Genomic DNA, 57,671 nt, shown 5'->3' with positions numbered 1-57,671 from the left:
GTAGGTACTCCTTTATGCTTTAACATTATTCTTTTATCCATAATAAGCACCCCATTGCTTCTTAAAAAGCACTATACGACTTTGAAAGGTCTGCTATATCATCATCTATATAATCTTGGAGAGTAACGCATTGGTGAGGTGTTTCAAGGTATGTAGAATGATTATTATAAGCTAACTCCCATGTAGAATAAATCCGATCATTAACTAAGAAACCTACTTTCATTACCTTTTGCGGAAGTCGAGGGTTGAGTACACAAACAGCTCCCATTGGTTTTTTAAAGTTAGATTCCCAATTACTTATAGTCATATAACCTCTCCATTCGTCAAAAATTAAAAATTAATATGTTCGTAATAATACTAACATATATTTTGATGTTGTTGACTGGAAACATTGACATAATCAGTATTTAGCTTTATAATTATTACACACAGTGGAAAACACACAACAAATGTTATATAAGGAAGGTGAAAACCATGAATACATTTCTTGAATTGGTTTCTATGAAGTTAGCGTATGACCGTGGGAAAGAAACTGGTTTGGCGGGTATTGTTGGAATTATTGTTGTTCTAGCTTGTATAGCTTTATGGGGATACATAAGACCTGTGTTTGAATTTTTTGGTGTTATGAACCTTTTAGATAGTTTAGGTCTAATTCACCCAGAAGAAGCTGGAATGACGTGGTTTAGGCTCTTAGGGGGCTTTTTAGCTTTTTATGTAATAGGAATTATTATTTTCTTATCCCTTTTGTTTTTGGTTTTCCTTTTCTCTGCAATAAGCAGCTCTAAGTTTGGTAAATGGTTAGAGAAAACTTTTGCTTTAACATTTTTCATTGTTTTAATTTCACCTCTCTTTGTCATAGCAATCCCACTATTTATTTTAGTTGGAATCATTGAGTGTGTGTCGTATATAAAAAATCCTACTGAATATAAGGAAAAACGCAAGGAAAAGAAAAGACTTAATACGAAAAAAATAGAGCTTCAATTAACTTCTGAACTAGGAATTAAAGAACAACCAAAACAAACTCCTACTTATGATCTTACGAAGGAATTAGTAGCTCAAGCTCAAGCTGACATTAGGGGTGAAACATATACACCTACGCCAAAAGAAAAGCCTAATTATAAGGAAGATAACAAGATTACGTTTGAAGAAGCTTTTCAACGTTTAAATCGGTTACCAATGCACGGAGATTATAGGTTTTTAATTGGAGTAACGTATGACCGGAAATTCTATATTCTATTGCCGAAACCTCTTAATTTAGCATATCCGAGAAAAGATGTTTTTCGTGCACAAGAAATCATAGTAAATCACCAGTTAAAACAGCTTGAAAAAGGTCAAAAGATTACTCAGGGGGAATATGAGTTAGTTATACCTAATGTTCGTTCCAATTTTGAGAATTTAGATTATTACAAGATTGAACATTATTTTGACATTGGAGATGCTCCTGTTTATGTAAAGCAGTTTAAGAATATCCGCCTTAATGAACCATATCGAATGTATGTTAACGATATTCAATTTGAATATTTCGCAAAAAAGGAAAGTTTAATTAACAGTTTAATGGACCCTAACCAAAAAGACACTTATGATAAAAACTTAAAAGAATTTAACGAGTTAATAGTCGGTAATGATGAAGTGGTAAGTTTAATCCGAAATGGTAACAAAAAGGATGGAACAACTTCATGAGTGAAGAAAAAAAGGTTTTAGAAGTATTAGAGATATTGAAGGAACATAAAGAACATATTACCTCTGTTCGGAATTGGGAGCATTATGCTAAAGAGCATTCTCTCCCTTCTTCTTCCTCTTTAATTAAAATTTTTGGTTCATGGAATAACTTGAAATTAATGCTTGGGATATCAGCTAATAAGAAGTATTCAAAGAAAGAGTTGTTGGATATAGCAAACAAACACTCCGAACACTTTACGACTTATAGTAATTGGAATGAGTACGCTTCTAAGCATGGATTACCGGTATCGACAACCTTTCTAATACATTTTGACTCATGGAATGATGTTAAAAAGCGTTTAAATCTCCCTCTTTCCACACCTAATTGGAGGAAGTATTCTAAAGAGGAAATTAAAAAGGTCATCGAGGAACATAGTGAACATTTTACTTCCAAATTGAAATGGGATGAATATTCAAAAGAAAATAAGTTACCTGATTACCGAACAATCAAGAATTATTTTAGCTGGGAAGAAGTTCAAGAGTTTGCAAATGTAAAAATTAATTATAGATATTCAGAAGAGAAATTGTTAGAAATAGCTAAAAAACATTCAAAACACTTTACTACAATGAAACGATGGGATGAATATGCAAAGGAAAATAATTTACCATCATCAATGAATTATTATAGAAAATTTGGTTCTTGGAACAAAGTAAAAGCTAAACTGTTTATGTAATTGAATAGTACTCCAAATGAAAAAGGATAGATTAAGTTTTGACTTTTATCTATCCTTTTATTTTACATAAACCTTTTTATTTGCTTTCAATTTCCTCTATAATATCCCAAACGGAAGAAGTGATATAATATATTTCATGATCTTCTCCATGTGCGTCACCATATAACTTCATTTTCACTGGTACTTTGATCTCCATACCATCACTATATTCAAGTGCTATACGAACGGTTACCTCTTGATTAATGCTTCCTCTTACATTGATTACTCCTACTCTACTGAGTTTTCCATTGCGAGAAATTTGATTCATCAAATTGGCTGCTACTTTCAATTTATCGGGATTATCTACTTTGAATAAATCTTTTGAAATTGTTTCAGTTTCAAAAGTTTGTACAAATAGTTCAGGTTCCTCAAGAATGATTGTTCCAAACATAAACTGAATTACATTTTGAGGATCTCTTTGCCTTTCCACAATATCATGTATATGTTCATCAAGATAGCCTTCTTCTATTTCTTTAGATGCTACCCACTTATACACCTTTTGTTGTTTTTTAACCATTTCGACATCCTCTAACACTTGTTGAGCTGATTGATCAAGATTTATTGGTTCCCCGTTATCTATAAACACTACATAAACAAAATATCCTATAAAGGATAATAGAAGTAACAAAATTAATGTGATTATCCTTCTATTCAATTAAACTCACATCCCATCAATTCTCAAAAGCTATAAATGACATAGGGTTTAGACTATTTTCTTTCTGAATAGTCCATTTATCTTTGTGTAATTCAAAATGAAGGTGTGTCACATTTGATTGTCCGGTACTACCCATTATTCCAATAACTTGACCTTGTTTCACCTTCGTTCCTTTTTCAACATTGCGACTATCCATATGAGCATAAACTGATTCATATCTTTTACCCTTGATCTCATGTTGAATATAAACGACATTTCCGTAACTTTTTGAAAAATAGGAACGTGTTACAATTCCATCAGCTGTTGCTACTATAGGTACATTTGGGTTATCCATATCCATCGGCCCGATATCTATTGCATGATGAAATTTAGATAGTAGATGACCATAGGTATTTGTAACGTTACCTTCGGCTGGACGTATAAAGTCTTGTTCCTTTTTAAGTATAGTAAAAGCAAAACTGGAAATAATTACGATTAAAGCCATTGCAGTAATAACGATTTTCTTATTCAAAAATTCCACCTCGTTCTTTCGGTTTAATGTAAAAGTCTTTAAAAAGGAACATATAAGGCGGGATTTAGTGAATTACCTTTTGATGCTGTCCATTGTCCTCTATGTAACTCAAAATGGAGATGGACACCGCTAGACCTACCAGTAGTCCCCATATTACCTAAAAATTGTCCCTTTTTAACAGTTTGTCCAGTTGTTACAGCTCGGTTCGTCATGTGAGCATATACCGTTTCATAGGTTTGTCCTTCTATTGAATGTTTTATAAAAACAACATTCCCATAGGAACTAGAGAAATACGAGCGGGTAACTGTTCCATCTGCAACTGAAACGATAGGTGTTGATTGTCCGTTATTACCAATATCAATCCCATGATGCATTCCACCGGAACGCATTCCGTAAGAGGAAGTAACATAACCTTTACTTGGTCGCATAAATGCTCCGTCTGTTATAACTGGTATTCCATCACTCGGTTCATATACTGCCGCATCTTTAAATCCTGAAGCAGTATTTAGAACCTTATTGACATACCATTCAGCATGATTATAAGCAAAAACGGCTTTTCTTTGATCAGTAGCATATCCATTTTTAGATAAATATTTGGCTGCTGTATGAATGGCATCTTCCATATCCCAGGGGTCTGCTTTTCCATCACCGTTAGCATCTACTCCATACCCATTTCCTGCACTTATAACGCTAAGATTTGTAATATCGGTAGAAGAGCTTACAAGTCCTCCACCAGTGTTGTATCGCCATCCCGCCCAAGTTGCGGGCATGAACTGCATATGACCGACTGCACCCGCGCTAGAAATCATTGTAGGGTGTGTACTAAAGGCTGTTTCTGTGAAATGTATTGCTGCTAATACAAACCAGTCAACTCCAAATTGTTGTTCAGCTGAAAGGTAATACTCCATATATTGTGCAGGAACACCTGCACCAGGAATAATTGTTCCATCAAAACCAACACCTATTCCACCTGTCCCTAGACCAACAGAATTAAGCCAGTTAGTATAGTTGATTGGAGGTAAAGGTAATTCAGAAGCTTCCGCACTCCCTTGATAAAATGCTTCGACTAATTGTTTATCTTGCATTCCATAGCCATATATGTTTAAAACTTGATCTAATGCTGAATATCCTTCTACATGATTAGATGTACTATCAAATACTTGTTTTCTAGTTTTGGTGATTGTCTGAACTTCTATTACTCTTTCTTTTTCGACTTCACGTTCTTTTTCAACTTCTCTGGTTCTTGTTACTGGTACATCTCGATATTCAATATATTCCACTTCTTCATACCTAACTATGCCCCATTCCGATCTTGGCCCACATCCCAATACATCGCATTCTAAAGTCGTTTTCCATCCATAAATAGGAATTTGCTCTGTAACAGTGTATGGCTGACGCTCCATTTCGGAATATTCCTCAGTTTCGGTATATTCCTCAATCTCAGTATAGGTTTCTGTTCTGTATGTGATTTCTTCAGTAGTTACCCACGGTGTAATTCTTTCTTCATAAGTAATGGTTGTTTGTCCATTCCAAGCATTAACAAAAGTTAGTTTATCTACATAATTATTTGTTTTCTCAACGGGTCCTTCATTACAAACACCATCTTCACAGACTGTAACTTGTTTTTGTGTCCATTCATTGAATTGGTTGTATTCAAAAGTAGGTGCTAATTCATTTGACATTTTCTTAATGATTTCTTTAGCATCTGCTTCGGTTTCAATGGTTTGTGAATTCCCATGAATTTGAATTGCTGATGAAATGAGTTGAATCGGTACTCTGTAAGGTACTTGTTCAGGTTTTGACATATTAACAGTTGCATATGCTCTGTCTTCCATGTACTCATATAGTTCTTGTGAATCTGGGTCTAATTCTTTTCCATTTCCAAAAAAAACAGAAGATAATAAGAAGGTTATCAATAACAAGAGTAAAATACCCATTGCTATTAAAATTGTGGGTAAGCCAATACTGGCTAAAAATGAAAGTAACATTTTAGCCAGTACAGCAACACCTTTTTTTACAGCTTGAATTGCAAGTTTAGCAGCTTTTTTAGCTACTTTTTTCGCAATCTTTTTACCTTTCTTTTTAATCGCTTGTTTTGCTTTATGTTCAGCTATCTTTCTAAGCTCGGATTTGTGATCTTCTTCAGGAGGTTGATGTTGTGGTAGAGCCATCCATTACACCCCCTGTGGTTGTCTCAAGGTTTCTCTTTCATTACGTTGATTTAATCTTGGATTTTGTTTTTCCGGTATTAGTTCGTTTGGATCAACATGAGTTTTAATATCAACGTCGGTTTTTTCATTGGTTACTTGGTCTAACGTATAGACTCGTTCTGTTTTCAAACGCTTATTGGAAACTCTGCAATCTGAATAAAGAACTTCTCCTTCATTGAGCCTTGTATCCCCTTCACCATATGGAGAAATTCGATGTTCAACGCCTCTGCTATCCTTTGCGACCACATAACTTCTATTTCTTTCAGTTATCATTCTAATTTCTTGTTGTGAGTTCGTTACTATATCGTCTACATGATATTGTCCAGAATCAACTTTGTGATCGTAAGGTTGTACGTCAGGAGGTGTTTGAACAGGTACATTACGATTGGAAACCAAACGATTAGGGTTAACATTAATAGAACGATTAAGAGGTATTTTTCCGCCTCCGCTGTCCACCGTATAAGCTGATGAATTAGTTCCATCAATCATTTTAGGTACAATCGCGCCATCTTGAACACTAAGATCTTGATAAACAACTTCTCCTTTGTTTAGAGAAGAATCTCCTGAACCAAATCTTGAAACGATTTGTGTGTTACCTGTTTTATCTCTTAGTTGTATATAGGATTGGTTATCTGTTGTAACTAATTGAACCGTTCCTCTTGTTGCCATTTGTGCAATTTCTGAAACCTCTGCTGATTCTTGGTGAACTAATTTATTATATGGATTATGATTCATTCCAAAATTTGCACCTTTTTGGTATCCGCTAACTCCAAAAAGCATACCTGACCCAAAGGCTACCGCATTTTTATGATTACTATGTCTTTCCATTACATTTTGTGGAACGTGCTCTTCTTTTAAAGAATTCCCCATTCCTTGAATTCCTGAGCTTGCCCCTCCAACTAACATTCCCATACCGCCTTTAAGGACTTCCGTTGCAGCAATAGACATAGTTGGAGCTTGTGATACAGCTTGTGTCATGTTTAATTTGTTAAGTGCTACACCTGTTGCTACTCCGGTTGCACCTTGTATAACCGCTTTTCCTACCTTTGTATCAGCTATGAAATCTGATATTTCATTAATTCCTGTAAATCCTTTTATGAAACCAGTTGTTCCACCTGCCACTGATGCTACACCTTTAAAGATTTTCCCACCCGTAGTACTAGGAATGACAACCTTCCCAGGGGCGTAATTAGATAAGTTTTCTTTTACTTGCCCATAGTTGTCAGCGTAGGCTCTCTGTTTTCCAAATGATTCCCAATGCTCACTTGCTTCTTGCTCAGAAAATCCATCCGACATCATTTGGTTAATATAACCTTCTTTATTTTTTGATGTCATATTTGTTGCCATCATACTAGCGAAGTGATCTTTATTGATATGCCCTTTATTCATCAATACTTGACCTTTGACACCCTCGGTAGCATTATTAATTGCAGAAACATAGGCTTTTTGCTGTTCACTCGGTCTTGCGTCCTTCTGCATAAGAGTTCGGTCATTGTCGTATACATCATTTGCAAGCTGATTAGCAAAATCTTGTTTATTCTGCGTTATATCAATGCCATTGCTACCCATTTTTGTCGCAGTAGCATTTGCAATTGAACGATTTTGTTGGCGTCTCTTACTAACTTCATTGTCCCAAGCCACTATTTTTTCATCTTCCGTCATATTAGGGTTATTTGCGGAGAGATTACTCATAAAGTTGTTTTTGTTTTTTGCTTTCCATGAATCGGTTACAGCATCTGCACTTTTTTCAACCAGTTCTGCTTGAGAAAAATTCTTATCTTTGGTGGCATTATCAATTGCAGAATGATATGCCTTTTGAGTAGGAGGCTTTTGTTTATACACATCAGCGTACTTATCTTGGAGTTCTTCAGGCAAATGGTTGTGTTGAAAGTATTTTCCTACGTTGGATTTATTTAATTCTTTAACGTGATCCATTTGAATAGGTGTGTCATTTGGTCTAGCGCTATTATAGCCATATACATTCCCATTATCATCTTTAAGATAACTATCTATAAACTTAGGGTGAGCACTTACTAAATCTCCTTTTTCGTTTAGAGGAACATACCACTTACCTTTTTGGTTCTTTTCATTATCGTTCACTTTGCTTGCTAATTGTCCTGCAAAATCATCCTTATTGATTGAACTATGCTTTAGGTCTACACCATTGCTCATATCGGAGGCAGTCTCATTAGCTAATTGTAAAAACTCTTGTTTCTTTTCTCCAAGTTTTTTATTCCAAGCTCCGATTGCTCCATTTTCATAATCAAGACGTTCAGCATCTGTCATGTTTGCTTTAGGAGGGTTTTTCTTACTGTAGTCCACCATGAATTGACCTCTATTCTGGTCAGACCAAGCACTTGTTAATTTAGTCGCACTTTCCTCAGCAAGTTCAGCAGCATTTGCATAGTTACCATCTTGCCCTTGTACATTTTTTAGAGTTTCTAAAGCATTTTGTTTATTTTCTTTATGCTTCTGAGCGACATCATGATTATAAAGGTCTTTTAATTGACTAGGTGAAGCAGTAGGATGTCGTTCTTTTAAATCTTTTTCTAATTGTTCTTTATTGTTACTAATCCATTGATCTGTTTCTTTTTGTGCCATACTTTCCGCTAAATCGTCTATTCCCGCAGAGTCAGTTAGTTTTTTAGCTTCATCCTTTGCACCTTCAAAACCTTTCTTAAAACGATTACCTACTCCCATTGCAGTGGCAGCACCAATTCTTCCTGAAAGACCACCAACAGCACCTCCAGCCAACATTCCAGCTGTACCACCCGCAATAGCACCAACAGGACCCAAAGGACTTCCGGCAATTGAACCCGCCATACCAAAAACGGCTTTACCCGCTTTAGAAGTAATTTGCCCCGCCTTTAGCATTTTTTCGGCTCTACTGGTAGTACCCGTATCAGTTCCAGTGTTTCCACCAACTGTTGGCTTTCCATTTTCATCTTTACTATCAGAATTTTTATCCCTACTATTTTTAAAACCTGAATAGGCTTCTCTTAAAGCACTTGTTAGGGATTTATCACCTATAGCCCCTTTTATCGAACCTGCCATACCTGCAAGTGAAGCCATTCCGAATCCCGCACCTACTTTTGCTAGTGTTGAATTCATTTGACCACCTAGACCGAATAGGTTTCTTATACTCTCGGCTACTGGTATGAAAATGACATATAGAATGACAGCGGGAATAAAGTTATTTTGATTAATCGCAATCGATGCGACAACCCAGAAAGTACAGGCATGTATAGCCTGAACAAACACCGTTCCCGTAAATTCTTTCAGCCATCCCATAGTAATGCCTTTGTATTGTGGAATTAACCACAAAGCCATCATGATAGGCCCTAAAATCATTAGGATTAATAATGTTAATTTCCTCATCATATAATAGAAATTCGCCCATAAGGCTAACCCTAAAAGCACCAATTGAATGACAATCCATCCTAAAAATCCATCAACTGCACCATTAGATTCAATCATTGTTGTGAAATCAGCAAGCGAATCTTCTGTTCCAGCAAATACGTTTACAATAGCCCCATTTACTTTAAATATAATCTCATACAGCGTTCCGATATTAGCAACAACAATCCCGACAATAAAAATATCTTTTAAGAATTCTAATAAAGTCGTTCTATTTGAAGGATTTAAACCAGATGAGCCAAGTCTGATCCCCGCCAAAACTATTCCAACTAATATAAATACTGCTGCGATTGAGGTGGTTGTTGCTACACCTGGTACATATACATTTAAGATTTCATTCTCTTTAAAGGTTTTAAATACATATTCTTCTGTTCCATCTTGTCCAAATATTAAATCTCTTAAAGTATGAATATCGGTAAATGGCTCAACTAACCATTTATATAGTTGTTCAAAGACCTCTTTAAAGATATCTAGTATCTTATTTAATCCCCACATAGACCATCACCTACCTTTCTTGCCTTGACTTACCTTTGTTGGAGCCGTTTCCGTTTAAGTAGTTCTTCTAGTACCGCTGTGTTAGACTCAATGAATGTTAATTCATCTTCGGAAGGATCTGTTTGTAACCATACCGAGCTTTTACCAACACGGTAAATTCCTTCACCCTTGTTAGGATTTCCGAATAATATATCGATCTCTCCATCTGTTAAATCAAAGTTTTCACGTATTTTCTTTAAATCTATTTTATTTTGTTGTAAGAATAAGTAAGAGAATGTGGAGGTTAAGATACCTCTTGACTTTGGATTTTCTAAAATACGAACAAAATCTTGGGAAGCATATAATAAACCACCATTTCTTTTTCTTATACGACGTGCAACCTTCTCAAAGAAGGAGACCGTTTGATCATTATCTACGAATTGCCAGAGTTCATCGCAAACTATTAATTTCTTTTTTGTTGCATTTTCACTTGATTTTGCAAAATACTCCCATAAATAATTCAAAATAACGTGGAAGGCAATAGGTCTTAAAAAACCTTCTTCCAACTGTGAAATATTAAAATTTACAAGTCTTGCATTTTGAAGGTTTTGAGTTACACCTTTACCAAGAAAAGTTTGTCCGTCAAAAATTGGCTTACTACCATCTTTTAAGAATGGTCGAGTTGCAGCAATTAATCGTTCTGCTTTTGTTTCCTCTCCAAACTTTTTTACGACATAAGCGTAAATTTCACTTAATTCAGGTTCAGGCTTTCGAGCTTTTGATTGAATAATTTGCCCATCAACCTCAGTTACTTGATTTGAATATAAAGAGGAAGGGTGAGTAGTAATTTCGTGTTCATCAAAAACCGCTTTAATTGCTTCTTCTAGGTAGTTACGTTCAAAAACGGTTAATCCTTCATCTTCACTATTTTTCCCTCGAATGATAATGTCAAAGAAACTTAATATCTCAGAAACTTTCTCGCGAATTGGTACAAAGCGGATATATTTCTTTCCATTTTTTTCAATGATTTCTTTATCATCGGCATCTTCAAGCAATTCAAGTTCTTCATCTTCTTCGTCAAGAGGAATGTCAGTGAAATTAATTGCACAAGGATTAATAACAATATCCGATTCTTCACTTATATTAAGATTAATTCCTCCTAATCTCTTAGTTAATCTAGTAAACTCTCCTTCTGGATCGATTATGCCAGAATACAAGTTTGCTCCAGTTAAATTACGAGCAATAATTAATTTCATTGCTAAAGATTTTCCCGAACCTGGTATCCCGAACAAACCCATGTTATAGTTTGGGGGTTTTACTTCTTCATTTCCAAAGTTATTAATAAATTCTTTTTGCGCTGTGATTTTATTGATACCAATAGGTACACCACCTATATACTTACCACTTCCACTGATAAATGGAGCAAATGTACTTAGCGCTCGACGATCGATATTTCTTAAAGAGTCTTGAAGTTCATTTTTACCGATTGGTAATACAGACATTAATCCTTTTTTTACTCTTGACCAAGTTGTTGCTAATTTAAAAAATTGCCCGGCCATTTCATCTTCTAAGGACTCACTATACCGTTCTAAATCCTTTTCGCTATGTCCATATAACATACCTAATACTGAAACATTGAACATATCATTCTCAGAGAATTGGATTTCATCGGCTAATTGTGTGGTATCCATGATTTTTGTCTTTAAGTCATTAATTTGGTCTATATTACCTCTTTTGGTTTGCCAACTAAGGTTTGATTGAAGCATTGTTTCTTGACGCTGTAATGTCCGAATAGCATCTGTTTTGGAAACTTTATGTACATCAATTAACAAGTCAATTTCACCGCTAGATGATAATGAGTACATCCAATTAGTTTGCATTTTACGAGGATAACCATCTGGTGGAATGTAGAAAGGACGAAAATACGTTTTTGTCCCTAGAGATTGTTTCATAACCCCAAAATCAGGATCATTAATAGTAATACCATCTGGTGCAATCACATCCCAAATATCACCTTTTGTGTCCATTTGATATTCTGGAACAGCTGTATTTTTTGGAGCATCTACATTTTTTGTTTCATTCTGTTCTTGTTCAACCTGCTTTTTCTTCTTTTTTAGAAGACTCATTGTCAATCATCTCCTTGACCAGTTCTATTCTTCTTGCACTTTGATCAGCTGTAACATAAAGAGAAAGCATTTCTTTCATACGAATATCTTTAAATTTATTTTTTATCGCTTTTCTTCGATTAAAAGCATAGTAAAGGACCTCTACAATCCCTTCACTCGTTAATAATTCAACATTCATATGTGCTTTTCTTAAAGCACTCTTTGCAGCATTGAATCTCCGGTATAGTTCTGCAAAAGCTTTTTCAACAATTTTTTCTTCTAATTCATCCTTATCTTCTGCTGTTATTTGTTTTGCATCAACTTGATAAGTAAAAACTAAATAACGTTTTGTTTCATATCTTGGAGCCATTGCTTGCCATTTAACTAAATCTTCAATTAGATCTTTACCATATTGAATAGCATTAGGTGGCATATCTTCCTGTTCAAACATTGACTTACGCATTTCTTCAATCGGTTCTGAAAGGTCAATATAGCGATTTTGTAAATAGAATTGGACATTATAGTTAATAGCTGCTAACCATTTTTCAAATGCTACATCTATAGCCTCTTGTTCATCTTGAGATAACAGAAAGTAGTTAACTGGCTCTACTTCTGAAACTAGAACAAAACGATTGTTCTTATATCGAATCATGTGATTAGATATTTCCTTTACATCGGAAAACAGACTTTTAAAAATTTCGGGGTCTTGTTGATTGACCTCTTTTGTTTTAGTTGAGGTATTTTTAACTTTATATGGTGTCCCATCACCTACATCTTCTTTAGATTTCCATGGTAAAATTGGTTCTTTTAGCATAATACGAACAAAAACATATAAAACTAGGGCGAACCCTCCCATGAATAATAAATCTTTCAATTACATTCCCTCCATCCATTTAGCGGGTTTACGTCCTTTTCTCCATACGCCGATTTGTTTTTTATAGCCATATTTAGTAATAAGATAGCGGTCAAAATACATATGATATTTTGATTTTCGTATAAAACCTAAAACTGCTACTACTGCTGCTACGGGTAGAGCGGATATAAAGCAAGTAATTATTGCAAAGAGAGCATTAAAGCCAACTGTTAAATTCCAAATGACTGGTATATAAGCATAAACAACAGCTCCACCCGCTATTAGATAAATCAATTGTCTTTTTGATAAAACGCCTAATAAAGTTTTTTGTTCAGAACTCATATCTATTGGTACGGTTACTTTTCTCATATGAAGTTTCACCCTTTTCTTAGATAAAAAATGACCCCCCTTACTTTTCATAAGAGGGGATATGTAGCCCTATGAAGCTATTAAACTATTAACCTCCAAAGCCAGCTATGAATCCAGCAATATCGTAAGCTTTCATGATTACCCAACCACCAATGAATGCCATGCCAATTCCAACGAATCCAGCGGTACGAGCTTGTGGATTTCCCCCTTGTGCTGAAGCAAGTTTTATTCCTGCAAAAATTAAGCAAAGGATAATCCAAAAACCACCAAACGCAATGACAACACCAACTAATGTGTTAAGGTCAGAAAAGACTCCGCTACTATTAATATTAGAATCTGGGTTAATTCCGGCTTTTTTCCATTGATCGCTAGTATTAGCTAAAGCACTAACTGGAACTAATGAAAAAGTAAGAGCAACTAGAGCAAAAATCATGAACATTTTATTTTTTAAATTTTTCATTCTTTCACCTCCTTTTTGGGAAAACAAAAAGAATCCCCCGAAAAAGTACAAGTTAGACAAATCAAGATATACCTACTTAAAGGCATACAATGAGTATTGTCTTATACTCTTTCGGGGGATTCCCGTTAGCTATTATTTAATTATTTACATTTATAATGATAAACAATGTTCTACCAAAAATCAACAAAAAATTCATTGTAAAAAAGCCCTCTAAGAAAGTACTTAGAGGACTGATAAAACCTATCAACTAAAACACAAAGTCTGATAATTATATCTGTTATACCCATTGGTAATAATCAATTGCACTTTCGTTTAGCAATGACACCTTTTTATATTCTTGAAGATATGCAATAAACGAACGTAATTTTAATTGAGTACGAAATTGTAATTGTTTAAATGGATTAGAAACATTGATATAACCATTATCCAACTTATGTGTGATCGTTACTTTGGTTTTAGAAATATAAACAACTAAACTCTCTTCATGAAAATCACACGCAATATCAATAGCCATTTCCTTAGCAGATAGCTCTCTTTTATAAATATCTTTTTTCATAGAACCTAACTCCCTTAAAATAGTTTTTTTATAACTGGCAGCTTATTGTTCAAAAATAAATCATCAAGTCCCTTTCCATGATTGTCATTCCATAAAACAATGTTTGCGGAATAGCCTAGTGACTTAAGCATTTTTGTACAATCAAATAAGTGCTGTTTAACGTATGGATTGTTTATAGCGTCAGCATCAAATGCTATATTTACTATCTCTACATCCATTTCTTTAAGGTAGGGCAAGGCTAATCTCCAAGAATTAACACCAGGTAAACCAATAATCGTCGTTCCGATATCCTCTAATTCTTCGGGATCATATAATTCAACGATTTTGTCTACTGCAATATCATTCTTTAAAGGGCCTTCTCCTAGCCATACCGTTCTTGCTCTTCTTTTTGTGCTAGTTTTCCATTCTTTTAAATCCTCCGAAGGTACAGAAACATGAACGGGAGCGGGATTACCTGCACCTGTTCCACCTTCTTTATTAGCGGAAGATAACCAAAAATAGCGTTGACCCGCTGAAAGTTTGATTTCTGCTATCAATTTGCCATTCTTGTCAGTTATTGCTTTCCAATCTTTATCTATTTCTCCTTCAAAAACTTTAATATATCCTCTTGCAACTGTACATTCCACCTTATTTGGTTGTTCCACTATACGAGCTTTAAAGCCTTTAATCGCATTACGAATTGTAATGTCATTTTTGACTTCATCGACTCTATATTGGAAACCAATAATTTGATTTAAATGGTTACGAAAAGGAATTAATATTCCAGTAAATCCGTTTAAAGTATAATACTTACCGTATTTACCATCTCGAATATAAAATCCTGGGATACCCACAAAATCAGAATCGCCTAATCGTTCAGAGATTTCTTTAACCACTTGCCAGGGTTTATCAGGAAATGAACGATATTGGCGAATTTTTATTTGTGTTTCGGTTAATTGACGACTATCACTCATTAAATGAGATTTATGTTTAGCGTCAATCTGCGTACAATTGATAAGAGCTTTAAATACACGATTTAAAGCTGCATCGTCCTTTTTAGGATTATCCTCTATCTCTGGAACATTACTAAAATCGTACTTTTTAGGTTTACCTTCTAAGAAATGAAGATAGCCCGGTAATGCACTATTTTTAGCCCATTCAATATCAGAACCAACACGGATACAAACAACACGATTTTGATCATCGTGAATCATGCACCCTCCTTTATGGCCACAGATTGGACAAACCTCTCGATAGAATTCAAACCACGGTCCTCCTGGAGCTGATGTTCTCCTTAATGTTCTTCCCATTTGAAACACCCTTTCAAAAAAGTTTTTTTAATCTACACCCTAGATACAAGTTTTAAATCTTTTACGGTCATGCGGTGGCATAATTGTAATAACTGAGTAAAACTTATCAGCTTCTTGTGAAAGTACCACTACCATCGGATTATCGTCGAGGTCTTTCCCTTCGATAACAAATTTAGGTGTGTATTTTTCTAATCGAAAATTCCAACCTACTTGAACCTCACATAAATGCCCGCTAAGAATACAACGAACAATATCCCCTCTGTAATATCCGCGATTTACAAATCTCTCTTTGGTGTGTTTTCCTACTCGGATTACTCCATCTTTGTTCATTAATATTTTTTGAATATCTCTCATTATCTCTTTTTTATGTTTTTCCATTTCCTCACTCCCTTTCACTTTTTTTAGAAACTAAAAAAGCGACCTTCAGGAAGTAGCCTCATAGACACACTTGTCGTGTGTACTTGTAAGCTACGATCCTAAAGACCGCTAATAGTTTGATAGAAACCCTGCTGACCTAAAAGTTGGTCGCACACAAAAGAAAAAAGAAAAAACAATTAATAATTTAAGTATATGACTTTTGTTTATACATTTCTAGTCCTAAATAATAACTTCTTTATTTTTGCTAGGAGTGGTTTCTTCTTTAGGATAATTGGTTCCTTTATATATTTTTGAATTTGTTGGCGTATATCTTCATATGAAGGCTGCACTTTTTCTATTATTCCAGATTGTTCTAATAAAGGTTTTTCTTGATTGAGATTTCTTTGGACAACCTCGCCTAAATACGGGCATGAAGCTAAAAGTGGTAATCCCAACTCCTTTGCATAATCTTTAGATTTATTGCTAGAAGGTAATTCTTGAAGACAAAGAAGTTTAGCTGGAATTTCCTCTCTATCGTCAGTCGCTCCTACAATTTTTTGTATATACTTCTTTAATTCCTTCATCCTAGTAATATCGTTGTCCATTACCACCCAAAGTTCATCAATACTGTGATTGAGAGTATACATAGAACGTTCGTCCATATACCCTCCTGGAAAATCTATAAAAAGAGTATTGTGTCCTCTTTTGACATTAATGTAATGAAAAAGTCTATGAGTATCCCATTTAAAGGTGGGATCTTGGTAATCAAGGGGATACCATGATACATTGTTGTAAACCCAATAATGTTTTTGAAGTTCTTTTTCTGTTAAAGAATACGGCTTGAATATTTGACTCGCCCAAGATTCCCATTTTGGCGGCGTTTCCTTTGTAAATTTTAATAATTTTGTTTTTAGTTGTTGCTTATTGCTTATTCCTTCTATGACAGCTGGTGAATTTCCTAATCTCCCCAAATACATAGCAAAATTCATAATAAAAGTGGTGGTACCTTTTCCTCCTTGCGGAGACCACACTCCAATAGTACGATGTAAATCATAAGTTCCTTTGGAAAGTTTATAGGAAGAGGCTAAATCCATATTTTCAGATAGTAATCTCTCTTGATCTAAATCTTTATCTAACTCTTTATTTAAAGACTCGTTAACATCCTCTTTTTTATCATTTATTTTTACTAATATTTCCCTATATTTCCCTTCTCGGCGAGGCCCTACAATTCCGTCTTGTTCCATACGCTCCATAATGGTAGAACCCTCTTGAAAGGATATTTTCAATTCTTTTTGTAGCATATTTATACTGGCTTTTCCGTTTTCAATAACCAACTGAACTGATTCATTGTATAAATCGTCTAAATTATTCACTGAACTAGAAACAGAAGTCTGATAATTATTCTGTTCTTGAGAGCTATTTTCTGTAAGGTCATTAACGTTTTCTTTATTTGACTCTCTTTTTACTTCATTTTTACTCTCTTTATCTTGATTATTTTCTTCGGGATTAGTTGTCTCTTTTTTATTTTCCTCTTTTTGGTTTGATTGATTTGTGTTTTTATTCTTCTTTCCTTTTATTAATTCGTCATTTCCAAGACTTTGGGCCAATTCTTCATTCGTAACTGTTAGTTTATTTATCCAGGTTAAAACGCCAGATATATCGTTGAATACTATTAAATTCTTTTTTTGTGCTTCTTTGTAAGAAGGACAAATATAAAGAAAAGAACACGGGATATCTTTGTTTTCATACATTTTAAGTGTTGGTAAAACCTTATTATCGACAATGATTAAACCATATTGGTTTGTTGTTATCATTTGTCTTGCGTTAATTGTTTGAGTTTCTTGATCGAATTGACATTCCGCATACTTTTCTTCTATCGCCTTAGTAATTGTATCTATTTTTATATTTTCTAGTTCTTTAATTCCTATAAAGACTTTTATACTCATCGCTTTTACTCCATCTCTTTTGATTGTAAATAAGCATTTATTTTTCTTAATAAACTTTTGGTAAAAGGTTTTTTATAGTTTTCTACAGCTAACAAATAGCTAGGGCTCACTCCTATTTCCCTTGCAAATTCATACTGCTTTTTATTTAACCTTTTCCGTATAATTAACAATCGTTCTACATTATCCATACATTCTATATTTTTAAATTTATCTACATTCAAAGTTGGTTCTATCCCCTTTCCTTTCTTGCATGTTATATTCCAAATCCCTAAAAAATGGCAAAAAACCGCCTATGTGTTGTAGCTACAACAAATAGAGCGGTTTTCGCTTTAGCAAATATGTATTTTTTCATTGATATGTTTGTTTTTTAATATAAATAGGATTATATCATAGTTATCCTTGTTTTTGAACTAAAACTATATTAAGCTATTTCACTTTGAAAATATCTATTGTTCTTTTTGTCTTCTTCTTTTATAATAGTTTTATATTTATTTACTCTTTTTTCTTTTTTGTGCGACCTCTTTTAAGGTCAGCAGGGTAGTTATTAAACTCAGGAGCCTTTAAGGTTCAGATTATCACACGACAAGTGTGTCTATTAATCTGTTCCTTGAAGGCTCTTTTTGCATTTCAAGGAGGTGAGGCCTATCGAGTAGTTATTAAGCGGATTTTCAGATTTAGGGTGTATTTTCTTAAAAAACTTTTTTGAAAGGGTGTATTTAATTATGACAAATTGTACTCAAGAAGAAATCATGAAAATGTTACAAGAACCATTTGATGCTAATGATGTTGAATGGAGGGTGCAGCGAACTGTTAAAACGAGAAATGGAGTTAAAGCAGTCGTCATGCCTTATGTAACGAATCGTGCAATCATGTCACGTTTAGACCAAGTTTTTGGTATGGGGTATTGGAAAAATGAATTCACTTTAGTTGAAAACTTTGGTGTGAAATGCCGAATTTATGTAAAAGTGAATGACGAATGGATCTATAAGGAAGATGGAGCGGAACTTAAACCGAATGATAATATTGACCCTGTCAAGACCGCTTATTCAAACAGTCAAAAGAGATGTGCTGTACAATTTGGTATTGGCCGCTATTTATATTCTCTTGATGAAGTTTGGGTAGACTTGAAAGATAAAGGACAAAATTATCAAAAGGTTGATGGTAATGCTATGTATTGGGATGATCCAATATTGCCATCTCATGCACTTCCAGAAGGTTCTCAACAATACAACCAACCACAAGGGAGAAATAATAACACTAACCAAACAAACGACGGTCAAAATTCTAACCAACAAAATGAGATGGTTTCTCTTATGCAAGAAGCAAACAAGCTTGAAAAATGCTTAGGTTTAACCAATGCTCAGAAACTTAGAATTTTCCAACGTGTAAATCCAAATACAACTGTAAGTAAAGTTAATGAGATTTACAAAGCGGAACGAGTAGCTATAAACCGTTACATTGACCTTATTAAAGCTCCAGCTCATATCAAGAAACATATTGATAATGCGAAAGTAGATCATAAGGTAATATTACAGTGGTTAAGTGATACTTATGGTGAAGAATTCAACAGCTTCGTCAGTTTAATCACGTTTGTTGATCAAAAAACAGTGGATGCAGTAGTAGTCAAACTAAATCAAATAATTAAGGCTGCATAACATTGAGAGAGTAAGCACAAAGACAGGTTCATTCCTTCTTTGTGCTTTTTTATTTTATTAAACAAATTCGGGAGGAATATAAAATGAAATTTACAGTTAAAAAATCAGTTATCTTAGAAGGTCTTGAAAAAGCATCAAAGGGTGTTGCGAAAACTTCAACTTTACCTATTTTATCGGGTATTTTGTTAAAGGTTACCGAGGAAGAAGTAGTATTTACTGGTTCTAGTAGTGATACTTCTATTAAGGTAGTTTTACCCGTTGATAATGAAGATATTGTTGTTGAACAACCAGGTGCAACAGTCCTTCAAAGAAAAGCAGTGGACATTGTTAAAAAACTTAAAGATGGTGATGTAGTCTTTGAAACAGATAAAAAAGACTTTACTACAATTACATCAAACAGTGTGGTATTTGATATAGCAGGATTTACCGCAGAAGAATTCCCTAAACTTCCGGAGATCTCAAAAGATATTCAGCCGTCTTTTACGTTAAATGGGAAAGAGTTTCAGGATATTGTTAGAAAAACATCTTTTTGTGCTTCTACAACTGATACTCGACCAATTTTACAGGCTGTATTTTTTGATATTAAAGAAGATTGTATTGATTTTTGTGCTACGGACAGCCACCGCTTAGGAAAGGTTACATACTCCGTTAAAAATAGCGAAGAAAGTAAGTATCCCGTTCCTAGCAAATCTGTCATTGATATGACTAAAGTATTTGATTTTGAACTAGATGTTGAAGTATTTGTTCAATCAAATACCCAGGCTGTTTTTCGTAATGGTAATACAATCTTTTTATCTAGACTTTTAGAAGGAAACTACCCAGACGTTTCTAGACTGATTCCTAACGATTTTAAAACTGAGATTGCTTTGAATCGTAAAGAGTTTGAACAGTCACTTGAACAACTTGCTGTTTTATCTGATGAAGGCAAAAACAAGAGTGTTGTCAAAATGGAAATCGAGGGTTTAATGGTTTCTTTAGAATCTTCTGAACCACAGAAAGGTAAAGGAAAAGTCGAGTTAGCTTATAGCCACTTTGAAGGTGAGCCATTAACTATTTCTTTTAGCAGTAAATATGCTTTAGATGCGGTTAAGTCTTTCAGTACAGAAGAGATTAATCTTCGCTTTCAAGGGGATATGCGACCTTTTCTAGTGACTCCAGTAGAATCAAACGAAAACATGGATTGTATCCAATTGATTTTACCAGTTCGAACAACGTAATTTTTAGTGGAAGTGGGAGAATAGCATTTTTATTTTCCCCTTTTATTATTTTTCAGAGGATTCTATTCAAAAATAGACTATTTAGGGAGATAAACATATGAATTTTGATTTCGATAAATTTGTAAGCAATCTTAAACAATATGAAGTCAAAGAGGAATTAAACGAACCCAATGATAAAAAAGGTTTGTCAAAGGTTATTGAACATGTATGGTTGCATTCTTCAACTGATAGCATCAACTTTGATAGCTTTACTTTAGAAGATGTTGAAGCTGCTTTAGAAGAAATGGACGAAATCCCTTTAGTCTATGACGATGGGGGCGAAATGTTCACTTGCGATCCACACAATTTGTTTTTTGTCTTTGAGCAACTTTTTGGTGTTTGCTTTGACCTAACTAATTCTAAAAATAAACAATTTGTATTAGACGATGATGATTTATTTATCTAATACAAACGGGAGGTATGAATAATGGAAATGGATGTTTACGACCATGAATCTTATAGAATGAGTATTAGTAACTTAATCATGTTAAAGATATTTCATGATGAAGGGATTAATGTTCAAAAATTCTCTAACTTTATGGTTCACACCCAACATAATACAAGTGCTTGCAGTGAAATTTTTTGGGATGGTATTAAACAGGTGTTTGCCAATGTAAAGCTCTATGAATATGGGGATGAAATTGAGGGATTTAAGGAAAAGTATCCAGACCTTCTTACGGAAGATGGACAGTATCCTTCACCTGAAAGTATCTATACCTTTCAAGATCCAATTTTTGAGCAAGTAATATGTAGCCCATATATGAAACAATTTGAGAGTTTGTTCCCCCCTTTAACCCAACTTGATATGAGTGAGCTAGACATAGTGATCTTGCCTGATAATTCAGGGATTGCCTACTTCTGTTACTTTGCTACGTTCTATCATGAAATTGTAAAAGGGATCTTAAAGCTTAAATACGAAGCGATGAAAATGAATAAACGGTATGAGAGGGAGAAAGAGAATGGATATTCAAATCAACTTTTCAACAGAAAGTCTGCATAAATTTGATGACTTAGTAAATGTTTTGCAAAAGGATAATGGCCGAGAAACCAAATATAAGATGAGTTTAAATGACTTGTTAAGAGTTCTAAGCTCATCTACATCGGGTGCTAGAGCAGAAAGTCCCTTTTTGCCTAAGAATTGTTTTAAACACGTTAAAACATCGAGGGGTTATGAAGTCTATGTTGAAATACCTAAACAAAGATGGATGATTAACTTTAATGGAAATATGTTTGAAGTTGGTTTTCCAAGACTAATTTTCAGATACGATTGTATCTTAAGGTCTACTGAAAAAGGTAATAAATATTCTGTTGAGATAGCGAGAATTGTTGCAGTAAAAGGGAATGAACGAATTACTGGTGATACACCTTTATTTCAATTCCCCTATTCTCATGTAGAATCAAACGGAAAAGTTTGTATGGGTGGTAATAAGTTTGAAGAAATTAGTTGTCTTACCGAATTGGAAACAAAACATAATATCTTCTTTCACTCTCCTTTCTCAACTGATTGGGGAGCAAAAACCAAGTTAGGTAGAGATGTGGCAATTCTATTTTCATCTGAATTTAATCAAAAAGATTTTGATGATGAAGTGTTATTGCCAATGGATTATTCCTTTAATAAGCTATTTGCTTTAGGAATTTAATAAACAACTAAACTTTGTGATTAATAATTTATGAACCTATTGGGAGGAATTTAAAATGACTAAAAAAGCTGTAGAACAAACTAATATCTTTTCACTATTCGGATTACCGGATGAAGTTGAAGAAAAGAAACGTCGTGAGGAAGAAGAACGTAAAAAGAGACAAGAAGAGATCGCTAAACGTGCGGAAGAAGCGAAAAAGAATGCTGGATCTTCCCCTTCTTCGTCTAGTGCTAAAAAGAAAGAAGAACCGTTTGAAGTTGACCTTGATACATTCATCTATCATTTAGGTGAGCGTATTCCGGTAACAACTTACTTTACACCTGAAGAAATTGAAAACGGACTTCTTCATAAAACTAAGGACCAGGAAGAATATAAAAAAATCACTGGTAATGATGTAAGAAAGCGATTGGAAAAGGATTATCCAGACCTTGTTGCTGCATACACTGATATGGTTTATGTAAAGCAAAAAAACATGGTTATGGCCGTTCCTAAAGCTAAAAAGAAAGGTTTAAATCAAGATTGTAACAATGAGTCTTCTGCTTCTGCAGAAGACTTTGTTGTTTCTAAGAAGATACCTTTTACTATCCTACGGGATTTTACCGCTTTATCAAAAAATATATATCAAAAGCATGGCACGGAATTACATGGTGATATTTATCTTGATTTAGATAAAGGAATATTCTTTTTAGATATTCCTCAACAAATTGCATTACGAGAAACAGTAGAACGAATTGAAGATCCATATATAACAGCTCATAAACTCATGGACATTCGATTTTTAAAGGTTATGGAAATCCATTCACATCATGAGTGGGCTCCTATCCCTTCAATGACTGATAATGAAAGTGAAAGGCAAGAGAATATGTTATATGCCATAGTAGGGCGTGTTCATCATTTCTTTCCAGAAGTAACCGTTCGGTACTTTAATAAAGAAGAGCAAAGGCATATTCAATTAGAGCCTGCAATGGTTTTTGAAAATCCGTTTGATTCTGTTCCTAATGAATATGACACTTCTGTAGTGGAGGTGTATGTTCGTGGGTAATGTAATTGACCTTCTAAAGAAAGAGTATTCAAATTCCGAAAGAAAGAAGCTATATCCTATTATTGTGCAGGTAGGTGTTGGTGGAACAGGTAGCAATTTAGCACAACAAGTAGCCCAAATGATGTCACTTTTCGGTCAGCAAGGTTACTATTGTTTAGCAGATTTTGATGAAATAGAACGTAAGAATTTAAAAAATCAGTTGTTTGTTGAAGCAAATGTCGGTAAGAAAAAGGCAGATATTTTAGCCAAACGATATAGCGCAGCTTATAACATAAACATATCATCTTATACTGAGAAATTTGTTGAAGATGTTTCTACTCTTTTAAATCTCTTCAATGTAGATTATCAGAAGATAGAAGGTTTTGTTAGTTCTTATACAGTTTTACCTATCCTTATAGGTTGCGTAGATAACAACTATACGCGAAAAATATTTCATCAACTTTTCGAGCAAGTTCCCAATCTTTTATATTTAGATAGCGGGAATGAAAGTGCTGTTGTACCGTCTGATTTTCCTCAACGACCTAAAGAAAAATGGACCGATGAAGAATTAACTGCATATAACGAAAGTGGATGGACTGGGCAAGTTGTTTGTGGACTTAAACTTAAAGGCGAAACCATTTTAGAGCCTGTGGCTAGTCGCTTCCCTGAGATTTTAGAGGATGATGATGAAATTAAAAAACCTTCTGAAATGTCTTGTGAAGAGCTTTCTTCTAGTGATCCACAACGTTTATTAACCAATCGAATGGCTGCAATGGCTGTTTGTACCTATATCACTGAGTTATTTGAATGCGGGACAATTTCTAATTCAATGAGTGTTTTTCATGCTAAGAAGGGATATATGAGAAGTGAACCTATTGAAAGTAATTAATGTAAAAAGCCTATTCCTTACAGGAACAGGCTTTTTACATATTAAATTGCTAGGTTTTTTGATTCTTTGTTTAATTGAAAGTACTTAATGGAATATTTGTTCTCGAATAATGCTATTAAATCAAAATTGGTCTTTAGGAAAGTACTAAGGTCTTTTTGACTTATTGCATATAATGAGTTTTCGGTTGAGTTAGAGAATAGAGATAGATCATTTGTTACTGAAATAAAAGGCAATCCTTTTTGATTAAGGTTTGAAATGATTTTGGGAAAACCAGAATAACTTTGGTACGACTTAAAAGTAATGCTGCTATCAATAAGCAGATTTCTTTTAATAAACTCTACCTCTTGTTTTGTTTCCACTATCACTTTATTTTGAATTAAACTGCTTGAAAGCAAAAGACGTACTGTATGAGATTTACCTAGTTGTTTTTCCCCTATAAACAACACTCTTTTATGCTTATTTATGATAGTTTCTATTTCTTTAATCACATTTAAGTCTACCTTTCTTAATTAGAGGTATCGGTTAATTACTGATACACTCAATGCAATATTTTCTTGGTTAACACCGTTTCTTTCTTCAATACTTTTCACTACGGTCTCTATGAGAGCATTTAACTCCCCTTCATTCATTAATTCAAGAATAGATATATTGACATAAACCTTTTCATAATTAGCCATTTCTACAGGTGTATCTTCATAGACTGGAAGATATTTAGACATATTACTTAAATCATTCGTATTTAAATAGTGTAAAGTTATCTCCCCTATTTTAGTGTTTGGAAGTTGTAATGATGACCAAAGATGAATCTCCCAAGTTTCTGACCCTTGATTATGCAAAAGACACATTAAATACTTTTGTGGATCTATAAAATAGATATCGTTATATGGTGCTAAAATCCCTTGTAGCTCTTTATTTTCATTTGATACAGTCTTAACCCCTCTTATATCCCTTTCGTCTAAGAAAGCCCTTAAAGAGCCTAGCAGGGTTATGTCCATAAACACCTCTTGTAACAACCCTCTAATATCCTCGAATTTTGTTATACACCATCTAACTAATTTTTGAGAGGTTTCTGTTCTAATAATTTCAGGGAAATCTTGCCCCCCAGCTTCAAATAACATTGAAGGTATTTGTTCTTTCAGCATTCCTTCTGAACGAGATAGCCATTCATCTGGTATAACTGTTTCCTCATGTTCGATAAACTCTCTAGCAATAAAGTAACCGTTGTAATATTGAGTTTTCGCACTTTCATATAGCATATCTTGAAATTCTTCTCGATAATTCTCAGAAATGAGTGGATTAAATTTATTTGCATAAAAATAAAACATTCTAGCATAATCTTCTAAAAACTGATTATTGTTATCAAAATGGTGCTTTAGTTTTTCTTGAGTAAATTCATTAATTAATTCTTGTTTATTTACAGTAGCCATATTAGATCATCCTTTTTTAATTGGTTTTAACTTCATCAAATGGAGGTGCAGGACTATCCTCTTGGTATTTCCAAACACCATCCTCCATGATAATAGTGGTAATGTAATAGTCGCTATTACCGTGTGAAATAACCTTTCGGTAGAAGAATCCTTCTGATTTACCACTGTTGAGTTTTACTTCTGTTACTTCATAATCTGACCCAGATAACTGTCTATCCTTTATAAGTCCTTGAATGTTTGTTAGAAATACCACGCCTTCTTCTTCATTTTCTAAAACCTCTAATTCTTTTTTCATATTCGAGGAACCATATTTTATAAGAAATTGATAGTAATCTTTTGGCGACAACTCCAAGTTATAAAATTTAAAGAGCTGCTTTGCTACAAAACTGGCAAATTCATTTTCATCGGTATATTCTTCTTTTATTTCGAAATCATTTGTAATTAATGATCTTTTATCCTTTTCTGTTTCCTTTAGTGTTTCTTCAACGGGTTTAGCAAGTTCCTCATAGACTTCTTTTTTCTTTTTTTCTTGGCTTTCCTGTTCTTCAATTTGGTTTTCTTTTTTTTGCTTAAGGTTATTAGCTTCCTTTACAATTTCGTCGTTACTACACGCTGATAACAATAAGCTGAACATACAAAAGAAAATGTATTTCCTCATAATAAATGTTCTCCTTCTTCTTCATCAATGCTTAATGACATATCAGTTAATTTCTTTAGCTCTTTTTGAGTTAAGAAAGTCGCAACAGATGTGCAGTCATTTATAGAAAATTTCATGGTATTTAGAAATAAGTTTTCTACATCGTGAATTTTTAAAGAATTCCTACCAGGAACAACTGGTGTATTTAAGTGCTTTTCTATACAGTAAGATAAATTACGAAGGTATGATTTAACCACGGTTGTCGAAATAACTACACTATCTAAATTTCTTGAACCAAATAAATTAATCCATATTATAATCGCTTGATAAGTTAAAAGTTTATGATTGAGCTGATTACTAAATATTTTTTCTTCTCCTTTAAACCATTGTTTAGAATACTTTTGTATAAGTTTGTTAGGGAAAATATAAAGTTCGCCTGTGTTTGGCTGTATTTTAACAAATCTATTTAAGGAGTTATGTAAAATATAATTTTGCAAATACTCTACTTTTGAAGGTTCAAAGGTAACATATATTCCAATATCTTTATTATCAGAAACATAAATTTCCCCCTCCCCCATTAATGAAGCTATCATTAAATGAGTTAAAGCTTTTGGTGTTGTGTGTATCGCTTTTACCGTTAGTTCCACGCCATCCCTCCTTTCGTGAGTAAATCATTGTATTTAAATGCAATCCTGGCATTTTGCATCTATGTTTATTTGGGTAGAAAACTCATTGCAATTAGTACATATCGTTCGATTTTTATTAGGTAGTAGTCCCAATTGTTGTATTTCTTCTCTAGTGAGGTTTTCAAACCGTTTATCGAGGATGTGTTCACAACTCAATCCACGCTTTGTGTAAATAATGACATCAACGTTACGTTTATCCCAGGGAATGACACCTATAATAAAATCTCTTTTTTCACAACTTCTTGGAAAAGAGTCAATATGCTCGAAAGAATTACAAAATTTTATATCTAGATTTACAGGGTATTTGCTCCATTCTTCTCTAATAAAAGCTACTTGATCAGAAAACATTATCCTATTAAATCCATTTTGAATTTTAGAGCCTCCTTTATAATTTAATAAATTTTTCATTAGAGCTACCATTCTTCACCCTCCAACACAAAAAAACCCAATGCAAAACATGATAGTACCTACTATCAAAAATGCACTGGGTTTTCCCATTAATTAATATTTATATTTTGGTCGTTAATTAAAACTTTTAATTAGTAAAATTTTAGCATTCATAAGCATATATTTCAAGAAACTTTTCCTTCTATTCGGTCCATACTCGAATCAACTAATAATGCAGCACTATTTTCTTCAATTCCAAATTCAGTCGCAATATCCTCGATAGTATATTGTTTTTCTCGGTAAAGATAATGTGCATAAGCATGACGAATATCATTTAATACAAGTTTGGGGAGGTCATAGTCCTCACTTATTGTTCGTAAATGAGTATAAATAGTCATCCCCTCTACTGGTACGGTATCCTCATTGTGCTTATTTGTAACAAATACATAATTGCTTAAGTTAAACATGGATTCATTATAATAGTACTCCATGAAGTATTCAGCTTCCTCACCATTTAAAGCAATTTTTCTTTTTTTGGTTTTAATAACAACCTCTACTTCTATTGGCTGTACTGAAACATTGTCCTTTAATATTTGAAATTCACTTGCTCTAAGCCCGTATAAAGCTAAGATGTAGATCACTTTACGAAAAGGTGAATACTCCCTATTATTTAAGACTTTTGGTAAGGTATCTAATAATGTTTGGTAAGTCAATTCTTGATTATATTTTTCCTCTTCCTTAATTCGTTTAATTTTAGATGAAGGATCGAACGGAATTTTATTTATCGTCCAAAGGAAATCAAAAAAGTTCTTTAAAATTGTTATATATTTATTGATTGTAACAGTTTTCGAACCTTTAGATTTTTTATCCTCTAAGTAATCCTTAATATCTTTAGTTGTAATTTCATATAACTCTATTTTTCTCTTGTGTTTAAAGTCGAGGAAGGCAAAGAAGTAATTTACTTCTTTTACATAGCTGTCAATGGTTTCAGGACTCTTATTTTTCTCTAAAAGAAAATCTGAATATCCATAGGGCATTATTCTATCTCCTTCCCATATAGTTAATTGTTTGTTTATATATTATCACAAGACTATTAAAAATTTTGACTATTAATATTATAAAGTTATAAAAATTAAGGATTAAGGAAAACCTATAGGAAGTGATAATTAAACCTATATTTAAATAATTGGTCATAAGTAAATAAGCTTTTAACGATTTTTGAAACCGGAAAAGCGCAAACATCATAAATTTAATTCTCTAACCAGTTATAAAAGACAATATCATTTTTGGGTAGTCTTCTCTGAACAGAAGGATTTTTACGGCTTTCTACTCCCTTTATTATGCCACTGTTCTTTACAATTTGGGCAAAGGTCTTTTCTACAAATTTATTAAGATGTTCTATTTTACCACCTTGTTCTTGATAATCTTTAATCTTTAAGTGGATATATCTAACAATATTATCTGTGGATATTTTAGTAGATTTCTTTATTAATTCGGTGTTATAAGTATATTTATTTATTTCTGGTGTTATGGTAAAAATATTGGTAACAATTTGTTTAGCATCTTGAAGCCAGTCCAGATAAGCGTTTCGCGTACTTTCTACTTTGTTTTCTTCTTTGTTTTTAGCCTCTTTATGACGCTCCATTCTTTGAACGAGCAGCTCCCTAGTAAATTCAAAACCTAAGATTTTTCGTATTTCTTTATAATTCTTATGGATAGTAGCAATTATTACTGGAGTTTTATAACCGTTGCTCTTTGGATTGTGACGGTAGCAAAATACAAATAAATCACTTTCTTTTATAAAGCGTATTGCTTTATCTACAGTAGACAAAGAACATCCACACACTTCTGCTAATTTTTCTCTTCCAGTAAAACAAAAGCCTCTATCTGATAATCGGTACATAATTTCATCGATTACTTTTTCCACTTTAATTAATCGATCCCATCTAACATTTACAGATTCTTTTATACGGTCAATAAGATTTACTTTTATAGTTCTTCTTTTATAAACCGTTTCTGCTACTCTTTCAATCTGTTTTAACTCTTCAAATTCTTTCGAGTGAATAATAAAAGCCATAATAAAATTCTTCCCCCTAGTATTTGGTGTACTAGCAAGGGAACAAAAAACCCCTTGCCTGTATTACCACCGCCTAAAAAAAGGCAACACTAAGCTAGAGGTTTATATTCACATTTTTTTTGATATATGATAAAATATCATTATAGCTTGTGAATTAAACCTGCTTGTATCAAAGTTACATAGATGAAAGTTTGGTCGCGGACATCTATTAACTTTAGTGGGTTCATATAGTTTTTTTCTTTCTCCGATGTTTTTACATCGGATTTTTTTTGTCTTTTTTTTAATTTTTTCTTGATCACACATCAAAATGAAACTACAATTACCTCTTGCTGACTTGGTTTTAATCCCTCTTTTTTTAGGTAATAAATTACCCTAAAGTTTTCTCTAAAAATACAAAAGGTTAGCAAGACGAATTCTAGCAATCCGCCTCTATTAGAGCAATAAAAAAACGATTAATATTAGAAATTTTCTTTCAGCTGGAGAAAGCAGATCTCTCTGAGCAAAGAAAAAACCCAACATTAACCGTTTCACCTTAAAAAAGGCATAAAAGCAGTATTAACATATTGAATATAAATACGTTTTTTGCTAATATATTTATAGGTTAAAAAACTTAAGTCGGGTCTTAACTGTTGCAGCAGTTAAGATCTTTTTATTTCTCTTAAAGTTCTTAAAAAAGGGTATAAAAAAACAGCGGTCTATATTTAACCCTTCAGATAGCTTCAAAGTTACATAAAACTATCTGAAAGAATAAATATTACCCAAAGAACCTACTAAAATGATAGCACACGTTCTATTAGATGTGAATATGATATTTTTTCTCTTCAAAAAATAATATCGAACAAACATAATCTATTTACTTCTGAATTTCCCCTATGCTAAGATATATTTAACTTAATAATTTTAAATACAGTGGTAACACCACAAAGAACCAGAAAAGACTCTTTACTTAATGTAAGGAGTTTTTTCTTTTATGTTTCCTGGTATAAATAAAAACCCTCTACTCTGCATCGAGTAAAGGGTTTAGGTATTCTATTATATTTTATAGGCCATAAGCTCTTAAGATCATAACAGCAATTGCGTTCAAAAGTCCAAATATCGCTAGACCGACAAAAAATTTATCTACTTTTCTTCTTAATTTATCATTTAATAGTGCTAGCATATGTAGACCCCACCCTTTCGTTTAACAACCATATATAGTAGTAAAGACAGTATATCATACTTTCAGAATATTTAAAATATTTTATTATGAGGTTGGTTATATAAAAAAGCATATACGTTTTCTGGTATATGCTACTTACTCGTTTAGTAGATTTGCTTTCGAATCACTTGGTTCATTTAAACGTAGACTTTCTTTTTGCCCTTCTAATTTCTTTTCATCTTCTTTTATTTCACTTTTAATTACCTTTAGTTCAAGCTTCAATTCTTCTATTTCCTTTTTCAACTCCATTTTTTTAGTTTTATATTCTTCAGCTTTGGGATCTTCTGTTTCAGTAAGTTGTTTTGTTGCTTCATTTATTTCATTATCAATATCTACATTTTGTTTTCGGAACAAATTATTTAATAATCCACTTTTTTGAGGAATAGTTCTTTTTAATGATAAGGTCAATAACTGATGATTTCTCTTTTCGAGTCTTAAATTTGATATTTGGGTTTCAATAAGGTTTAACTCTATTTGTTTAGTAGTTATTTCTGATAAAGTTTCATCGTAGTCTCTTCTTTTTGCATGAATTTTATTTTCAAATTCAAGTAACTCTATTTTCTTATTTGTATATTCTAGATATTTTTTAAGCATGAGTTGTTGTTCAGTGCTTGGACTAGATTTAAGAGAATTACTTTTTTGTCCAGTATCATAATCTAGCATTTCGGACCTATATCCCAAAATCACTTCAATATCTGCTATTGATTTACCTTGTTCTAAATATAAAAGGATCATATGTAAACGAAAGACGCTTTCATAATTTAGTCGATAATATCTTCCACTTCTCACTGGTTTGATATATTTTACTAGATTTTCATTTCGAAGATAGTTTCGTAAAGTAGAATCGTTTTTATCTAAAAAACTAGCTACCTCTGTTGTAGAATATGTGGTTTCAGGATGCAGCTTATTTATAAATTCAGGGTATAATTTTTCCGCCAATACATCATATAACTCTATATGCTTTTTAAGATCATCGTTTATAAATTGATTATCTATCAGCTCTTTCATCTTCACTTAAAAACACCTCCATTATCTTCCGCTATTTCCAGCTATATATTCTATTATTCTCTATATTACTTACAAACCCTTTTATAATCAAGGATTTAACTAACGCTTAATCTCCCCTAGCGAAAACTAACGCTTCCGTTAGCACACCAAATTCAATTTAACTAAATCGTTAATTAGCGAATAACTCAATTATTTTTCGCTTTAGCTCGTTTCGAATCCGTTACAACGTTAATTAACGCTAAATAACTATCGCGCTAATTCCCGTTAACGGGTGTAGCGGAAAACTTTAAAACCCCATAAAAGCTTTATAACAGCGATTTCCCATTCTAACTGTCTAGTTAGCGGAAACTAGCGACTGTTTTTATGGTTAATGCTGCTCTGCTATTTGTATTTCAGTTTCATTATTGATTTATTTTTTGAAAATTGCTAAAACATTGTATAACAAAATGAACATTTGGCTATAATGCTAGTGTTGAGTTTCATAACCTGGATTTAATAGCGCTATTAAGAGTATCCTGTGAAGGATCACTGAAAGATTAGAAACAAAACATACGAATAATCGGGCTACATAACAACTTAGAAATTTTCGCCTGACAACTACTTGAAGGGTCCATATACTGTAAGAACGTACCCAATCGTGAGGTGTGTGGGTAGTAGGTTCGCCTGGTCAATCTTTTTTCGCGTGAGGATTGTACTGGGCTATTCGTATTTAAAAAAAGGAAATGTATTTGTTTAATAAAACGTCAAAAAAAATTAGATCGCTAACTAACGAAGTAAGAAGTTTTATACTACATTAAGTTCCGGTTAACGCTAATTAACGGAAATCCTCGTTACTAAACGGGGATTTTTTGTTTTTTTATATATGTTTGTATTAATTTTAGTATTAACAATTGTATATACAATTGTTAATATATATTTGAGAATTTTAAATCGTTAATATAATTGTATATACAAAAGTATTAATATCTTTTTATATAATTATATTAAAGTTGGAGGAAAATCATGGACAATAAGGAAAAACATATTTATAATGAGAAATAGTTAATACAAAAGTATATACAATTATATGAAGGGGTGTATTTCATGAAATTGAACTTTAAAGTAGCAAATGACAATGGGAATAGTGAACAGGCTTTGATTGTAGATGGCAACCTGTATCGTCAACCAAATACATATGCAATGCCTGAAAAAACTTCTTTTGAAGATAACAGTGAACCGGAATTGCTTGTTCCAAACTTATTAAACGAATTAGCGGTGGATATTCAATCAGATAGTATTGCTTTTGGGGGATTATTTTTTATAGGTAGGAAAGCAATTAAAAGCAAGTACACTGCACATACAATGAGTGTTGATAGTGAAAAGAAATATGAGAGTGATCTACCGATTATAAATACGTTAGGAAATCTTTCTGGTATTGCAGTAAAACGAGCATTCGAAAAGAGTGGCAAACTACCGAAAGAAATTTCTTTGCAAGTGGATATGGCAACAGCTCTTCCAGTTAACCAATGGTCTCGTAAAACGGCAGGGGAGTTCGCTGAAAGATTTATGAACGGTTTACACACCGCGATTGTATATGTAGGACATAAAAAGGTACGAGTATCAATCGCTTTTACATTTGTTAAGGTAATCCCAGAAGGAACACCAGTGTTATTTACACTTATTGAAGATCAAGATGGAAATTATAGAAATGATGATATCTTTGACGAGTTCAACAAAGAGTATGACAAAAAAGTTGATGGAGAGTATTTTCAAAATAAGAGAATCAAGCATGTTGACATTGGCGATGGAACAAGTGATACACCACTAACAATAGGTTACGAGTATGATAGAGACTTTGTTAATGGTATTCCTACAGGTATTGGTCACTCTATAAATAAAGCAATTGATTTATTTAATAGTCAGGTTTCCGACATAAATCCATCTCGCCAGCAACTCATTGATTATGTAAAAGATAAAGAACATAAATATCATAATGATGCTGTTCGGTTGATTAAACAATCCATGAGATCAGAAGTAAAAGCTATTTACGACCATATTGTAGACGAAGTAAAGAAAGCTTCTTATGAAGTGAATGTTATATGTGTGTATGGTGGTGGTTCTATTTTGATGAAAGAGCAACTTTATCCACTTTTAAAGAAACTTTGTGATAAGCCTGAATTACAAGCTGAATTGCTTTGGATTCCTGAAAAATATGCACCTTTGATGAATGTAGAAGGTTTAAACATATTCCTAAATACGGTATTCCCTCAACTTAAAGAAAAGGAATTGGCAGCAAACAACAAAGCTTAAGGTATAACTTTTCTGTTATACCTTTCTTTTTCAAGTTTCATAAGGAGGGGGGAGCATAGTGTCAAAAACGAAGAAAAAGTTAAAACAACGTGGTGATTCCGTTATATTACGGACAAAAAAGAACGAACCAAATTTTATTATTGATTGGTTAAATAGCCAATCAAATATTAGTGAGTCTTTAAGGCATTTAATCGAAAAAGATGTTGCTGAATATGGTATTCGTGACGTAAACGATGAGATCCTAAACAAACATGCATATGGCCATACTTATATAGCAAATACGGAAGCTGAAAACCAACCGAGTATAAATCAAATAAAGAAAGAACCTAATACTGTTCCTCAACAAGAGGATAAAGTAACTGATATTAAAAATCCCTCTGTTACTACTGAAGTTCTAATAGAACCAGACTCCTCTACAAAAGAAGAAAAGAACGAAAAGGAACCAACAGCTCATAAGGAAGTAAATAAGGAGAAAGAGAGCAAAGGAAACGAAACAGAAGTTAGAGAGAAGGGAAAGTCCTCGCAAGATGAAGGGCGTAAAGTGAAAAAAAGAAACATTGACATTAATAAATGGTAATTGTTCAAACCCCATTCCTAATAAGCAGGAAAGGGGTTTTTTGATTAGATTTTATATCCTTAGGTTTAGTTTAATATATCCTTTTGCTTAGTTTAAAAACAATTAAAAAGTCTAACCTATTTAGGTGGAGGTGGGATTGCTAATGAATAAAGTACAAGAAATCATAGAAATAAAGAGAAAATTAAAAGACTTACGAAATGACTATTGGTTTACTGATGTATTTTTAACACTTAATTGGTGGTTTCTTTTGTTTTTAACTATTGTTCCCTGGCTAATTTGGTGGAAATTAGTTGATAAAAATCGGTTTGTATCAATCTCCATATACGGTTGTTTGATCTCCATTTAATCTGTTTTGCTGGATGATATAGGAGCGTATTACCTATTATGGATATACCAATATCAGTTAGTACCCGTAACGCCACGTTTAAATCCGGTAGACCTGACTATTTGGTTAGGAATATATAAGGATCTAAACTGGAATTATATTTACTCCTTTATTATTTATATACTACTAGGTGCTTTAAACAAATGGCTTGTAGATAGGGCTAGAAGAGTACGTTAAAAGTGATAAGAGGTTTCTAGAGTAAGAGGATAGGAAAAGGCAAAAGGACTCTACAGAGCCCCTTACAATCGTTTATTATCTCATTAATCTATATATGTGAGATTTAACTTCATCTTTAAATCCTTTTTTACCTCTTGTTGATAAAAATTAATGAAGTTTTTAATTGGGTACTGTACGATTTTTTCATTTTGGTTAAAGGTGATTCCTTCGGCCTTAAGATTATTTAACAACTTACTTATTGATATTGTTAATTCATCTTCTTGAGTATGGACTTTTATCCATTTTAGAACACAACGTCTCCAATGTTCGCGCTCCCCATTTAAATAGCTTTCGCCAGTAATAGGGAAGGTTAATAATTTATCTTTTAATTTTTCACGTTTTTCACGTTTTATTTTCTGTTCAACAGATTCATAAGTAACAGAAGGTTGCTTAGTTTGTATCATATTGTTTCTCCTTGTGAACCTTCTACCTGTTTTTTTGTACCATTCCCATTCTTCTGGAGACATATCAACCGGGCGATCAGATGCCTCCCTTGCCAACTTCTCCATCTCAGTTGTTAGTTCTTCCTCATTTATTTCTTTGTCATTGTAATATTTCTCACCAATTACTTTTCTTTCAAACTCTTTCTTTTCCCTTGATTTCTTTAATTCCTCTTCAATTTTCAGTTTTTCTTCTCTTGCCTTCTTTTCTGCTTCCGCTATTTCCAAGCGACGTAGCAAAGACACTTTAAACTCCTGACGCACATCATCTTCATTTAAACCGTGAAGGAGAAGGTTATCATGGTTTGGATTAAGTGATAAGGCACGATCCAGCGGCACATCAATTTCAGCTAGTTTATAAAAAGTAAGATTTCTTTCTGATTGTCCCGCTTCTAAAAACCGAATAATTTTACATATTCGATTATCAATATCAACATATGAAATGCTCTTTGTATCAATATTTAAATCATAAATGCCGATTTCTTCTTTTAGAAAACTTAGGGTTTCATTGGTTAATTCGTTATTTAAAAAAGCATCCCAACGATAATCCTCGTTTTCTTTCATGGTTACGTTCTTTTCAGCAGAGAGTAATGTTCCTTTAGCTGTACCACGGTCAATCGCTAACCAGGTATTGTCTATGAAAGAAAACACTTTAAATCCCTCAGATTTATATGTTTCCATCCTTTGTCTAAGATGACGGGCATAGCTTCCGTTTGTTAATCCTTGTCCAATGGATGTAAAGTAATCAATCGCCCAAGCTTGATCAGAGTAAGGGAACTTCAAGATAAAATCGGGGATAAAAGATAATTTCTTTTTATAAAAATATCCTCGTTCGATTTCAATTCCAAAAGGTTTCATCTGTCCTTCCGCTATCTCCTTAAATACTGTTAGACCAATATCTTTTCTTCTTTTGTCTTCATGTTTAACAATATGGCTGTCATAGGTTTTGTTGTTTTCTGAATAAGTGCACTCTTCACCATCAATATGCTTGAAAAAAAATGGTCTTCCTTCATCTTTCGTTAAATTCATATTCACTGGTTTATTACAACAAAGACAGGTGAAGGCGCTTTTTCTTGAGAAAGTTCTATAATCTTTTTCGAATGTTGCCCTTATCTCATCCCTACTCAAATTTTGAGCCTCTAATTCTTTTCTCTTAAGTTCAATGTCAAAGACAGTACCAAGAAAGAATGCTGCTTCCATAATAATCACACCCTTTACGATAAAAAATTACATTCTCCATCAATTCATTGCGTTAGTTAAAGCTCACTTCCATTGTAACGGAATTAACGTATCATTAGCGTTTATTAACTCTATCGAACGGGAGTTATCTATAATTACATTTTAGCACTCCAAACCTTATATACATAGGTATATATATTATTAAATACAAAGAGTTATACGTTTGTATATATAAATATCAATACAATCAAAAATTATAGAGATAAGATAATGATAAGATAATGATAAGATAACTATGTTTCGATAATAGTTGGTTAGACTAACAGAATTATAATGTTCTCTTCTTTTTTTAAAAGTTTGGTATTTTCATATTTTATCTCAGGGTCATTAGTCCTCTCGGTCAAATGGTTTATGGTTTAGAGGGGGAGGGGGGGAGGTTACTCTGTTTTCCTGCCTTATAGATACCTAAGATTTTCATTATACGAGAGTAACAATAAGTAAGTTAAGCAATGATGATTTTAGTATAGTAAAGTGGAGGGGTAGGACTCCACTACAGGGTGGAGGGTAATAACCACAAACCCCTCCACCCACTACCCTCCACTATCGAGGTGGAGGGGTAAAGCCTTATATAAGAGTGCTTAGAACCTTACTCAGAACCAAGACTACTATGTCTGTGAGGACACACCAGAGCTTCATATTTAGGTGAATCCACTTCTCCTGAAATTGAGTGATTACTACCCTAAAATACTTGCTATTTATGAGGATTCACTACCCTAAATTAATCAAGTTTCCCTTTGACTTTTTGACGTTTTCTGATATATTTGTTTTATCTAATTTAGATTAAAATTACATAATTGCTAATGGGACAACCCCAGGTACAAAAGTGGATAATAGATCCACCTATTTGTATTTGTGGTTGTCTTTTTTATTGCAATTTTTAGGGGAGGGTTATATGGATAGAAAATCTTATAGTTTTGATAACAAAGACAACTATGTTGAATTAGAGGAAGCTGAAGTAAAAGCCTTGCTCTTATTGGCAAAACAAAAATATTTAACAAGGGAGTTGATGTACTTATATATATCTTCAATAACCAGTTTAAAAGATTGCTCTTATAAATCTAAGATTTTTAAGAAGTATATAAAGTTTGACTTGTTAGACCCAGATAGAAAGGAAGGGAAGTTTGGGAAAAAGAATTACTACCGTATAGGGAATAATGGTATTGAGGTTCTTAAACGGGAAGGGCTTCTTGACGAGAATTTTAAAGCGAACAACAACCAAATATCATATATTGATCATCATTTTGGAATACAAGAAGCAACAATTCGCGCTTTAGATGGTTCTTTTAGAGAAAATCTAGACACTAAGTTATTAGGTTATCGTGAATTGATGGATGAAAATATAATTCTTGATGGAGGAATCATTCCGGATTCGACCTTAAAGCTAGGTAATCATTACGTTCATATCGAAATTGATAAAGGCACTGAAAACTTGAATACTATTCTACATAAGGTAGAGAGATATATTGAGATCTGTCGCAACAATGCTGAACTTCATCATTCAGTTGTAATTTCACTGATTGATGACAGTATTGAAACTATTGAAGGTCAACATAAGGTGAAAGAAGGTAGAATAAGAAACATTAAAGAACGGTTATATTCTACAAACGACTTACACCTTCCTAATTTAAGTGTTTATGTAATGACACTTTCTAGAACACATGATTTAATTATGGAACTGTTAAAGGGACAGCGACCTTATACAAATAGCATAGTTATGAATAACATTGAAACTGTTGCTGAGATCCTTTCTTATGCTAATGATTACTTTGGTTATATATTTGAAAGTGTCGATTCCGCAGATGTATTAACAAAAGACACACCCTCTTTTTTATTTCCTGACAAGTGTTATAGGGTTAATAATAGTGCTGGAACTGACGAGCATTATATTATGTTTGTCTTCTTAGAAGAAGGAAATGTTCAAATTCTTGACCGTTTAAATTATCTAAATAGCATTATAGGAAAAACAAAAGTTCCAGTAAGGAAAATTATTGGTCTTTACCGTAATAACGGCGAGTTATCCAATGACCTAGTAGGTGGGCCATTTAAATATGTGTTATTTGGTGATGGTCAAACATTATCGGAAACAACCGAAGAAAGACCAACCTTCCTAAGAACTACCTCACCTTTAAGAATGGGGGAAACAACTTATGAAGGTATCTAAATTTAAGCGTCACTTACCTATTACCTTAGTTACGACCATGTTGTTATTTTCGGTATGGATAGCAGCAAGAGGAATTGTTAATGTTATTCTTCTTTTCTCGAATTATCAGTTGAGAACCAGTACCTCCATACCATTAATGGGAAATATGGTTAATCCTTCTTTATTAGAAGTAGGTATAGCAACCGTACTTCTTGTTATGACTTGGTTATTGGCAACGAAGATAAAAGTGTACCAACATTTATTTTGGAGAACCTTATTCTTTTTTGTAATGTTTTTCGGAATAGGTTTTCAATACTTATGGAATATAACTGCTCCGATTTATAACAAATTAGTTCCTTATCTCGAAACAAAGGCAGCATTGGCTGAATTTGATAACAAGGTACTACAAGATGTTCTAGTAGGGGATACCAATAATCTCATGTTGCTTATTATGTCATTACCCGCTATCGTTGTATTCTTTATCTTTCTTTGGGCGGGAAAGTTATTCACCAAGCACCAAGAGGACATTATGGAGTGGTTTAAGGAATGGGAATTTTCTTCTTCCCGATTGCAATTCTTTTTCAAGAGTCAAGAAACCGAGCAATGGCCTGATGTTAGTTTAGGTCCCGAGAAAAAGTCAAAAGAAATGGTTATTCAGAGAGGGCGTGACCGTACCCTAAACAATGTCATAATAGGGCCAATTGGTACGGGTAAAACGAGTAGTTTAATCCTCCCGATAATTAACCAAGATTTACACCATATGACACGAATGATAAATGAATTTTCAAATGTTTATTACCAAGAAGATTATCATTCGGAAGATGTTAAGGGGATGTATCTGAATGGTTTATCCATCATAGAGCCTTCTAATGATTTATGTCAAAAAGCCTTTCAGCTTGTTAAAGCTCATGGTATTCCAGAGGAAGCGGTATTCTATATTGATCCAACTAATCCTGAAACGAAATCGATTAATCCATTAAAAGGACCTGTTGAGAAAGTTGCGGAAGCTGTCACGATGGTTATTGAGGGTGTTGGAGAAAATACAGAATTCTTCTTTGAGCAATCGCAAAGGAACCATCTCAAGTATTATATCTATCTATTAAAACTACACGATGAAAACTTTGAACCTACCTTTAGTGATTTAATACGAATGTACAACAATGCCCAGGTAGTACGTCAAATGCACTTAAAACTGAAAGAAACAATACCTAAGAATTGGCGTGAAATTACGGATAGAGATAAACGTAACCATTGGGAAATTGTTGTTGGTGTAGATGAATGGTTTAACATGAACTTACTACCTTTAACGAAGAGGAATGGCCCGAATGAATATGTTGAAAAGGTTAAATCAGGTGAGTTTTACGGACAAGATATGTATTATGACGCTAAGGCTGAATATGTTGTTGGTTTAAGAAACATACTGGATGATATATCCTCCAATAAGCTAATGAGAAGAGTATTGTTTGATCAGTCGGATTTTGATTTTGACAAACACCTTGAATTTGGTGGAGTACTCTTACTTAATACGGCAAAGGGAGAAATGGGTAATTTATCGAATGTATTAGGGAAATTTGTGTTATTGTCATTACAGAATGCTGTATTTAGAAGAAAGCCAAATGATTCATCATTTCACCACATTATCGCGGATGAATTTCCTGATTACGTTTATCAACCGTTTAAGGAATTTCCGGCTCAATCTCGTAAATATAAAACCATCATTACCGTAGCATCTCAAACTTTATCTCAGTTAGCAGATAAATACGGAGACCATTATATGCAAACTCTTTTAGGTACTCTTCGTCATAAGATGGTATTCGGAGATTTAACTCCGTTTGATGCTGACCTATTCTCAAAACAAATGGGTGAGGAAGAACGATTTGAAGAAAGTGAAACGGAGCAGACTGTATCACCTCTTCAGAATAATCCTGGAACACGAATGGGTAATTCATACACTAAGACTAGAGAAGCAAGAATGTCACCAGATGACCTTATCTTTCAAAAGGCATTTGAATGTTCGGTTAAACTTGTTGAAAATAATGAACCTAAAAAGGTTCGTCAGCTTACATCTAACTTTGTAAATAAACCTGAATTTAAAGAGGCGATTGTTAAAGTAAATGAAACGAGTGCATCTTTTTGGTTAGAAAGAAGAAGAGAATTCTTAAACAATGATACAGAATTACTTACTGAAACGGTTTCTGAGGAACCTATCTCAAATAGTAACCAAGATGAACCAACTCAAGAACAGGACACTGAATATGAAAGAGTTAAACAAATTCCGGTTGATGATCACCCAGTAGACCTGACATCTTTAGAAGAACAACCAAAGAAAAGCCGTTTAAGAACAAGAGTGGTTGTTCAACCTACCGATGAAGAGAATACTGAACCAATTAATCATGAACCAACCAATACCCAACCGACTAATACTGAGCCATTATCCCCTCAAGAGCCAAAAGATAAGGAACCTGAAATTAATGAACAAAAGGATACGAAAGAGGAAGATGAAGATGAGTTACCACCAAAATCGGCACATGAGGAAGTGGCTGCAACAACAGAAGAAGAGGTAGAAGATAATAGTGATTCGGATTCTTGGGATATAGGTATTCAGTTTAATGAACAATCGGAAGAAAAGGATGTTTCAGATAATACGACTGACAACAAGGAAAATAATTCACCCGAAAATAAGGAAGATGAGATTACAAAACCAAAACCCGAAACGAGTTATCCAAAAGATATTCAAGAGAATTTGCTTAATGAGTTAATTGAAGATATTGATGATGAGAAAGATAAATAGACGACCTTTTACAATTTGTAACAATATTTTTGGAAATTAGTTGATTATTTCATTGAAGTAGGTTAAATTAGTCATAAGTAATAAATTCAAGCAACAATTATTATTAAACTTAATATAAAGCAATGGGAGTCCCCCAGTAGTAAGTGTAGCCTAGCTATGCCTATATACTGTGGGACTTTTTTTATTTCCTTTAAGGCAGGTGTTGCCCATCGCAACAAGCTTGATTTTTACTTACTAATCTAAATAAGTATTTTTAATTACATTTAAGGAGGATACAAAATGGCTATCAGAGAGAATTGGGATCAAGAAGAACTAGAGTTATTAACAAGGGCTAAACGTAATTCTGAAATCGTAAAAGGGATTGTGCGTACTGTAGGTTTCCGCAAAATGCCTGTAGTTAATGAAAACGGACGTGTTGAAACAAAAGAAATTGAAGTAGCTATTATTAACTTAGCGGGAGGGGTAACAGCTTACTGCCCAGCTAGTGAAATTTCAGAACGTGAATTCAAATCTTTAACTGGATTTGCGGGTACTATCCAAGAAGTGATTATTGACCGCTTAGACCTAGAAAATCAAATTGCAACAGTTTCAGTTAAACAAGCGGATAAAATCAAAGCGGAAAATTTTTGGAGTGAGCTTACATATCTCGAAAAGAAAGGTGAACTTCAAGATAAAACATATGAAGGTATCGTAACTGGATATAATGCTGAAACAAACAATATCTTTGTTCGAATTTCTGGTGTAGATACTTTTATGAGTAGAGCGGATTGGGATCATGGTTTTGTTCCTAATTTATCTGAAATTATTGACCGTGGGGAAAAAATCGAAATTAAAATTAGACGCTTTGATGCAGAAAATAAATTAGTTCAAGTTTCTCGTAAAGCAGCAAGAGTAGACCCTTTTGATTTCCTAAAGGAATGCGAAAAGGATAAGGCAATTGTTGCAAGAGTCACAGAAGTACATCCTATACATGGAATTTTCGTAAAAATGGATAATAATTTAGAAGTTAAGGCTATGAAGCCAAGAAGTTTACCTGAGCCAATCGTTGATGATATCGTGTCTGTTCGTGTTCATAGTATTGACTATAAAAATCGTCGAGCTAAAGTTGTGATGATTGATTACCCTCAAGGAAAGAAAAAACGTAAAGACGTGGCAGGATTTTTATTCGAGTAATGGATAACACGCCTGTTTTAGATGAACTCCAAATTGATTATCAGTACCATTTAACAAAAGAGGGGGAAGTCCCTTTTTGGGATCATCCACATACGAGGGGTTACAAAGTAATCCCTCAAACCTATCATCCAATCACAACTTTACACGGTGTTCTTGCTTTACATCAACGAATGCAAATAAAAGAAGAAGATGTCATGCTTCTAAAAGTATTAGGTGATGCGGTTTGTTGTAGTGAAGAGCAGTTAAAACGGTATTTATCTTCCAAATTAACCGCTGCCCAAGTTACAAAAAAGTTAAGACGTTTTAGAGAGTCGGCTTTAGTAGACCGTTGGCATGTAAGAATTATAGGAGACGAAGATAAGGTTACACCTCCATCTCCTTACACAATAGGTATAGGTGGTTACAAATTTTTAAAGCATTATTACAATGATCAGTTTTATATGGACCCTGAAAGATGGGATAGATATGGTATAAAGGCCATTCAACGTTACATAGCCACCAATGAATTTCGTTGTCGAATGGTTGAAGCGGGTATTCTTCGAAATTGGAAATGGCATGCAATTTTAAATAAAAATCCTCACCTTACTAGACCACTTGGAGTTGCAGAAGTTGAAACTCCAAAAGGGAATATCAATTTCATTATAGAACGTACGCAAATGAGTCAGAACTATATTGGCTTTTTAAGGGAAAAACTAGAACTATGGAAAAGGATTTATGAAAAACACCAATTGGTTCCGATTGATAAGTTCAAACATAACCCAACAGTATGTATCTTTTATACTTCCACTTATTCTATTGCCCAAGAAGTACAAAAAGAATTAATGTTAGATACTTATCCATTTCCTATTTGGTTGTGTGTTGAAGAAGATATATATACGGATGGTTTAAGCAAAGCCTTTTACAGACCTGATAAAGAGAGGTTAAAAAGGATAAAAGTAGATTTCATGGACCGATCGTAAACTGGAGGTGCTTTCTTGAAGTTAAGCTATATAGAAAAAGAAGTAAAAATAAAAACTAATATACATGAACAATATCGCCATCTAATAGTTCAGCTTCAAGAGCATAACTATATCACATATCAGCATTCGATTCGTGTTGGGAATTTACTTTCTTTGTTAGGGCTTAGACTTGGTTTTTCACTAAAAAAAACTGAAACCTTGTATATTATTGGAATCCTTCATGATATTGGTAAAATTCATGTTCCTAATCGAATATTAAATAAATCAGGAAAGCTCACCTTAAATGAATGGAACGAGCTTCAACTTCACCCTGAATACGGTATTAAATTGCTGAAAAACATTCCTTTACCTTCTGAAGTCCTGAGTGCAATTGCTGCACATCATGAAAACCTTGATGGTAGCGGTTATCCAAGTGGCTTAACTGGCGATGATATTCCATATTTCGCTAAAATGACACGAGTGGTTGATAGTTATGATGCTATGACCTATAGCCGTCCTTATCGAAAAGAGGGAATGTCTGATGAACACGCAATTATAGAATTAAAAAGAGGTATAGGGACTTTTTATGAAAAGGAAATTCTGGATGGTTTTTGTGAAATAATCAAAGAAAATGGTAAAACAACTTAAATTCCTAGTTTTTGTGGGAATTAGCTAGGGTAGAAGTTGACCTTTTTATAGGAAAGTGGTATTCTAGTCATAAGAAAATACCTTTTCAAGAGTGTTTTTTAAACATCCTTGATCTGAAAAAAGTTTAGTATGCACTTGATACACCCTCAGGTGCATACACACCCAAAAGTTCCAATTACATAATACGCTAACGGGAAAAACCCGAGATGTTCGAAAGAGAATGTACATTTGTTACGTTCTATTTCGCATATCTCGGGTTTTTTATTGATTCTTTAGGAGTGAATTATAAATGAAACGTATATTATTGGCAATTGGTGAACCCAATTATAGCAAGATATTGAGAGAAAGATTTAAATATTACGCTGATGATTTCGCTGTTTTAGATCAAGAAGTCTTACATCATAAATACCTGTTAGAGATATTAGAAACGGAGCAACCCGAAATATTGATTGTTCACGATTATTATTTACAAAGCGACAAAGAAACACCAGCTGATAAAGAAATGGAATGGTTGGACTTAATAGAAACAGTCCGAACTCAATTTGATGATTCCGTTCGTGTTGTTTTTCTTTGCGAAAGAAAGAAAGGCGATGTTTTCCTTAGTGAATTAGTTAATCGTAATGTACTTGACATTTTTAATAACAATTCGATTAATATACACGAAATGATAGAGCAACTAATGGAAAAACCGAAGTATAGTAATGCTTCAAAATTTAAAGCATCCACTCCATATACGAATGCAAATTTTCAACAACCTGTAGAAGATGATGATGACGAACCCAGTGAAGATGAAGTAACACCATCTAATGAAAAGTTGGAAAAAGAAGATAAACCCATCATCCAAAAGGTTATCGAGAAAAAAGTTGTAAACAAGGTTGTTAACAAACAAGTTGTGAAACGTGAATTCCAATTAAACGTCACGAGCAATGTCGACCGTATTGTAGGTGTACCAATTGAGAGAAAGTTAGTTTTAATTGGCAGCCCATTTGCAAGGAGCGGAAGTACTTTTATTAGCCATCTTGTAGCAAATGTATTAGCGGATATGGGAGTCGATACCACTTATATCGAAAGTCCTTATAGTCATGCTTATACCTATGACCGCTTTGTTGGTCATGAAAATGCACCAAACTATAGAAGTAAATACTATAAGTTCACGAAAGAAATAGACCCTAAGAAACTAAGTGTATTCGAATGGAAAATAGACAACTTAAATTTAATTGTCAAACATCCTAGTGATGAACCAGTATATGACCAAAATGAAGTGAATTTTGAAACGTTCGTTAAAATTCTTTTAACCTCACAAACACCAATTACGATAGTTGATGTTGGGAGTGATTGGGACAAAGAAGTTATTCAAGAATTTTATGATATAGCAGATCAAGTGTATATGGTAATCGAACCCGATATTTCAAATATCCAATTTCTTGAGGAATCATTGGATAAGTCCACTACCTTTTATCGAAAGGTTTTAGAGGATGACAAAACATCCATTATTGGAAATCGCTTTGATGAAAAGCTCTTAAAGAATGAAATTATTAATGATTTATATAAGGATAAGTTAAATGCTGTTATTCCAAACTTTCCTCCAAAAGATGTATTTGATACACAATATCAAGGTGATTTTCTGTATAAACAAAAGCATTTGAAACAATCCATCGATCAGTCAGTAAAACCAATATTAAAAGATTTATTGCCGGATAAGTTTTTAAAGAAAAAATCTAAAGAAAATAGTTGGCTTAAAAATATGTTTAACAAGTCAATTAGTATCGAACCAAAATAATTAGTTGGAGGAATTAAGAGTGAAGCCATCAGTAAAAATAGCTCTAGGAATATTAACTGCTTTATCGGTTATGGCTTTTATCGTTTTTTGGGAGTTTGTATTTAAAGAGCGGATTGATTCCGTGGAAGTCGTGGTTGTAAAACCTGGAGAAACGATAGAAATAAAAGAACCCATTTCTAAAGATAAAATTACAGTTGAAAGACGTTCAAAGAAAGACCTTATTCAAGATGTTGTATATTCATCTGATTTAAATCAAATTATCGGAGAGGATGCCGCTCAACGTATTGTTAGTAACTCTATGATTTCAAAACAAATGATTGATTTTGAGGATATGACACCTAATTCAAGTAAAGGTGAAGCGATTCGTCCAATCCCAGCAGAATGGATTTATGCTACACCAGGTAGTTTACGAAGAAAAGATAGAATTGATATTTATCTAATTGATGAAACGTTAATCGCAAAGCTACAAGGTAAGGATTCTAGTAATAAAGATCAACCTGTTCAAGTAGTGTCGGATAAAGAAGAAGCTAAAGCTGTTCAATTAAAACCCATTTTACAAGATGTTCCTGTGATTTATGTAAAAGATGGAGCTAATAAAGAAGTCACAAATCAAGATGGAAAACAAGCAGGGGGTTTGCAACAACGATTAAATGCCTCAGGGAAAGTTAGTGAATTAGAAGTTCTATTAAATGAAGAAGATTTTAATAAAATTGCTGATTCTGTATTAGGAAAAGAAGGGCGATTATACATTACGTATAACTAAGGAGGGATGAAAATGGTTTTTACATTAGCAATTGTCAGTGAAGACATTTCTTATAAAGAACTTTTCCAAAGTCACGATAATGTTGAACTGTGTTTGACTTTTGACAAGCCCTCTTTTGAAACCACTGTAGAAGTACATGGAATTTTAATAGATGGAGATACGATTTCGTATCGTGAGCTACCTAATGTTCGGAAGCTGCATGGCGATATTCCTATTTTTTATAAGTTAAGTGGGGTACCAAGTCAAGTTATTACAAGAAATATTCAACTTGTTTGTAGCGGTCATGAAATTATACCCATTTCAGAGCAATATAACAGTGAGCAAGTTGTAAATGAAGTATTAAAGCATTTGACGGGTGAAGATAATCTAGTATCCAACCGATTGATTTCTTTCTTTGGTACTCATTCTGGTTCAGGAGTTTCTACAACCGTTCTAAATGTTGCAAGATTACTAGGACAGCGAGCAAAAGAGAAGGTTTTAGTTCTTTCCTTAAATCCGTGGGACCCCGCTGATTATTTTCAAGAATATGATGGTCATTATTTAAACGATATTAAGGTTGAACTAAAAACGAAAAATCTTACAGAACAGAAATTGCAACAGTATGTACATAAAACTAAGTACTATTATCACTTGGCGGGCAATCGAGATATTAAACTACAACGGTTTTATCAAACAGAAGAAATTGCCCATCTTATTGAAGTGGCTAAAAACTCCTTTGATATCGTATTAATCGATGGTGGCTGCCATTTTGATAATGCTTGCTATGCACAATCTTTTTTATCATCTGACTTAAAATTTCTTATAACCACGCAGGAAACAAAAGGTTATCGGAATTATTACCCTTTAGTATTTCACCAGTTATTAGAGCCAATTAAAGGGACTCCTGATGATTTTATACTTTTAATTAATCGTTATCGTCCGAATTATTCGTTAATTAACGAAAAAGACTTACAAGAAGAGCTTGAAATGAGCTTATTGACTTCAATTCCTGATCAAGACGTTTTAGGACCTGTTTCAGTTAAACAAAACGAATTCCTTTATGATACGGGAGATGACGACTATAAAAATGCCTTAGAAACAATTGTAAATACGATTATTGGGAAAGCTAACTTAACACGAGATGAGTCAGAACAACCAATAGAAGAAGCAAAAAGCTTTTTTAGTAATCTATTTGGCCGTAAGAAAAAGCAGGAAGGGTTGGTTAGAAAGTATGAGTAGAGTGCTTGAAAAATCACATCCTTTGCAAGAACAATTAGAAAATACATTACTAGATGACTTTAATAATCCTTTTGATGCTGCCAAGTGGCTAAGTGAAAAGGTTGGAGAATCAGAAGAAACCTTAAGAGTATCTAATTTTGCTCGAAAGAAAAGTTTCAAACAGATCTGTACTGTTATTCGGAATGAATTGCGAGACATAATTGATGACTCACAGGAACAGTCGGGAAACAATGAGCTTTTAGAAAGACAACATGATGCGGTTATTGGGAAATTGGATGCGATGGGGTACTTTGTTGACAAAATCAAAGAAGTGTTACGAAAGCAGAATATTACTTCTAATGAATATCCTTCTTTCTATGATAGTTTAGCAGATGCCGTTTTCCATGAAGTGTGGGGACTTTCTATTCTGACGAAGTGGGAAAAATACCCGAACAGTGAAGCAGCTGTTATTCGTGGTACTGAACTTTGGATTGATATTGATGGTAAGTTCGTAAAGCAACAAGAAGAGTTCGAAGATGAACGTCATGTTGACCGAATAAAACGTGCATTCACCATGAGAAGTGAGGATTCTGTTATTAACAAGCAAAATCCTGAACTTGAGGTTGAAAAAGAGGATGGCAGTAGGATAACGATGATTCAAAACCCCCGTTCTAGAGAAAACTACATTATGTTACGTCGATTTGTTGTAAAAAATTTAAGTTTATATGAACAAGCAAGATTAAATACTATACCAGAACGTGATGTACCGATTTATCAAGCTTTATCACGAACTATGCCAAATACCATCATTGCTGGACGTGTACGTAGTGCCAAATCTACGTTTATGAAATCGATGATACGCGAAAGAGATCCTAGTTATGTTATTGCCTCAATGGAGAAGCACTTTGAGCTTCATCTAAAAGAACATATGCCCGACCGTTTAATCTTTGAAGTACAAGCAAAAGAAGGAGACCTTCATACCGCAGTGCCTCGATTACTTAGAATGGAGCATGATTTTATAGTAGTTGGAGAGATACGTAGTTTAGAAATGGAAGGATTTATGCAAGCTGCAGAACGTGGGGAGAGAGGCTCGTATTCTACTTATCACTTAACAGATGTTAATAATGTTGTTCCACAGTTGACTCGACATTTATTAGATGAGTTCCCAAACCGTACTCCTGAAATTGAGATTGAGAGGGTAGCAAGAAACCTTGATATCATCATAACAATGAGTACTGAACGGGATAGAAGAAAAAAACGGGTAATCGGGGTTACTGAGGTTTGTTGGGATGAAGAAAAACGAAAACCTTATGTAACGGACCTTATCCGCTACTCTAAGATTACTCAAAAGTACTATTATTCTTCTAATTTATCAAACCGTTTATACGGTTTAATGATGGAAGAAAACTTAGATGAAGCGAAAAAACTTATGTCCCTTCTTAAAGAGAGAGAGAGGGAATCCTCAATGAGTAACTATCATCAACTAAATAAAGAGGAATGGTAGGATGGAGCAATTAAAACATTGGCTTGTAACATTTGGGATTGATTATTTTCTTTATATCACTTTGTTAGTTATCACTTTAGTTACAGTCAAAACCATGATCGAAAATTCAGTGAAATCTAAATTGAATGATTTCCAGCAGCGTTATCGTTTGAGAAAGATACGTACTACTAAAACAGTAAAAGAAAAGCAATATACTAATCCTTTTATTAGACATATCTATTTTTTGCTTAAAACTACATCAAAAGAAAAAAAGGAACAAGATATTCTTGCGTTCTTTATTGTAACGTCTTGTGCATTTATTTTCACATTGATCTTTTCATTCTTAAGTTTTGGTGATTTGTTTTTTGCTTTCTTTCTTGCCATCTTGGTTGGATTGATACCATATATGATTTTACAAATCCGATTAAGAAATTTACGTTATTCAGTTGGAAGTGATTTTTTAAGTATTATTCAAATGTTAGCTCAAAATTATAACTCAGCCCAATACGATATGTACCATGCCTTAGTAGAAACATCTAAGGAAGTTAAAAATAAAGCACTTCGGCAGGTTTTAATTCGGTTAATTTCGGATTTACAGGTATCTAGGAATGAACAAGAAATTCGATTATCCATTGAATTATTTATCTTTACAGCTGGAAGCAGTTGGGCAAAACGATTAGGAAATATCATCTTAAAATCTTATTTATACGATGAGAAAGTACTAAACACACTTTTAACCTTGATCCGGCAGATTGAGGAAACCGAAGAAATGCTTGAAGAAGAAAAAAGTCATGCTTTGGATTCCGTTTGGAATGGTTACTTAACAGTACCAATCTTTATAGCCTCTTTGATTTTAGGTTATTACGTCTCTGGTGCACAAGATTGGTTCCATTTACAATTCGGTAATGTTTGGACAAGGATGCTCTTTGTTGTATGTATCGTGTTAGTCGTTTTCTCAGTTATTACGTCCATGATTTTGAAAAAACCGAAAAACGATATTTAGAGAGAGGAGGGGTACCTTGCACGAATCTGTACTACTCTATAAGTTTTTACCCTTGTTTGTATATTTTCTTGCAACATTAGGAGCTGTAGGTTCAGGGGTTTTGGTTTATATCGGTCTTTCAACGAAAACCGAGAGAAAGCAAACAAGATTACGATTTCGTGAAAGAATAAAAGAGAGCAAAAGTAAAGTTGTTGATTCAGCGAAGAAATCAGGAGCTGAAAGTTTACTTCAAGAAGCGGGTTATCCTTTCGGGATTAATGGAGTGAAGTATTATGTTTTTTTTATATCCCTTTTAACCTTCTTAGTAATCAACTATTTACTTATTCCCTTTATAAGTGGAGCAACAATCTCTATTTGGACAACATTAATTTTAGTAGCCGTTTACGTTTTATTATTACCAGGTTTTCCTTACTCTTTGTTCCAATACGTGGTTAAGAGAGTGATTGATTATAACCAAGCAAAAAAGAATTCTGAAGTTTTCATGCTCTACGATTTAATCATTAATGAGGTAGAAATGATGGAAAACACAAGGATCAATACATACAACCTTATTCGGAATTTAAAACCATACTTTGATGTTATTAATGGTTCTTTAACCCGCTTATTATCAAAGTGGACAGATGATGAAGGTCCAGATTCAGCACTTGATTATTTTGCAGAAGATTTAGGTTCTAAAGAGGCAAAATCACTGGTTTCCGTGTTAAAGAGACTAGATGAAAATGATCGAGAAACTGCATTAACCTCTTTGCGTGGTATGAACAATATGTTTGTTCGTTCCCAAATTGAAAATTATCGAAGAAGAAGAAAGATAACAACGGATTTAGCATCCATCCCTATAAAAGTTACACACTTTCTAATTCTATTAAATTTCATGGCTGTTGTTGTCTACATGGTCAGCATTATCATGGAAGCTGCTAGAAACTAATCTTAAAAGTTTTGAAGGGAGTGATTTTTATAAATACCAGTCTTTCCACCTTCATGAAGGTTGCTATCACAGTAATCGTAATTGTAGCTTGTGTTTGGGGTATTTTAGTTCCCCGTATGGATGGAATATCTGATGAAATCTCAACTTATATAGAAAACAATTCATAATTTGAGAAGGAGGATAAAGGGATATGGGAACTTCATTAGCAACCTTTATGAAGATAGCAGTAACTGTCATAGTTATTAGTGCAATCTTGTTTTCTGTCGGATATCAAATGATTGAAGACGAATCAAATAGTTATGACCAAGAAATTATTGATTACAAAAATGATGCTTTAAATCCGTAAGAAAAGGGAGTCTTCTATGAATAGTAGTTTAGCAACCTTTTTAAAAGTATCTATCACAATGATTATTATCTCATCGTTATTAATAGGGATTGTTTATCAAGCCCTATCTAATAAAAATAGTCAGCACGAAGATGTCCTTCGTACTGAACATCAAATTCAACCAAAATAGGAGGAAATAGTAAAATGAATACTTCTTTAAGCACGTTCCTGAAGATTGGGGTAACAGTAGTAGTTATAGCAGCATTATTATTTAGCGTTGGGTATGGGATGATTGAAACTGAAACAAACACTTATAAAGACGATAAGATTTCTAGCACAAATCATCCTTTAGATACTTCAAGTTCTTCAACAAGATAAATTCCGCAAAGGGGAGGAGACATCCCCTTCCCTTTGTTTAAAAAATATTTTAGGAAAGGAGATAATGATATGTCATCAACAATTGGTAAATGGCTTACCATTAGTATTGCTATTTGTATCATGTTTTCCCCCATACTTGCCTATTTAGATAGCCTACATCGTGAAGCAGTAGAAGTCGTTTTAACAGAAGGGGCAAAAAAGGCATCGATTGAGGGGCGTTTTACATCGACTATCATTCAAGAAATGAAGGATACGTTAGTAAATAATTATAACTTTTCAGAAAGTGATATTGAGATTACAGCAACAACAACTCTAACACCTCGTAATGAATACATTGAAGCCAATATTCGTGTTCCACGAGGGATATTGTTTGCTTTAGATTTGTTTAATCAAGGTCCAAGTCATATCGAAAAACACACAAAAATTTTAAGTGAGTATATTAATTAACCAGTTTAAGGAGAAGTGATTGTAGTGTCAGAAGCATTAAGAGGTTTTTTTCTCATCTTTATTTTTGCATTAATCATGATTATTCAATATAACCTTGATGCCGATAAAACCGCTACAAGACAATTAAAAAACACCCTTGAACTTGCTATACATGATGCTTCGCTTGCTATTGATGAGAATCAAATAAGCCAGGGGTTTGTTGTTTTTGATCAAGGGCAAGCGGAAATAAATTTTAAAGAAAGTATGATGTATCATCTTAGGTTAGATAGTAATTATGTGCCTGTTGCCAATTCTTTTTACCAAAATGCTTTTAAAATAAAGGTACTAGAATTTATTGACGACCAAACACCAGACCCAAATAACCCTGGGCAAAACATAACCTTTCCTTATGTATATACAAATTCTACTTATGATATAGTAGACGTTTTAAACGGGCCAAGCATTATAGCTGTTGTAGAAACAATTAGCCCCCGCTATTTTACAGGAAATGGGAACACCATAAGACAGGCAGCCATTTATGAGTATGTAGAATAAAAGGTAATTTTTAATCCACTTTCGATAGAAAACACTAGATTAAGAATAAAAAAAGGGTTATTATTTATTTATAATCACTTTTTCTTATTTTTGTGTGCGACCTATATCTAGGTTAGCAGGGTTTCTATTAAACTACTAGCGGTCTATTGGACTGTGGATTAATCACACTACAAGTGTGTCTACTAATCTACTTTCCGATGGCCGCTTTTTTGTGTTTATAGACCTATAAAGTACTAAAAAGTGATAGGAAAAGTTATTGCAAACTGCCGAAAAAACAAGAAGAAAGGGGAGGATTTTATGAAAAATCTATTTATGAATGGAGTTAAAAAAATGGGTAAGATTGGGAAAGGTTTGTGTTTAGGTATTATGGTTTTTGGTTTGTTATCTTTGGGATTACCCGGGGTGAGCTTTGCAGAGGAACTCAAACAAGCAAAATGTGAAATATCTATTGTTTCAGACAAAAACGATTTCGATAACAGATCGAAAGCTACTGGACCGTGTTCTGATTTAATAGAAGGTTATTACTTTGCAGAGGACAACGTTTTCCATATTATTGGAATATCAACTCAACAAGTAAAGTATAGCAGTAGTGGTCAGCAAATTGAAATATCTATGCCAAAGGATGGTTATTTACCAAGAGCGATCTTAACGGTTTATACGGTTTTAAATGAACCAAAACCTGAGCCAAAGCCTGAACCAAAGCCTGAGCCAAAGCCTGAGCCAAAGCCTGAACCAAAGCCTGAGCCAAAGCCTGAACCAAAGCCTGAGCCAAAGCCTGAGCCAAAGCCTGAACCAAAGCCTGAGCCAAAGGTAGAAACAAAGGTAGAGTCAACACCAGTTGCAAAATCTGAATCTAAATCAGTAGAGAAGGTTGATGAGGTAAAAGAAGAACTCATTAAAGATGAAGAAAAGGAAGGATTTAGCGAAGAAGAAGAGCTTATTGGGGTTGATGAAACAGAGGTAAAGAAACAACCAGAATCACCTATTGAGAAAACTAAAAAAGCTTTAGAGAAATGGATTAAAAACAATAAAAAATTAGAAGTTGAAGCAGACATTAGCCAATTAATAGACATTGGGCTAATGAACGAAGATGTCCCAAACGAATTGGTTGAATCATTGAGTAAGGATAAAGAAAGGTTAAAAGATATTAATGAATTCTTTGGTCAAGAAGAGTTAAAAGAAATCAAAGAATTAGAGGAAGTACGTGAATTGCTTACAAGTATAGAGGAAGAAGCAAGTCAAACTGTATTTACGAAAATGACTAACTCGATATCTAACTTTTTTAAATCTATTGGTTCATTCTTTAGTAACCTATTTTAAATCGGGAAAGGGTTAACCCTTTTCCCATTTTTAGAGTAGTGAAAATAATAGAATAAACGAAGAGATAAAATGTTATTGTTTATTCTATTATTTTCACTATTCTTCTAATCTATTATTCGCTAAAGGGGAGAAAGATTAAAATTAGAAATATTTATTTCTTTATAAATTAGATTTGAATAAAAGGTAGGTGAAATTGATGAAAACATCTTTAAAGATACTTCTAAGTTTTTTGTTAGTGGCAATTGGAATAATAGTGTTTACTATATCTTCTTCATATGGTGCAAGTTCACCTTATGATGTAGAATCCTATGTAAAAAGCGGATGGAACTCTAACTATGGTACAAAAACTTATACTTACGAATCTGGAAAAAAGTTAGTTTATGACGTTTACGGAAGTAAATATACAAGTGGTGGGTATAAAGTTGTCACGAAGGACTTTGGAAAAGGGAGCCAACCTTATCTCTCCTTTCAAGGATGGTCTGTTTTATATGGACACAAAAGACACACTTCCTCGAATCATGAGACATACATAGTTGCCAGAAAAGCGAAGGGGGATAGTGGAGTCGGCACTACCTATGTTTATGGTACATTGCCTATAAATCTAAGTGCAACTGAGGAATTAGAATATAATAATCAAGGTTCCGGTGTTTGGAATGAATGTCCATCAGGTGCAACTAATAAACATGTTGAAGATTGTAATATGCGATACGATAATGTAGGATTCAACGCATATTTGCCTTTACAAGATCTATTTCCAAATAAACAGGAAGCGGCAGAATGGGATTTATTTATTGTGAAACGTGTTGATTCGCACATTGTTTATACTCAACTTATATTACCATTTAAATTTAGTAACAAATCCTATAATGGAGGTACATTAGATTTAACAAGTGGTATCAACGCAACAAATGTATCAATGATAAGTGATGGTGTTATTCGGAGAAAAAAACCAAGATCAACAGAGGGTTCTGGATATACTTTAGGATATTTCACTAAGAATAAAACCTATAAAACTGTCTCTTATGATGAAGCGGGGACGGCCGTTTGGTATGGTGTTGAAAGTCCCCATGATAGTTATCAAACACGGTGGACGAATACAGCATATTGGAGGTTTGCGGGAGATCCCGCGGTAATTAACTATACTCCACCACCAGATACCGATCCACCAACGCATATTGCTCACGGATTATATAACTATCGTTACAAAAATGGAAACGATTATTGGTATCAACCAAATGACCAGGCTTACGTTCGATTAAGACAACATGATGAAACAGGAAATCTATACCAGTACCTGAGCCTTTATGGCTCTTCACAAGATGCAAGGTCTCAACATGATTTTAATAAAAGTTCTACTCATAATAACCATTTTTATACTAGCTCCCATGTAGCTATTAATTCAGCAAACAGGGAAGAAAATACCAAATATGGTAAGGTAAAATGGGGAGTAGTTCCGAAAACGCATGGACACTCGTATAACGTACAATATTATTACAGAGATACTGAGAATAATACTGTAGGTTATAATGACACGTATATGAATATACGAGTTGATGGTGTAGCCCCTAGTCATTCTGCATCTAATGTTTATAATGCTAGATATATTAACGGAGACGACTACTGGGTAAGACCGAATGACCAGGTATATGTTCGTTTAAGACAATATGATCCCCATTCTGGGAACAGATTCCAATACCTTAGACTTGGTGGTTCAGGAGTAGATGCGAGGTCCCAACATAATTTTTTTGAATCATCTACTCATAATAATCATTGGATAACAAGTTCTCATGTAAGTATTAATTCAGCAGACAGAGAAGAAAATACCAGCTACGGTAAGATAAAATGGGGAATAGTTCCGAAAACACATGGACACGCCTACAATATTGAGTATTATTTCAGAGATAACGCTGATAATGTAGTTGGTTATAATACTACTGGAAAAGTTTTAAGAGTTGATGGTGTTAGTCCTGGGAATGTACAAGAAACCGTCACGAATTACCGTTATCAAGATGGTAATACCTATTGGATTCGACCTAATGAACAAGTGAATGTACAAATAAGGGGTAATGATAGTGATTCAGGATTAAAGGAATCCTCTCTTAGTTTAGGTAGTGGAAGCGATAGGGAAGTAGCGGATCATTTGTGGAGTGGAACATCAACGAATTTTACCTTCTTAATGAATAACTTATCAACTTTTGATATTGTTTCTGCAGATAGAACTTACTCGAGTGGCGGCACTAAAGAAGTAACTTTTGGGGTTAAAGGGAAAACTCATGGAGCAACTACATTTATAAGACATCGTTATATCGATAATGTTGACAATGTTTCAAGTGGCGATGCTTATGGTTGGAGTTCCATAGAACAATATTTAGGTGTCGATGGTGTAGCACCGTCTACATCATTTAGTCCTAATAGCAAAAGTTGGACTAACTCTAACATTTCTGTTGATGTAAACCTTAGTGATTCACACTCAGGTGTAAAGCGGTTTAGGTATCGTATTTATTCGAATGGGTCTTGGGGTTCTTATAGTTCATGGATAACCGGCACTAGCACTGACGTTACATTATCAACTGAAGGACAAAATCGTATCCATATTCAATCCGAAGATAATGTCGGAAATACAAGTGATACCTATTCAGGTTACTATTATATTGATAAGGTCAACCCAAATGGAACATTTAGTCCTAATAGTAAGTCTTGGACTAATTCTAATATCACTGTTGGTTTAGATGTTAGCGACTCTCGTTCAGGAATAAAACAGTTTAGATACCGTACTTATTCAAATGGAACGTGGAGTTCATATAGTTCATGGATAACCGGCACTAGCACCGATATTACATTATCAACCGAAGGACAAAATCGTATCCATATTCAATCCGAAGATAAAGCGGGGAATATTGGTAATGATTATTCAGGTTATTATTACATTGATAAGGTCAATCCAAATGGAACATTTAGTCCTAATAGTAAGTCTTGGACTAATTCTAATATCACTGTTGGTTTAGATGTTAGCGACTCTCGTTCAGGAATAAAACAGTTTAGATACCGTACTTATTCAAATGGAACGTGGAGTTCATATAGTTCATGGATAACCGGCACTAGCACCGATATTACATTATCAACCGAAGGACAAAATCGTATCCATATTCAATCCGAAGATAAAGC

The 57,671-nt window shown here is 33.7% G+C and carries 54 protein-coding genes (1 of these 54 running past the window's edge); 30 read left to right on the top strand and 24 right to left on the bottom strand.

The window, feature by feature from the left end:
- Positions 1 to 41, bottom strand: the start of a protein-coding gene (locus tag J0N78_RS17645) for a hypothetical protein (RefSeq protein WP_209124406.1). The gene continues 691 nt to the left of window position 1, outside the view; only the first 41 of its 732 coding nucleotides appear in the window; it begins with the start codon at positions 39 to 41; its stop codon lies beyond the left edge, outside the window.
- A gap of 20 nt (positions 42 to 61) precedes the next feature.
- The gene (locus tag J0N78_RS17640) at positions 62 to 307 is read right to left on the bottom strand and encodes a hypothetical protein (protein ID WP_209124404.1); all 246 of its coding nucleotides are present in this window, start codon (positions 305 to 307) and stop codon (positions 62 to 64) included.
- 167 nt (positions 308 to 474) lie between these two features.
- Here J0N78_RS17640 and J0N78_RS17635 point away from each other — a divergent pair, with 167 nt between their 5' ends.
- Both J0N78_RS17635 and J0N78_RS17630 read left to right on the top strand, forming a co-directional pair.
- On the top strand, positions 475 to 1,680 hold the full coding sequence (locus J0N78_RS17635; RefSeq protein ID WP_209124402.1) for a hypothetical protein: 1,206 nt from the start codon (positions 475 to 477) through the stop codon (positions 1,678 to 1,680).
- Positions 1,677 to 2,393, top strand: coding sequence for a hypothetical protein (locus tag J0N78_RS17630; RefSeq protein ID WP_209124401.1), 717 nt, complete (start codon positions 1,677 to 1,679; stop codon positions 2,391 to 2,393). Before J0N78_RS17635 ends, J0N78_RS17630 begins: the two co-directional genes overlap by 4 nt.
- 76 nt (positions 2,394 to 2,469) lie before the next feature.
- Here the strand turns inward: J0N78_RS17630 and J0N78_RS17625 are convergent, their stop codons facing one another.
- The 13 genes from J0N78_RS17625 to J0N78_RS17565 form a co-directional block, all read right to left on the bottom strand.
- Positions 2,470 to 3,087, bottom strand: a complete 618-nt coding sequence (locus J0N78_RS17625; RefSeq protein WP_209124399.1) for a hypothetical protein — start codon at positions 3,085 to 3,087, stop codon at positions 2,470 to 2,472.
- Positions 3,088 to 3,103: 16 nt separating this feature from the next.
- Positions 3,104 to 3,598 (bottom strand): M23 family metallopeptidase, encoded by a 495-nt coding sequence (locus tag J0N78_RS17620; protein ID WP_209124397.1) that lies wholly within the window; start codon positions 3,596 to 3,598, stop codon positions 3,104 to 3,106.
- 38 nt (positions 3,599 to 3,636) lie between these two features.
- On the bottom strand, positions 3,637 to 5,769 hold the full coding sequence (locus J0N78_RS17615; RefSeq protein ID WP_209124396.1) for a peptidoglycan DD-metalloendopeptidase family protein: 2,133 nt from the start codon (positions 5,767 to 5,769) through the stop codon (positions 3,637 to 3,639).
- 3 nt (positions 5,770 to 5,772) lie between these two features.
- Entirely contained in the window at positions 5,773 to 9,720 is a 3,948-nt protein-coding gene (locus J0N78_RS17610) for a TrbL/VirB6 family protein (protein WP_209124394.1), read from the bottom strand.
- A gap of 29 nt (positions 9,721 to 9,749) precedes the next feature.
- A complete protein-coding gene (locus tag J0N78_RS17605) occupies positions 9,750 to 11,825 on the bottom strand; it encodes a VirB4 family type IV secretion system protein (RefSeq protein WP_209124393.1) in 2,076 nt (691 codons plus the stop codon).
- On the bottom strand, positions 11,791 to 12,678 hold the full coding sequence (locus tag J0N78_RS17600; RefSeq protein WP_209124391.1) for a hypothetical protein: 888 nt from the start codon (positions 12,676 to 12,678) through the stop codon (positions 11,791 to 11,793). Before J0N78_RS17600 ends, J0N78_RS17605 begins: the two co-directional genes overlap by 35 nt.
- Positions 12,679 to 13,026, bottom strand: a complete 348-nt coding sequence (locus J0N78_RS17595) for a PrgI family mobile element protein (protein ID WP_209124389.1) — start codon at positions 13,024 to 13,026, stop codon at positions 12,679 to 12,681.
- 88 nt (positions 13,027 to 13,114) lie between these two features.
- A complete protein-coding gene (locus J0N78_RS17590; RefSeq protein WP_209124387.1) occupies positions 13,115 to 13,486 on the bottom strand; it encodes a hypothetical protein in 372 nt (123 codons plus the stop codon).
- Positions 13,487 to 13,763: 277 nt separating this feature from the next.
- Positions 13,764 to 14,042 carry a hypothetical protein gene (locus J0N78_RS17585; RefSeq protein ID WP_209124386.1) on the bottom strand — a complete coding sequence of 93 codons (279 nt, stop codon included), beginning with the start codon at positions 14,040 to 14,042 and terminating at the stop codon, positions 13,764 to 13,766.
- Positions 14,043 to 14,056: 14 nt separating this feature from the next.
- The gene (locus J0N78_RS17580) at positions 14,057 to 15,331 is read right to left on the bottom strand and encodes a DUF3854 domain-containing protein (RefSeq protein WP_209124385.1); all 1,275 of its coding nucleotides are present in this window, start codon (positions 15,329 to 15,331) and stop codon (positions 14,057 to 14,059) included.
- A 39-nt stretch (positions 15,332 to 15,370) separates the two neighbouring features.
- A complete protein-coding gene (locus tag J0N78_RS17575) occupies positions 15,371 to 15,709 on the bottom strand; it encodes a DUF4258 domain-containing protein (RefSeq protein WP_209124384.1) in 339 nt (112 codons plus the stop codon).
- 203 nt (positions 15,710 to 15,912) lie between these two features.
- On the bottom strand, positions 15,913 to 17,634 hold the full coding sequence (locus tag J0N78_RS17570) for a DNA translocase FtsK (protein WP_209124383.1): 1,722 nt from the start codon (positions 17,632 to 17,634) through the stop codon (positions 15,913 to 15,915).
- Positions 17,635 to 17,639: 5 nt separating this feature from the next.
- On the bottom strand, positions 17,640 to 17,855 hold the full coding sequence (locus tag J0N78_RS17565) for a helix-turn-helix domain-containing protein (protein ID WP_209124381.1): 216 nt from the start codon (positions 17,853 to 17,855) through the stop codon (positions 17,640 to 17,642).
- A 501-nt stretch (positions 17,856 to 18,356) separates the two neighbouring features.
- On the opposite strand from J0N78_RS17565, the gene J0N78_RS17560 reads away from it, so the two are divergent.
- The 7 genes from J0N78_RS17560 (at position 18,357) to J0N78_RS17530 (ending at position 24,095) form a co-directional block, all read left to right on the top strand.
- Positions 18,357 to 19,289, top strand: a complete 933-nt coding sequence (locus J0N78_RS17560; protein WP_209124379.1) for a Rad52/Rad22 family DNA repair protein — start codon at positions 18,357 to 18,359, stop codon at positions 19,287 to 19,289.
- Between the two features lie 83 nt (positions 19,290 to 19,372).
- Positions 19,373 to 20,506, top strand: a complete 1,134-nt coding sequence (gene dnaN, locus J0N78_RS17555) for a DNA polymerase III subunit beta (protein ID WP_209124378.1) — start codon at positions 19,373 to 19,375, stop codon at positions 20,504 to 20,506.
- Positions 20,507 to 20,603: 97 nt separating this feature from the next.
- Positions 20,604 to 20,951 (top strand): hypothetical protein, encoded by a 348-nt coding sequence (locus tag J0N78_RS17550; RefSeq protein ID WP_209124377.1) that lies wholly within the window; start codon positions 20,604 to 20,606, stop codon positions 20,949 to 20,951.
- 21 nt (positions 20,952 to 20,972) lie between these two features.
- Complete coding sequence (locus tag J0N78_RS17545; protein ID WP_209124376.1) at positions 20,973 to 21,545, top strand: hypothetical protein; 573 nt, start codon at positions 20,973 to 20,975, stop codon at positions 21,543 to 21,545.
- Positions 21,505 to 22,185: a hypothetical protein gene (locus tag J0N78_RS17540; RefSeq protein ID WP_209124375.1), complete on the top strand. Its 681-nt coding sequence runs from the start codon at positions 21,505 to 21,507 to the stop codon at positions 22,183 to 22,185. Before J0N78_RS17545 ends, J0N78_RS17540 begins: the two co-directional genes overlap by 41 nt.
- A 55-nt stretch (positions 22,186 to 22,240) precedes the next feature.
- Positions 22,241 to 23,227 carry an MPN domain-containing protein gene (locus tag J0N78_RS17535; RefSeq protein ID WP_209124374.1) on the top strand — a complete coding sequence of 329 codons (987 nt, stop codon included), beginning with the start codon at positions 22,241 to 22,243 and terminating at the stop codon, positions 23,225 to 23,227.
- The gene (locus tag J0N78_RS17530) at positions 23,220 to 24,095 is read left to right on the top strand and encodes a ThiF family adenylyltransferase (RefSeq protein ID WP_307794967.1); all 876 of its coding nucleotides are present in this window, start codon (positions 23,220 to 23,222) and stop codon (positions 24,093 to 24,095) included. The genes J0N78_RS17535 and J0N78_RS17530 overlap by 8 nt, the downstream gene beginning before the upstream one ends.
- Positions 24,096 to 24,136: 41 nt before the next feature.
- Here the strand turns inward: J0N78_RS17530 and J0N78_RS17525 are convergent, their stop codons facing one another.
- From J0N78_RS17525 to J0N78_RS17490, 8 genes are all read right to left on the bottom strand, one after another.
- Positions 24,137 to 24,583 carry a hypothetical protein gene (locus tag J0N78_RS17525; protein ID WP_209124372.1) on the bottom strand — a complete coding sequence of 149 codons (447 nt, stop codon included), beginning with the start codon at positions 24,581 to 24,583 and terminating at the stop codon, positions 24,137 to 24,139.
- Between the two features lie 21 nt (positions 24,584 to 24,604).
- A complete protein-coding gene (locus tag J0N78_RS17520) occupies positions 24,605 to 25,522 on the bottom strand; it encodes a hypothetical protein (protein WP_209124371.1) in 918 nt (305 codons plus the stop codon).
- Positions 25,523 to 25,538: 16 nt separating this feature from the next.
- Positions 25,539 to 26,180 (bottom strand): hypothetical protein, encoded by a 642-nt coding sequence (locus tag J0N78_RS17515; RefSeq protein WP_209124370.1) that lies wholly within the window; start codon positions 26,178 to 26,180, stop codon positions 25,539 to 25,541.
- Positions 26,177 to 26,806 (bottom strand): hypothetical protein, encoded by a 630-nt coding sequence (locus J0N78_RS17510; protein ID WP_209124369.1) that lies wholly within the window; start codon positions 26,804 to 26,806, stop codon positions 26,177 to 26,179. The genes J0N78_RS17515 and J0N78_RS17510 overlap by 4 nt, the downstream gene beginning before the upstream one ends.
- A gap of 33 nt (positions 26,807 to 26,839) precedes the next feature.
- Positions 26,840 to 27,265 (bottom strand): hypothetical protein, encoded by a 426-nt coding sequence (locus J0N78_RS17505; protein WP_209124368.1) that lies wholly within the window; start codon positions 27,263 to 27,265, stop codon positions 26,840 to 26,842.
- 152 nt (positions 27,266 to 27,417) lie between these two features.
- Positions 27,418 to 28,269, bottom strand: a complete 852-nt coding sequence (locus J0N78_RS17500) for a tyrosine-type recombinase/integrase (protein ID WP_209124367.1) — start codon at positions 28,267 to 28,269, stop codon at positions 27,418 to 27,420.
- Positions 28,270 to 28,481: 212 nt separating this feature from the next.
- Entirely contained in the window at positions 28,482 to 29,309 is an 828-nt protein-coding gene (locus J0N78_RS17495) for a hypothetical protein (RefSeq protein WP_209124366.1), read from the bottom strand.
- Between the two features lie 1,294 nt (positions 29,310 to 30,603).
- Positions 30,604 to 31,515, bottom strand: a complete 912-nt coding sequence (locus tag J0N78_RS17490; protein WP_374193925.1) for a hypothetical protein — start codon at positions 31,513 to 31,515, stop codon at positions 30,604 to 30,606.
- Between the two features lie 1,083 nt (positions 31,516 to 32,598).
- Between J0N78_RS17490 and J0N78_RS17485 the strand changes: the two genes are divergently transcribed.
- From J0N78_RS17485 to J0N78_RS17475, 3 genes are all read left to right on the top strand, one after another.
- Positions 32,599 to 33,804: a ParM/StbA family protein gene (locus J0N78_RS17485; RefSeq protein WP_209124364.1), complete on the top strand. Its 1,206-nt coding sequence runs from the start codon at positions 32,599 to 32,601 to the stop codon at positions 33,802 to 33,804.
- Between the two features lie 58 nt (positions 33,805 to 33,862).
- Complete coding sequence (locus J0N78_RS17480; protein ID WP_209124363.1) at positions 33,863 to 34,381, top strand: hypothetical protein; 519 nt, start codon at positions 33,863 to 33,865, stop codon at positions 34,379 to 34,381.
- Between the two features lie 136 nt (positions 34,382 to 34,517).
- Positions 34,518 to 34,727, top strand: coding sequence for a hypothetical protein (locus tag J0N78_RS17475; protein WP_209124362.1), 210 nt, complete (start codon positions 34,518 to 34,520; stop codon positions 34,725 to 34,727).
- 299 nt (positions 34,728 to 35,026) lie between these two features.
- On the opposite strand, the gene J0N78_RS17470 is transcribed toward J0N78_RS17475, so the two are convergent.
- Positions 35,027 to 36,622, bottom strand: coding sequence for a hypothetical protein (locus tag J0N78_RS17470; RefSeq protein WP_209124361.1), 1,596 nt, complete (start codon positions 36,620 to 36,622; stop codon positions 35,027 to 35,029).
- Positions 36,623 to 37,553: 931 nt separating this feature from the next.
- Between J0N78_RS17470 and J0N78_RS17465 the strand changes: the two genes are divergently transcribed.
- The 18 genes from J0N78_RS17465 to J0N78_RS17380 all read left to right on the top strand — a co-directional run.
- Positions 37,554 to 38,822 carry a replication-relaxation family protein gene (locus J0N78_RS17465; RefSeq protein ID WP_209124360.1) on the top strand — a complete coding sequence of 423 codons (1,269 nt, stop codon included), beginning with the start codon at positions 37,554 to 37,556 and terminating at the stop codon, positions 38,820 to 38,822.
- Complete coding sequence (locus J0N78_RS17460; RefSeq protein WP_209124359.1) at positions 38,809 to 41,592, top strand: type IV secretory system conjugative DNA transfer family protein; 2,784 nt, start codon at positions 38,809 to 38,811, stop codon at positions 41,590 to 41,592. Before J0N78_RS17465 ends, J0N78_RS17460 begins: the two co-directional genes overlap by 14 nt.
- A 279-nt stretch (positions 41,593 to 41,871) precedes the next feature.
- On the top strand, positions 41,872 to 42,765 hold the full coding sequence (locus tag J0N78_RS17455) for a 30S ribosomal protein S1 (protein WP_247747403.1): 894 nt from the start codon (positions 41,872 to 41,874) through the stop codon (positions 42,763 to 42,765).
- The gene (locus J0N78_RS17450) at positions 42,765 to 43,724 is read left to right on the top strand and encodes a hypothetical protein (RefSeq protein WP_209124358.1); all 960 of its coding nucleotides are present in this window, start codon (positions 42,765 to 42,767) and stop codon (positions 43,722 to 43,724) included. Before J0N78_RS17455 ends, J0N78_RS17450 begins: the two co-directional genes overlap by 1 nt.
- 15 nt (positions 43,725 to 43,739) lie before the next feature.
- Positions 43,740 to 44,351, top strand: coding sequence for an HD-GYP domain-containing protein (locus J0N78_RS17445; RefSeq protein WP_209124357.1), 612 nt, complete (start codon positions 43,740 to 43,742; stop codon positions 44,349 to 44,351).
- A 289-nt stretch (positions 44,352 to 44,640) separates the two neighbouring features.
- The gene (locus tag J0N78_RS17440; protein WP_209124356.1) at positions 44,641 to 46,131 is read left to right on the top strand and encodes a P-loop NTPase family protein; all 1,491 of its coding nucleotides are present in this window, start codon (positions 44,641 to 44,643) and stop codon (positions 46,129 to 46,131) included.
- Between the two features lie 19 nt (positions 46,132 to 46,150).
- A complete protein-coding gene (locus J0N78_RS17435) occupies positions 46,151 to 46,894 on the top strand; it encodes a CpaB family protein (RefSeq protein WP_209124355.1) in 744 nt (247 codons plus the stop codon).
- 12 nt (positions 46,895 to 46,906) lie between these two features.
- Positions 46,907 to 48,112, top strand: a complete 1,206-nt coding sequence (locus tag J0N78_RS17430; protein WP_209124354.1) for a P-loop NTPase family protein — start codon at positions 46,907 to 46,909, stop codon at positions 48,110 to 48,112.
- On the top strand, positions 48,105 to 49,595 hold the full coding sequence (locus tag J0N78_RS17425) for an ATPase, T2SS/T4P/T4SS family (RefSeq protein WP_209124353.1): 1,491 nt from the start codon (positions 48,105 to 48,107) through the stop codon (positions 49,593 to 49,595). The genes J0N78_RS17430 and J0N78_RS17425 overlap by 8 nt, the downstream gene beginning before the upstream one ends.
- Position 49,596: 1 nt before the next feature.
- Positions 49,597 to 50,577 (top strand): hypothetical protein, encoded by a 981-nt coding sequence (locus tag J0N78_RS17420; protein ID WP_209124352.1) that lies wholly within the window; start codon positions 49,597 to 49,599, stop codon positions 50,575 to 50,577.
- A gap of 16 nt (positions 50,578 to 50,593) precedes the next feature.
- Positions 50,594 to 51,502: a hypothetical protein gene (locus J0N78_RS17415; protein ID WP_209124351.1), complete on the top strand. Its 909-nt coding sequence runs from the start codon at positions 50,594 to 50,596 to the stop codon at positions 51,500 to 51,502.
- A 190-nt stretch (positions 51,503 to 51,692) separates the two neighbouring features.
- Positions 51,693 to 51,848 (top strand): hypothetical protein, encoded by a 156-nt coding sequence (locus J0N78_RS17410; protein ID WP_209124350.1) that lies wholly within the window; start codon positions 51,693 to 51,695, stop codon positions 51,846 to 51,848.
- Between the two features lie 16 nt (positions 51,849 to 51,864).
- Complete coding sequence (locus J0N78_RS17405; protein WP_209124349.1) at positions 51,865 to 52,017, top strand: hypothetical protein; 153 nt, start codon at positions 51,865 to 51,867, stop codon at positions 52,015 to 52,017.
- Positions 52,018 to 52,031: 14 nt separating this feature from the next.
- On the top strand, positions 52,032 to 52,205 hold the full coding sequence (locus J0N78_RS17400; RefSeq protein WP_209124348.1) for a hypothetical protein: 174 nt from the start codon (positions 52,032 to 52,034) through the stop codon (positions 52,203 to 52,205).
- A gap of 69 nt (positions 52,206 to 52,274) precedes the next feature.
- A complete protein-coding gene (locus tag J0N78_RS17395; RefSeq protein ID WP_209124347.1) occupies positions 52,275 to 52,652 on the top strand; it encodes a hypothetical protein in 378 nt (125 codons plus the stop codon).
- A gap of 24 nt (positions 52,653 to 52,676) precedes the next feature.
- Positions 52,677 to 53,186, top strand: a complete 510-nt coding sequence (locus J0N78_RS17390; protein ID WP_307794966.1) for a peptidase M23 — start codon at positions 52,677 to 52,679, stop codon at positions 53,184 to 53,186.
- A gap of 297 nt (positions 53,187 to 53,483) precedes the next feature.
- Complete coding sequence (locus J0N78_RS17385; RefSeq protein ID WP_209124346.1) at positions 53,484 to 54,506, top strand: hypothetical protein; 1,023 nt, start codon at positions 53,484 to 53,486, stop codon at positions 54,504 to 54,506.
- A gap of 235 nt (positions 54,507 to 54,741) precedes the next feature.
- Positions 54,742 to 57,671 (top strand): serine-rich family protein (locus J0N78_RS17380; RefSeq protein ID WP_209124345.1); only part of this gene is annotated, 2,930 nt, incomplete at its 3' end.

Source organism: Alkalihalobacillus sp. BA299, assembly GCF_017745675.1.
In the GTDB taxonomy this organism is placed as follows: domain Bacteria; phylum Bacillota; class Bacilli; order Bacillales; family Bacillaceae_F; genus Alkalihalobacterium.
The sequence above is the reverse complement of the archived record's forward strand: the minus strand, read 5'-3'. Positions and strand labels throughout refer to the sequence as shown.

Coding starts and splice junctions, on each gene's coding strand:
- J0N78_RS17640 (WP_209124404.1), bottom strand. CDS start 307: ATGACTATAAGTAATTGGGAATCTAACTTTAAAAAACCAATGGGAGCT.
- J0N78_RS17635 (WP_209124402.1), top strand. CDS start 475: ATGAATACATTTCTTGAATTGGTTTCTATGAAGTTAGCGTATGACCGT.
- J0N78_RS17630 (WP_209124401.1), top strand. CDS start 1,677: ATGAGTGAAGAAAAAAAGGTTTTAGAAGTATTAGAGATATTGAAGGAA.
- J0N78_RS17615 (WP_209124396.1), bottom strand. CDS start 5,769: ATGGCTCTACCACAACATCAACCTCCTGAAGAAGATCACAAATCCGAG.
- J0N78_RS17610 (WP_209124394.1), bottom strand. CDS start 9,720: ATGTGGGGATTAAATAAGATACTAGATATCTTTAAAGAGGTCTTTGAA.
- J0N78_RS17605 (WP_209124393.1), bottom strand. CDS start 11,825: ATGAGTCTTCTAAAAAAGAAGAAAAAGCAGGTTGAACAAGAACAGAAT.
- J0N78_RS17595 (WP_209124389.1), bottom strand. CDS start 13,026: ATGAGAAAAGTAACCGTACCAATAGATATGAGTTCTGAACAAAAAACT.
- J0N78_RS17590 (WP_209124387.1), bottom strand. CDS start 13,486: ATGAAAAATTTAAAAAATAAAATGTTCATGATTTTTGCTCTAGTTGCT.
- J0N78_RS17585 (WP_209124386.1), bottom strand. CDS start 14,042: ATGAAAAAAGATATTTATAAAAGAGAGCTATCTGCTAAGGAAATGGCT.
- J0N78_RS17580 (WP_209124385.1), bottom strand. CDS start 15,331: ATGGGAAGAACATTAAGGAGAACATCAGCTCCAGGAGGACCGTGGTTT.
- J0N78_RS17575 (WP_209124384.1), bottom strand. CDS start 15,709: ATGGAAAAACATAAAAAAGAGATAATGAGAGATATTCAAAAAATATTA.
- J0N78_RS17570 (WP_209124383.1), bottom strand. CDS start 17,634: ATGAGTATAAAAGTCTTTATAGGAATTAAAGAACTAGAAAATATAAAA.
- J0N78_RS17560 (WP_209124379.1), top strand. CDS start 18,357: ATGACAAATTGTACTCAAGAAGAAATCATGAAAATGTTACAAGAACCA.
- dnaN (WP_209124378.1), top strand. CDS start 19,373: ATGAAATTTACAGTTAAAAAATCAGTTATCTTAGAAGGTCTTGAAAAA.
- J0N78_RS17550 (WP_209124377.1), top strand. CDS start 20,604: ATGAATTTTGATTTCGATAAATTTGTAAGCAATCTTAAACAATATGAA.
- J0N78_RS17545 (WP_209124376.1), top strand. CDS start 20,973: ATGGAAATGGATGTTTACGACCATGAATCTTATAGAATGAGTATTAGT.
- J0N78_RS17540 (WP_209124375.1), top strand. CDS start 21,505: ATGGATATTCAAATCAACTTTTCAACAGAAAGTCTGCATAAATTTGAT.
- J0N78_RS17535 (WP_209124374.1), top strand. CDS start 22,241: ATGACTAAAAAAGCTGTAGAACAAACTAATATCTTTTCACTATTCGGA.
- J0N78_RS17520 (WP_209124371.1), bottom strand. CDS start 25,522: ATGGCTACTGTAAATAAACAAGAATTAATTAATGAATTTACTCAAGAA.
- J0N78_RS17515 (WP_209124370.1), bottom strand. CDS start 26,180: ATGAGGAAATACATTTTCTTTTGTATGTTCAGCTTATTGTTATCAGCG.
- J0N78_RS17505 (WP_209124368.1), bottom strand. CDS start 27,265: ATGGTAGCTCTAATGAAAAATTTATTAAATTATAAAGGAGGCTCTAAA.
- J0N78_RS17500 (WP_209124367.1), bottom strand. CDS start 28,269: ATGCCCTATGGATATTCAGATTTTCTTTTAGAGAAAAATAAGAGTCCT.
- J0N78_RS17495 (WP_209124366.1), bottom strand. CDS start 29,309: ATGGCTTTTATTATTCACTCGAAAGAATTTGAAGAGTTAAAACAGATT.
- J0N78_RS17490 (WP_374193925.1), bottom strand. CDS start 31,515: ATGAAAGAGCTGATAGATAATCAATTTATAAACGATGATCTTAAAAAG.
- J0N78_RS17485 (WP_209124364.1), top strand. CDS start 32,599: ATGAAATTGAACTTTAAAGTAGCAAATGACAATGGGAATAGTGAACAG.
- J0N78_RS17470 (WP_209124361.1), bottom strand. CDS start 36,622: ATGGAAGCAGCATTCTTTCTTGGTACTGTCTTTGACATTGAACTTAAG.
- J0N78_RS17465 (WP_209124360.1), top strand. CDS start 37,554: ATGGATAGAAAATCTTATAGTTTTGATAACAAAGACAACTATGTTGAA.
- J0N78_RS17460 (WP_209124359.1), top strand. CDS start 38,809: ATGAAGGTATCTAAATTTAAGCGTCACTTACCTATTACCTTAGTTACG.
- J0N78_RS17455 (WP_247747403.1), top strand. CDS start 41,872: ATGGCTATCAGAGAGAATTGGGATCAAGAAGAACTAGAGTTATTAACA.
- J0N78_RS17450 (WP_209124358.1), top strand. CDS start 42,765: ATGGATAACACGCCTGTTTTAGATGAACTCCAAATTGATTATCAGTAC.
- J0N78_RS17440 (WP_209124356.1), top strand. CDS start 44,641: ATGAAACGTATATTATTGGCAATTGGTGAACCCAATTATAGCAAGATA.
- J0N78_RS17430 (WP_209124354.1), top strand. CDS start 46,907: ATGGTTTTTACATTAGCAATTGTCAGTGAAGACATTTCTTATAAAGAA.
- J0N78_RS17425 (WP_209124353.1), top strand. CDS start 48,105: ATGAGTAGAGTGCTTGAAAAATCACATCCTTTGCAAGAACAATTAGAA.
- J0N78_RS17420 (WP_209124352.1), top strand. CDS start 49,597: ATGGAGCAATTAAAACATTGGCTTGTAACATTTGGGATTGATTATTTT.
- J0N78_RS17410 (WP_209124350.1), top strand. CDS start 51,693: ATGGGAACTTCATTAGCAACCTTTATGAAGATAGCAGTAACTGTCATA.
- J0N78_RS17405 (WP_209124349.1), top strand. CDS start 51,865: ATGAATAGTAGTTTAGCAACCTTTTTAAAAGTATCTATCACAATGATT.
- J0N78_RS17400 (WP_209124348.1), top strand. CDS start 52,032: ATGAATACTTCTTTAAGCACGTTCCTGAAGATTGGGGTAACAGTAGTA.
- J0N78_RS17395 (WP_209124347.1), top strand. CDS start 52,275: ATGTCATCAACAATTGGTAAATGGCTTACCATTAGTATTGCTATTTGT.
- J0N78_RS17385 (WP_209124346.1), top strand. CDS start 53,484: ATGAAAAATCTATTTATGAATGGAGTTAAAAAAATGGGTAAGATTGGG.